Here is a 55,601-nt window from a genome sequence, read left to right on the forward strand (position 1 = left end):
GCGAGTGCGCTCAGTAATGGAAGGCTCGATCGCGAAACCGGTGTGCGATTCGGCACCGGGCATACATGAGAGGGCATTTTCCTATGTCGGTAGGCGAAGAGGTCCGCACGGAGCAGGGCAAGCCGCAGCAGTCTCTCGGCACGGCGGCAGCGCGGAACCTGGCCACCACGACCAAGTCCGTTCCACAGATGCAGGAGATCACCTCCCGCTGGCTGTTGCGGACCCTGCCCTGGGTGGACGTGCAGGGCGGCACGTACCGGGTGAACCGGCGACTGACCTTCGCCGTCGGCGACGGCCGGATCACCTTCGTGAAGACCGGGGACCAGGTGGAGGTCATCCCCGCGGAACTCGGCGAACTGCCCGCGCTGCGGTCGTACGAGGACGACGAGGTACTGACGGAGCTGGCCCGGCGCTGCCGGCAGCGGAACTTCGCGCCGGGCGAGGTCATCGCCTCCTTCGGCAGCCGGACCGACGAGGTGTACCTGCTGGCCCACGGCAGGGTCGAGAAGATCGGCACGGGCCCGTACGGCGACGACGCGGTCCTCGGTGTCCTTGCCGACGGCGGCTACTTCGGCGAGGCCGCGCTGCTGGACCCGGACGCCATCTGGGAGTACACGGCCCGCGCGGCCACGGCGTGCACGGTGCTGATCCTCAGCCGTCAGGACTTCGAGCAGGTCGCCGAGCGCTCCGGCTCGCTGCGCGAGCACGTCCAGGAGTTGCGCGCGATCCCTGAGCAGCGGACCAACAAGTACGGCGAGAAGGAAGTCGAGCTGGCGGCCGGCCACAGCGGCGAGCCGGACATCCCGCACACGTTCGTCGACTACGAGGCCCGGCCGCGCGAGTACGAACTGAGCATCGCGCAGACCGTGCTGCGCATCCATTCGCGCGTGGCCGACCTGTACAACCAGCCGATGAACCAGACCGAGCAGCAGCTGCGGCTCACCGTCGAGGCGCTGAAGGAGCGTCAGGAGCACGAGCTGGTCAACAACCGCGACTTCGGGCTGCTGCACAACTGCGAGTACGACCAGCGGCTCCAGCCGCACGACGGCGTGCCCAGCCCGGACGACATGGACGAGCTGCTCAGCCGCCGGCGCGGTACCAAGCTCTTCCTCGCCCACCCGCGTGCGATCGCCGCGTTCGGGCGCGAGCTGAACAAGCGCGGGCTGGTCCCGGAGACCATCGAGATCGGCGGGAACCGCATCCCGACCTGGCGGGGTGTGCCGATCTACCCGTGCAACAAGATCCCCGTCACCCCGGAGCGCACGACCTCGATCATCGCCATGCGTACCGGCGAGGCCGAGCAGGGCGTCATCGGACTCCGGCAGTCCGGCATCCCGGACGAGATCGAGCCGAGCCTGTCCGTCCGGTTCATGGGCATCAACGAACAGGCCATCATCAAGTACCTGGTGACGGCGTACTACTCGGCAGCCGTCCTGGTGCCCGACGCCCTCGGTGTGCTGGAGAACGTCGAGATCGGCCGGTGGAGGTGACGTTTCCGCACATCGCGGCCGTGTTCCCGCCCTCCGGGGCGGGTAGATCCCCGGGGTATGCGTCCAGCCGGAGCGGAAGCGCCACCGTCCGCGGACTGTGCGAGGGGGACCCGTGGCCGAGTGCATGACGGAGACCAAAGAACGTAGTCCCTGCCGGTGGTGGCGGCCCTGGCCTCCGGCACCCCGGCGGCCGCCGAACTCGCCGCGCTGTACGGGAAGCCGTACGTCGAGGGGGAGCCGGGGGAGGGCGGAGAGCTCGCGCGGACGGCACTGGCCGTCGAGCAGGCCGGCGGCCGGGACTGGGCCCAGGCCGAGGCGGCCGACCGGATGGCCCGGGCGATGCGGGAGCCGGCCCGTGCCGTGCGCGCACCGGAAGCGGCGGGCGGTCTGCTGGCGCCGGCCGAGTTCGTGACCCGGCGCAGCAGTTGAGGCTGCCGTCCGGCGGCCGGGAAAGACCCCGGAGCCCCGGGGGCCGTGCGGCTCCTGACCCCGCACGTCCACCGGCGGCTCCGGCCCAACGGGCCCCGCACATCCCCACAGTGTGCGGGGCCCGCCGTGTGCCCGGGGTGCGCGGGGTCTCCGGGCCGAGAGACGATCGAGTCCCGGGCCTGCCAGGCGTCCGTCGGTCAAGTCGCCCCCGTGGGGTCACTCCTCGGGAATGATCGTCGTCACGATTCTTTCCACCAGGCCCTGTGGGACGGTCACCCCGGGAGGGCTTCGTCCAGGACGCCGGGCAGGGTCAGGTGTTCCAGGATGAGGCCGAGCATCGCCAGGTGGAGCACGGTGACGGTCTCGTCGCCGCCCGGGAGGCCGGTCTGCCGGTGGAACTCCCTGCCCTGCTCCGGATCGCCGCGCACCGACCTGGTGAAGGAGGCCCGCAGTTCGGGGCGCGGGGTGGCCTCCAGGCGCATCTCGAGCAGGGCGAGGTGGCCCGGCCGGTCGCGGATCGCGCGGTCCGTGAGGCCGCGCACGAGGGCCGTGACCAGGGAGCGGTCGTGGGGGCCGGCCAGCGGACCCCCCCAGCACCTCCGGGTCCGGCGCGGGCCTCAGGCGGAGGCGCACGTCGATCTGGCGGAGCAGGTCGTCGTGGCTGGTGAAGCAGTCGGAGGCGGTGCCGGTGGGCACGCCCGCCTCGCCGTCCACCGCGCGGAACGTTCGCCCTGGACCCGGTGCGCACGTTCGGCGACGGCGCGCTCGTGCGGATGTACCACAGGAAGCGCTGAGCCCCGGCCCGGCCTACCCTGAGGGCATGGACAGGGAGGACCACGTCTGTCCCGTCTGCGGACAGCCCGTCGAGACCGTCGTCGGGCGGCACAAGACGCTGGGCGCCTGGGTGCCCGTGTGGGGCCGCGGCCCCTGCCGCAACCCCGACTGCGCGGCCTGGGAGCATGCCGAGCCCGCCGCCCCGGCACCCGGGGGCGGGAAACCGCGCCCCGGTGAATCCGGCGCGGAGAAATCCTGAGCCCGCGACCCGGCCGAGGCCGTAGCGTGGCGGTATGCCGAAGCTTCCGCACATCGTCCACATCACCGAGCGATCCCTGTGGGAGGCGGCCCGTGAGGCCGGCACCTACGAGGTGTCCACCCGTGGCCGCACCCTCCAGGAGGAGGGGTTCGTCCACTTCTCCACCCGCGGGCAACTCCCGCGCATCGCGGCCTTCCTGTACGGCGACTACGAAGGTCCCGACGAACTGGTGGTGCTGGTCGTGGATCCGGCCCGGCTCGCTGTGCCGGTGAAGTACGAGGCCATGCCGCCGAACGGCGAGGAGTTCCCGCACGTGTACGGTCCGGTGCCGGTCGACGCCGTGGTGGACGTGGAGCCCTGGGAGTGACCCTGGTGCCGATCGCCTGTGCGTAGACGCCTACGCGCCGACCGTCGCCGGCAGCCCGCCCGTCTCCGGGTCCCGGCCGGTCAGGCAGTAGGTGCCGCCGGCCGGGTCGCGCAGCACCGTCCAGTGCGGGTGCCGGCCGACGAGGACGGCCCCCAGCCGCTCGTGCCGGGCGCGGGCCGCCTCGATGTCGGCACAGGCGAGGTCCACGTGGGCCGAGGCCGGGCCTTCGGCGTCGAGCCGCTGGAGCAGGATGCGCACGGGCAGTCCCGGTGGCGGCCTGAGCACCCGGAACTCCGGCCGGGAACCCACCAGGAGCTCCCAGCCCCTCAGCGCGGCCCAGAAGTCGGTCTCGGCGTCGTACACGGAGGGCGGGATGTCCAGACACACCTGGTCCAGGCGGCTGGCCTCGACCACGGGGGGTCGTACGGTCTCTCCCTGCCGGGGCCCGGCACAGAACGACTGCCCGCCGGGCGAGCGCAGCACGGCCCACTCACCGTGATCGGCGACCGGTTCGGCGCCAAGGCGGCCGGCCGCCTCCGTGAACGCCCGGACGTCGTCGACGAAGAAGTCGAGAGGTGCCCCGCCATCCCCGTCGAGGACTCCCTGGATCTGCACGCAGGGGTCGGCCCCTTCCGGCAACAGCGCCACGAACTCCTGGCGCTCGCCTCGGGCTTCGGACAGCCGGGTGCCGGTGACGGCCGTCCAGAAGGCGCGGGCCGCGGTGAGGCGGTCGGCGGGGCGGTCGACGAAGGCGTACGTTCAGCGAATGGTGATCACGAGGGGGCTCGTAGGCCGCCGGGCCCGGTGAGCCGGGGGGATGTCAGTCCGTGGGCCGTTCGAGGAAGCGCAGCATGTTCCCGGCGGGGTCACGGAAGGCGCAGTCGCGCACTCCGTACGGCTGGTCCGTCGGCTCCTGGAGCACATCGCCGCCGGCCTCCCGGACCCGCTCGTACAGCGCGTCGCAGTCGGCGGTGGTGAAGATGACACCGCGCAGCAGCCCCTTGGCGAGCAGCTCGGCGATCGCCTGCTTGTCGGCGGGGGAGATGTCCGGGCTCGCGCCGGGCGGCTCCAGCACGATCTCCACGTCCGGCTGGAGCGGCGATCCCACGGTGACCCACCGCATCCCCTCGAAGCCCACGTCGTTGCGGACCTCCATGCCGAGCACGTCACAGTAGAAGTGGAGTGCCTTGTCGTGGTCGTCCACGGCGATGAAGCACTGCTTGAGTTTCAGGTCCATGGCTTCACGCTAGGCCCAGCCGGGTTCGCCGTGCCCCGTCATGGCCGCACCCGGTCAGTACGGCCTGCGGCGGGGGCGGGTGAGCGAGCGGGCCACGCAGGACGGGATCACCGCGCTCTCCTCGTGGGAGCCGGCCCGGTAGGCGCTCGGGGTCTGACCGACCAGCTCGGTGAACCGGGAGCTGAAGGAGCCGAGGGAGGCGCACCCGACGGCGAAGCACACCTCGGTGACCGTGAGGTCGCCGCGGCGCAACAGTGCCTTGGCGCGCTCGACCCGGCGGGTCATCAGATAGCTGTACGGCGTCTCGCCGTACGCCTTGCGGAAGCTGCGCTGGAAGTGGCCCGGCGACATGTGGGCGCCACGGGCCAGCTCGGTCATGTCGAGCGGCTCGGCGTACTCGCGGTCCATGCGGTCGCGTACCCGCCGCAGCCGTACCAGGTCCTCCAGGGTCATTCCCTCAGCTTGGCACAGCCGGGTTCAGGCAGTTCGGGGTCCAGCACTTTCGCACAGGACGCACGCCACGGCCCCCGAGCTCGACGGGGCCGTTGCCCCGTGAGGGTCGCCGTTGTCCCACGGGTCGACGCCCGCGAAGGCCCCAAGGACGGCCAGGGTTCCGCCGTGGTCATGCTGGGATCCACGCCCACCTGGGACCGGGCGAAGAAGACCGCACCCGGCCCGTCATGGACGCCGTGCTCGGCGGGCTGCGGACCGGGTGCGGACCGGAAGACCAAGCGACCAAGGAAATCGCAGGTCAAACGGTTGATCGAAGATCAGGCCTTCTTGGTCTCCCAGAAGATCTTGTCGATCTGGGCGATGTAGTCGAGCGCCTTCTGGCCCGTGGCCGGGTCGGTGGACGCCTTGGCGGCCGAGAGGGCCTTCAGGGCGTCGTTGACCAGCTGGTGCAGCTCCGGGTACTTCTCGAAGTGCGGGGGCTTGAAGTAGTCGCTCCACAGCACGGAGACGTGGTGCTTCGCCAGCTCGGCGCGCTGCTCCTTGATGACGGTGGCACGCGTCTGGAAGTGCGGGTCGTCGTTGGCGGCCATCTTCTCCTGGACGGCCTTCACCGACTCCGCCTCGATGCGGGCCTGGGCCGGGTCGTACACACCGCAGGGCAGGTCGCAGTGCGCGCTGACCTTGACCTTGGGGGCAAACAGGCGGGAAAGCATGGAGCATTCCTTCCTCGTGATCGTCTTCTCAGGTGCGACATTACTCCCTGAGGGACGCGTTTTCCCGAGTGCCCCCTAGGGCTTAGGACAAAAGTCCAGGGTCAGACTGAGACTGGTGGAGGAACGGACCGGGGAGGTGCCGGTGATGCCGGAGCTGTCGCAGGAGACCGAGCGGGGGAGGGCCGGGGCGCCCTTCGGGCTGGCCGAGGTGACGGGCCCGTCCATGGTGCCCACGCTGCATCACGGGGACCGGCTGCTGCTGCAGTACGGCGCCGCGATCAGGCCGGGGGACATCGTCGTCCTGCGCCACCCCTTCCAGCAGGACCTGCTGGTCGTCAAGCGTGCCGTGGAGCGGCGCGAGGGCGGCTGGTGGGTCCTCGGGGACAATCCGTACGCGGGCGGGGACAGCACCGACTACGGGGTCGTCCCCGAGGAACTGATCCTGGGCCGGGCCTGGTTCAGGTACCGGCCGCTCAAGGGTGGTCAGCGCTCGCCGCTGGCGCTCGCGCGCTGGGTGCTGTCGGCGGCCAGGCCGCTGCTGCCCGACCGGTCGGCCTCCAGGCGTTTGCGGGCCCGGTAGGCGGCCACGTTGGCGCGGGTCGCGCAGCGGTCCGAGCAGTAGCGCCGGGAGCGGTTCGTGGACGTGTCGAGGTAGGCGTTGCGGCAGGGGGCCGCCTGGCACAGGCCGAGCCGGTCGACGCCGTACTCGGTCAGGTGGAAGGCCAGGCCCATCGCCGCGATCGCCGCGTAGCCGGCGGTGGCGTTGGACGGGTGGTCGGCCAGGTGCATGTGCCACAAGGGGCGGCCGTCCTCGTCCCGGTGATCGTGCCCGGAGATCTGGGGGCTCACGGGGAACTCCAGCAGCAGGGAGTTCAGCAGGTCCACGGCCAGGGTCTCGTCGCCCTTGTCGGCCGCATCGAAGACCGACCGCAGCCGGCCGCGTACCGAGCGGAAGCGGGTCACGTCGGCGTCGGTGGCGCGGCGGGCCGCGGACGCGTTGGCGCCGAAGAGGTCGCGGACGGCCTCGACCGAGGTCAGGGAGTCCTTGCCCCGGGCCGGCTCCTCGCTGTTGACGAGTCGTACGGCGTAATCCGAGTAATAGGCCAATTCCACTTGTAGTCCTTACCGGGGCGCTCTATGGTCGTGTCGGCGGTCGGGTAACAGACGATCGCGCTTCCAGGGTATTACGTATAGGCGAGGGGACGGGGTTTCCATGACGACGCGTACCGGGACCGACTGGGTCGCCTGGCAGGAGAGCTGGGACCGGCAGCAGGAGTGGTACATGCCGGACCGCGAGGAGCGGTTCCGGATCATGCTCGACATGGTGGAGGCGCTCGTCGGGACGGCGCCGCGCGTGCTCGACCTGGCCTGCGGCACCGGAAGCATCACCGCCCGGCTGCTGGCCCGGTTCCCCGGGGCCACCAGCACCGGCGTCGACCTCGACCCGGCCCTGCTCGCCATCGCGCGCGGCACCTTCGAGGGCGACGACCGCGTCTCCTTCGTCACCGCCGACCTCAAGGACCCCCACTGGCCGGCGAAACTGCCGTACGACTCCTACGACGCGGTGCTGACCGCCACGGCCCTGCACTGGCTGCACAGCGAACCCCTCGCGGCCCTCTACGGTCGGGTCGCGGGGCTGGTCCGCGACGGCGGTGTCTTCATGAACGCGGACCACATGATCGACGAGAGCACGCCGCGGATCAACGCCGCCGAGCGTGCCCAGCGCCACGCCCGTATGGATCAGGCCAGGCGGGACGGGGCTCTGGACTGGGCCGAGTGGTGGCAGCTGGCGGCGCAGGACCCCGTGCTCGCCGAGCCCACCGCCCGCCGCTTCGAGATCTACGGCGAGCATGCCGACGGGGACATGCCGTCCGCGGCGTGGCACGCGCGCGTGCTGCGCGAGAAGGGCTTCGCCGAGGCGCGGGCGGTGTGGTGCTCGCCGTCCGACACTCTGCTCCTCGCACTCAAGTAGGGCACACGCACCGCGGAGGCGGTACGAAATCCCGTACCGCCTCTTCTGCGTCACCGGCGGCTCCCCACCGCACCGAGTACGGGGGAGACGGTCCGTGCTCGCCGGACGGGCGGAGCGGGGGAGGGATGACGCGGGGCGTGGAAGCGGCTCTGCACGTCTTCGTCGGGGGCAGGCGCACGGCGCTGTTCCGCAGCGCCTGCCTGTGGTGCGGCAACCGTGACGAGGCGGAGGACCTCGTCCGGACGACGCTCGTGAAGGTCCTCGGCGCACGCAGGCACGGGCGGCTGGACAACCTCACCCGGCTGTGGCTGCGCGAGCCGGCGCTCAGGCCGCAGCCGCAGCCGGACGCGCGAAGGGGCGGCACGGGCTCCCCCGTACCGCCCCCTCGCGCATGTCTTCAGAGCACCTTGGACAGGAACGACTGCGTCCGCTCGTGCTGCGGGTCCGTCAGCACGTCCCGGGGATGGCCGGATTCGACCACCACCCCGCCGTCCATGAACACCAGGCTGTCGCCCACCTCGCGGGCGAAGCCCATCTCGTGGGTGACGACGACCATCGTCATGCCCGACTCGGCGAGGTCGCGCATGACGTCGAGGACGTCACCGACCAGCTCCGGGTCGAGGGCCGAGGTCGGCTCGTCGAAGAGCATCAGCTTCGGCTCCATCGCGAGGGCCCGGGCGATCGCCACGCGCTGCTGCTGGCCGCCGGAGAGCTGGCTGGGGTAGTTCCCGGCCTTGTCGGCCAGGCCCACCCGCTCCAGGAGCTGCATCGCGCGCTCCTTGGCCTGGGCCCTGCTGACGCCCTTGACCTGGACCGGCGCCTCGATGACGTTCTCGACGGCCGTCATGTGCGGGAACAGGTTGAAGCGCTGGAAGACCATGCCGATGTCCCGGCGCTTGAGCGCGACCTCGCTGTCCTTGAGCTCGTACAGCTTGTCGCCCTTCTGGCGGTAGCCGACCAGCTCGCCGTCGACGTACAGCCGGCCGCCGTTGATCTTCTCGAGGTGGTTGATGCACCTGAGGAAGGTCGACTTGCCGGAGCCGGAGGGGCCGATGAGGCAGAACACCTCGCCCGGCCTCACCTCCAGGTCGATGCCCTTGAGGACCTCGACGGGCCCGAAGGACTTGTGCACGCCCTCGGCCTTGACCATCGGGACGGAGGAGTGCCGCGGCACGGAGTCCGTCTTGCTGAGCTTGTCGGTCATGCCGTGACCTTCCTGCTCGAGAAGGTCGTCAGGTGCGCCCTGACCTTCTGCCACGGGGTCGGCGGGAGGCTGCGGCTGGAGCCGCGGGCGTAGTACCGCTCGATGTAGTACTGGCCCACGCTCAGCACCGAGGTCATGATCAGGTACCAGGCGGCGGCGAGGAAGTACATCTCCACCGGGGCACCGGAGTTCTGACCGATGTCCTGGGCGTAGCGGAACAGCTCGGGATACTGGACGGCCGCCACGAGCGAGGTCGTCTTCAGCATGTTGATCACTTCGTTGCCCGTCGGCGGCACGATCACGCGCATCGCCTGCGGAATGATGATCCGGCGCAGCGTCTTGCCGTAGCTCATGCCCAGTGCGTGAGCTGCCTCGGTCTGGCCCTCGTCCACCGCGAGCAGCCCGGCCCGGCAGATCTCGGCCATGTACGCGGCCTCGTTCAGGCCGAGGCCGAGCAGCGCCGTCAGCAGCGGCGTCATGAAGTCCGACCAGTAGTCCTTGTAGATCGGACCCAGGTTGATGTACTCGAAGACCAGGCCCAGGTTGAACCACAGGAACAGCTGGACCAGGACCGGGGTGCCGCGGAAGAACCAGATGTAGAACCAGGCGATGGACGAGGTCACCGGGTTCTTCGACAGCCGCATCACCGCGAGGACGACGCCGCCGACGATGCCGATCACCATCGACAGGACCGTCAGCAGCAGGGTCTTGCCGACACCGGTCATGATCCGGTCGTCGAAGAAGTAGTCCGGGATCGCGTGCCAGTTGATCTTGCCCTGGGCGAATGCGTAGATGATCGCGCCGAGGAGCGCGATCGCGATGACGGCGGAAACGTATCGCCCGTAGTGCCGGACCGGGATGGCTCTGATGGCCTCCGGGCCGGCCGGGGGAGTGTCCTGCTCCCCGGCCGTCTTCTCGATGTCAGTCACGGGTGTTGCCTCTCAGTGGCCGCTCGGGATCCGCGGGTCACTTGCCGCCGTTGATCACGGACTCCTTGACGGCGCCGTCCTGGGCGCCCCACTTCTCGAGGATCTTCTGGTACTCGCCGCTCTTGATGATCGCGTTCATCGCGGCCTGGAGCGCGTCCCGCAGCTGGGTGTCGCTCTTGGCCACGGCGATGCCGTACGGGGCCGCCTCGACCTGGTCGCCGACGATCTCGAAGTCCTTGCCGCCGCCGGAGGTCTTCACCGCGTACGCGGCGACCGGGAAGTCGGAGGAGGCCGCGTCCACACCGCCCGAGCGCAGGCGGGTCTGGGACTGCTGGTCGTCGTCGAACGCCTCGATGGTGAGCTTCTTGCCGCTCGGACACTTCTTGGCCTCCTGCTTGGCCAGGTCCTCCGAGACGGTGCCGCGTTCGACGGCGATCTTCTTGCCGCACAGGTCCGACCAGGACGTGATGCCCTTGGTGTCGCCCTTGCGGGTGTAGATGGAGACACCGGCGGTCAGGTAGTCGACGAAGTCGACGCCCTCGCCGACCTTCTTGCCGGTGTCCGGGTCGACGCCCTCCTGGCGGTTCTTGTTGTCCGTCATCGCCGACATCGCGATGTCGTAGCGGCCGGAGCGCAGACCCGTGAGCAGGGCGTCGAAGGTGCCGTTCTCGAACGTGAGGTTCACGCCGAGCTGCTTGCCCATGGCGGCGGCGAGCTCGGGGTCGAGGCCGGCGACCTTGCCGGAGGAGTCCTTGAACTCCACCGGGGCGTACGCGATGTCCGAGCCGACCTTGATCTCGCCCTTGTCGCGGATGTCCTTGGGGAGCTTGTCGGCCAGCGGGGCGGTGCTGGTGGACGCGCTGCCGGAGTTCTTGTTCTTGGTCTGGTCACCGCAGCCGGTGAGCAGCAGGGCTCCCGCGACCGCGATCGCACCGACCGCGGTGAGCCGGGAGTGCGCGGCGGTCGTACGACGGGTGGAGCTTGCGGTCATCGTGGTTCCTCCGGCAGATGGGAAGAGGTGCCGATGGCTCGACGGAAACACACACCATCGGGTGTCGCGACCTCGTGGGTTTACGGCATCTTGCCATTCGGACTACGCCATTCAGGGGCGTGGCTATGTCAAAATCGGATAACGGGTGACCCCCGAACCCGTCAGGTCCCGTCACGACGGGACTTCAGGACCGCGCATCTGCGGAAATCCAGCACCGAGGCCGGAAAATCTTCGGGCCATCTCACGATGTGGTCCACCGTTGTGCGCGCTGGGCGACCAGGTCCGAGTTACCGCCGAGTCACGTCGGTGTCGTGCTCGTGTCAGCCGCACGTCATTCGGGTGTGGCGTTCTGGTCCCGTGATGTGACCTTGCACCTAATGGACTCGTCGTGACCGCCGTCCGTCCGGTAAGAAGGTTCTTTACACCCCTCATCCGGGGCTCAGGGCGCGTGTGCGGCGCGCCCGTCGCGTCTGTGCTCGTACGTATCAGCAATCGGGCCTTACGCGGTGCCCGCCCACCCCTCACCAGGAGTGGTCGACCCTCAAACCATGCATACCTAAGGGGTAAAACAAAGTGGCAGCGGAGATCGTCAATCCTCGCAGCGACAGCAGTACGGATCAGGACGGGGCCGAGCCCCTCGATTCCTTCGATCCGGCGTTCGCGCTGCACCGCGGCGGCAAGATGGCCGTGCAGGCCACCGTGCCGGTCCGTGACAAGGACGACCTTTCCCTCGCGTACACGCCCGGTGTGGCGCGCGTGTGCACCGCGATCGCGGAACAGCCGGACCTGGTCAACGACTACACGTGGAAGTCCTCCGTGGTCGCCGTCGTGACCGACGGCACGGCCGTGCTCGGACTCGGGGACATCGGTCCCCAGGCCTCCCTCCCCGTGATGGAGGGCAAGGCCATCCTGTTCAAGCAGTTCGGCGGTGTCGACGCGGTGCCGATCGCGCTCGACTGCACGGACGTCGACGACATCGTCGAGACCGTGGTCCGGCTCGCTCCCTCGTTCGGCGGAGTGAACCTGGAGGACATCTCGGCGCCCCGGTGCTTCGAGATCGAGCGCCGGCTGCAGGAGCGCCTCGACATCCCGGTCTTCCACGACGACCAGCACGGTACGGCCGTCGTGACGCTCGCGGCGCTGCGGAACGCGGCGCGCCTGAGCAGGCGGGAGATCGGGCAGCTGCGGGCCGTCATCTCGGGCGCCGGCGCGGCCGGTGTCGCCATCGCCAAGATGCTGGTCGAGGCCGGCATCGGGGACGTGGCCGTGGCGGACCGCAAGGGCGTCGTGTCGGCGGACCGCGAGGACCTGACGCCGGTCAAGCGGGAGCTGGCCGGCTTCACCAACAAGGCGGGCATCACCGGTTCGCTGGAGGACGCCCTCGCGGGCGCCGACGTCTTCATCGGCGTCTCCGGCGGTACGGTCGCGGAGGCGGCCGTGGCGTCCATGGCGGAGGGTGCCTTCGTGTTCGCGATGGCCAACCCGAACCCGGAGGTGCACCCGGAGGTGGCGCACAAGTACGCGGCGGTCGTCGCGACCGGGCGCTCGGACTTCCCGAACCAGATCAACAACGTGCTGGCCTTCCCCGGGATCTTCGCGGGCGCCCTGCAGGTGCGGGCCACGCGGATCACCGAGGGCATGAAGATCGCTGCCGCCGAGGCGCTGGCCGCGGTGGTGGGTGACGATCTCGCCGCCGACTACGTGATTCCGTCGCCGTTCGACGAGCGAGTCGCTCCCGCGGTGACAGCGGCGGTGGCTGCGGCTGCTCGTGCCGAGGGCGTTGCCCGTCGTTGACGTCGCGCTGAATGGCCCCGTCCGTCCGTCGGGCGGGGCCATTTTTTGCCTACCGGCCGCCCGATCGGGTGGTGACCAGGGCGCCCTTGGGGCTCGTTGACGCCGGGCTGCGCTGTACGGGTGCCGTTGCGCAAGAGGGCATGTGTCACAGGGGCCCCTGGTTCCGCCGCCCGCGCCGCGCACCTATCGTCGAGCCATGTTCGCTGTCTACGCCGCCCGAATCGACCGCGACCAGCCGCTCACCGGCCTGGAGTTGGGGGAGCGTCCGGCTCCCGAGGCCCGGCCCGGCTGGAGTACCGTCACCGTGCGGGCCGCTTCCCTCAACCACCACGACCTCTGGTCCCTGCGGGGCGTCGGGCTCCCGGAGGACCGGCTGCCGATGATCCTCGGCTGCGACGCCGCCGGGATCGACGAGGACGGCAACGAGGTCGTCCTGCACTCCGTCATCGGCCAGACCGGCCACGGTGTCGGCCCGAAGGAGCCGCGCTCCATCCTCACCGAGCGCTACCAGGGCACCTTCGCCGAGCAGGTCGCCGTGCCGACCTGGAACATCCTGCCCAAGCCCAAGGAACTGTCCTTCGCGGAGGCCGCCTGCCTGCCGACGGCCTGGCTGACGGCATACCGGATGCTCTTCACCAACGCCGGGGTACGGCCCGGCGACTCGGTCCTCGTGCAGGGCGCGGGGGGCGGTGTCGCCACGGCCGCGATCGTGCTGGGCAAGGCGGCCGGCCTGCGGGTCTTCGCCACCAGCCGGGACGAGGCGAAGCGCAAACGGGCCCTGGAGCTCGGGGCGGTCGAGGCGGTGGAGCCGGGGGCCCGGCTGCCGCAGCGGGTGGACGCCGTCATCGAGACCGTGGGCGCCGCCACCTGGTCCCACTCGGTGAAGTCGCTGCGGCCCGGCGGCACGGTCGTCATCTCCGGTGCCACCAGCGGGGACCGGCCCTCGCACGCCGAGCTGACCCGGATCTTCTTCCTGGAGCTGAAGGTGGTCGGCTCCACCATGGGCACCAAGGACGAGTTGGAGGACCTGCTCTCCTTCTGCGCCGCAACCGGCGTACGGCCCGTCATCGACGAGGAGTTGCCGCTCGACCGGGCCCGTGAGGGCTTCGAGCGGCTGGCGTCCGGCGAGCAGTTCGGGAAAATCGTCCTGACAAACGGCTGACCGGCTGACCGGCTGACCGGCCACGGTCCGTCCGGCAGCGTGTCCCGGGGAAGTCCGGGGCACGCTGCGCGGGCTCGTCCGTGATCTCCGGGGCTCAGACCCTGGGGCGGCGCAATATCGCCCCGATGTGGGCCGCCGCCGCCGACAGATGGCGGCGGGCGTCGTGGAACTGGTCGGTGGTGACGCCGTGGTCGCGGGCCGCGTCGCGGATGTCGTCGCGGAAGCGGTCGAGGAGGCGGTCGAGGTCGCGGGCCGGGTCGCCGGTGGTGTCCTCGTGGGCCCAGGACGGCTCGTACTCGGCCGGGAAGTCCTGCGGGGTGCAGGAGTAGTCCGGTCCCGCCGCGGGGGCGGACGTGCGGGGGCCGGTGCCCGGCTCCTCGGGGGTGCGGCCGAAGCCCCGGTCCTTGCCGAAGTCCTTGCCGAAATCACCGAACTCCTTGGCGAGTTCGGTCAGGCCCTCCCGTACGCCGGTCGGCCAGTCGCCGCGCGTGAAGTGATCCTGCACGCGCTCCTGGACCCGGCGGGCGATGCGCTGCATCTCCTCCTGGGCCTGGGCCCGCGCCCGCGCCTGGGCCTCCTGGGCCTGGTGACGGGCCCGCTGGGCCTCCTCGCGGGCGCGGCGGCTCTCGTCCTTGGCGCGCCGGGCCTGTTCCTTCCACTCCTGCTTGACCCGGCGCATCTCCTCCTTGGCGGCCCGCCAGGCCTCCTTGTCGCCGAGGTCGCCGTACTCCCCGAAGGGTCCCGCCTCGCCGCCGCCCGTCTTGGCGCCCCGGCGGGCCTCGGAGGCGGCCGCGCGCACCTCGCGCCGCAGATCGCCGGCCGCGCCGCGTACGTCGGCCCTTATCTCGGCGGCGAGTTCGGCGACCGACTCGCGGATCTCCAGCTCCAGGTCGGCCAGTTCGCCGCTGCGGTCGGCCAGTTCCGCGCGGCCGGCGTCCGTGATGGCGTACACCTTGCGGCCGCCCTCGGTGGTGTGGGTGACCAGGCCCTCGGCCTCCAGCTTGGCCAGGCGGGGGTAGACCGTGCCCGCCGAGGGTGCGTACAGGCCCTGGAAGCGCTCCTCGAGGAGCCTGATCACCTCGTAGCCGTGACGCGGGGCTTCGTCGAGCAGCTTGAGCAGGTAGAGGCGGAGGCGGCCGTGGGCGAAGACGGGAGGCATGTCAGAGCACCTTCTTGTCGGTCGTGCCGTCGGCCGGGGCGCTGGTGGCGTCGGCGCCCCGGCCGGAGACGGAATTGTCCCCCGTGGCGGCCTCGGGTCCGGTCGCCGGGGTGGGCGCAGCGTCGGCGGGGGGCTCGGCCTCCCAGGGGGTGGCCTGCTCGTCCTCTCCCGGCGGGCGGCGCAGCAGGGCGATCGAGCCGGAGACCGTGGTGGCCCTGAGTTTGCCGTTACCCGCGCCGAGGCGGCCGGTGATCTTGTGGGCACCCCACTGGCCGTGCACCCGCAGGCCGTCGAAGGCGTTGGAGATCGTGCCGCTCGCGGTGTTGGCCTCCACCTCCGCGTCGGCCGGGTGCGGCAGGCGGATGGCGATCTCGCCGGAGACGCTGGTCAGCCGGACGTCGGTCGGGCCGTCCGGGTCCAGGTCGATGATCATGGAGCCGCTGACGGAGTCGGCGCGGACGGAGGGTCCCGAGCCCTCGACCACGGTGAGGTCGCCCGAGACCGAATTGAACCGCAGGTCGCCCGTGACGGCCTGGGCCTCCAGGTTCCCCGAGACCGTGTCGGCGCGGACCGGGCCGGACAGACCCACCAGCGTCGTGTCGCCGGTGACACCCTTGACCACCGAGGGACCGTCGATGCCGGAGACGACCGCGCCGGCGCCGACCACGCCCACCTCCACGCGCGTGTCGGCGGGGACCGCGAGGGAGACCACGGCGCTGCGCCGCCAGCCCTTGCGGTCGAGCCACTTGAGGAAGCCCTTCCAGGGCAGGTCCTCGTAGGCCACCGTCAGGGTGCCGCCCCGTTGCGTGACCACCAGGGGTGGGCCCTCGATCTCCGTGACCTCCAGGCGGGCGGAACCTTCGTCCGTGCCCACGACGTTCACCGTTCCGTTGACGATGCGTACGTGCAGATCGCTCACGCGGGTGTCGAAGGTGAGCTTCTGGGGCTCGGCGACGGACCACTCGGACATGGGGAGCCTCCTCGGCCGGACAGGGCTGCGACATCGCAACACGCCATATCGCGTCTTCTGGGAAACACGATATATCGTGGTCATGGAAAGTCAAGGCACCCGATCGTGGCGCCCGGGTGGCCGCCGGTGCCGCGTCCCGCGTTGCATAGGCTGTTCCTGAACCATCCACCGCCTGGGCGTACACGCAGGAGAGGCAGCCATGTACTTCACCGACCGCGGGATCGAGGAGTTGGAGAAGCGGCGCGGCGAGGAGGAGGTCACCTTCGAGTGGCTTGCCGAGCAGCTGCGCACCTTCGTGGATCTCAATCCGGACTTCGAGGTGCCCGTCGAACGGCTCGCGACCTGGCTCGCCCGGCTCGACGACGAGGACGACGAGTAGTCCCGTTCGCCCCGGCCGCAGGGGCGATCTTCGGGCGTATCCTCCGCCGACCCTCCCCCTCCGCTTTCTTCCGGAGCCGGCCTTCTCCTCCCGTTCAGCGAACGGGGGCGTCATGGGTGGAGGAGTCGAACGCATACGGCTGGACGACGGAACCGTCGTGTGGGCCCAGGATCGGTGTGGCCGACGAGGAGGCGCTGGACGAGGGCGGATACGGGGACACCGGGCTCGGGGACGGGTCGTCGACATGGCGGGTGGACTCGCCGGCACGGTCGGGGGTGTCGTGCGCTCCCTGCGCGCCGGTCTGGACACAGCAGCCCCGGTCGAGGTCTCCGTCAGCTTCGGAATCGAACTGACGGCGCTGAGCGACCGGGAGCCGGGCGCCCGGGCTCCCGTCGGGCGTACGGCTGGACCGTGCAGACCGGCGAGCTGGGCATCAGGCACGGCACCGGTCAACTCGCCGGCTCCGACGCGCATGCGCTGCTGCTCGGCGGCAGCCTGCCGATCGGCGGACTGAACGGCCGGATCGCCGACGCCGTCGAACTGAGCCGGGACACCCTGCGCAGGGCCCGGCACGCCCTGGGGGACCAGCACCCGCTCACGCTGTCCTGCCAGGTGGCGCCCGCCGCCGACCTGCGGGCGGCGCGCGCGAGCAGGAGGTGGCCGGGAAGCTGGAGGAGGACGGCCTGCTCGGCCTCACCCGCACCCTGGGCGCCCAGCACCCCACACCATCTCCGCCCGCCGACGGAATCGGCCCTACGGGATTTCGAGGCGTACTCGGGCTGATCCCGAAGGCGCCCCGAAGGAAAGCGTCCAGAAGGGGCGGGGGCTGTGTGCGAGATACGGCTCCGCCGCGTGGGCGCGACCGGACACGGACGACCCGCGCCCGCGCACGCTCGCCACCCGCCACGGGAAGGAAAAAGGGCCCGGTGCCGAGTAAGGAACTCGGCACCGGGCCCTGGTGCTCGGCCGAACCGCCGGAGGCCTAGGCCTCGAACACCTCACGCACCAGCTGCTCCTGCTCGGCCTGGTGGCGCTTGGCGGAGCCCACCGCCGGGGAGGAGCCGTGCGGGCGCGAGATGCGCCGCAGCCGCTCGCCGGCCGGGATGTCCGCGCCGACCGCCAGGTCCAGGTGGTCGATCAGGTTGAGCGCGATGAACGGCCAGGCACCCTGGTTCGCCGGCTCCTCCTGTGCCCACAGGTACTTCTCGGCGTTCGGGTACTTGTTGACCTCCGCCTGGAGCTCGGCACCCGGCAGCGGGTACAGGCGCTCGATGCGGATGATCGCCGTGTCCGTGACGCCGCGCTTCTGCCGCTCGGCCTCCAGGTCGTAGTAGACCTTGCCGGCGCAGAAGACGACCTTCCTGACCGCGGCCGGGTCGGTGATCGACTCGTCGCCGATGACCGGACGGAACTGGCCGCTCGTGAACTCCTCCGTCTTCGAGGCCGCGGCCTTCAGGCGCAGCATCGACTTCGGGGTGAAGACGACCAGCGGCTTGTGGTGCGGGTTGTGCACCTGCCACCGCAGGAGGTGGAAGTAGTTCGACGGGAGCGTGGGCATCGCGACCGTCATGTTGTTCTGCGCGCACAGCTGCAGGAAGCGCTCCGGGCGGGCGGACGAGTGGTCCGGGCCCTGGCCCTCGTAGCCGTGCGGGAGGAGCAGGGTGACGCCGGAGGTCTGGTTCCACTTCTGCTCGGCCGACGAGATGAACTCGTCCACGACCGTCTGCGCGCCGTTGACGAAGTCGCCGAACTGGGCCTCCCACATCACCAGCGCGTCGGGCCGGGCGAGCGAGTAGCCGTACTCGAAGCCCATCGCCGCGTACTCGGAGAGCAGGGAGTTGTAGACGTTCAGGCGGGCCTGGTCCTCGGAGAGGTACTGCAGCGGCGTGTACTCCTCGCCGGTGCTGCGGTCGATCAGGACCGCGTGCCGCTGGCCGAAGGTGCCGCGCTGGGAGTCCTGGCCCGCGAGGCGGACCGGGGTGCCCTCGAGCAGCAGCGAGCCGATGGCCAGGGTCTCGCCCATGCCCCAGTCGATCGTGCCGTCCTCGACCATGGCCGCCCGGCGCTGCAGCTGCGGCAGCAGACGCGGGTGGACGGTGATGTGGTCGGGGATGTTGACCTGGGACTCGGCGATCCGCTTGACGACCTCGGAGGAGATCGCGGTCGGGACCGTGACCGGGAAGCCGTCCTGCGGCTCCTGGACGGCTCCGGGGGCCGGCTGGGACGTAGCCTCGCGGACCTCCGTGAAGACCTTCTCCAGCTGGCCCTGGTAGTCCTGGAGCGCCTGCTCGGCCTCTTCCAGGGTGATGTCGCCGCGACCGATCAGGGACTCGGTGTAGAGCTTGCGCACCGAGCGCTTCTTGTCGATCAGGTCGTACATCAGCGGCTGGGTGAAGGCCGGGTTGTCCGACTCGTTGTGACCGCGGCGGCGGTAGCAGATGAGGTCGATCACCACGTCCTTGTTGAACGCCTGGCGGAACTCGAAGGCGAGTCGCGCGACGCGCACGACGGCCTCGGGGTCGTCGCCGTTCACGTGGAAGATCGGGGCCTCGATCATGCGGGCCACGTCCGTCGCGTACATGGAGGAACGCGAGGATTCCGGGGCCGCGGTGAAGCCGACCTGGTTGTTGATGACGATGTGGACCGTGCCGCCGGTGCGGTAGCCGCGCAGCTGCGACATGTTCAGGGTCTCGGCCACCACGCCCTGGCCCGCGAAGGCCGCGTCGCCGTGGATCGCCACCGGCAGGACGGTGAAGTCCGTGCCGCCCTTGTTGATGATGTCCTGCTTGGCGCGGGCGACGCCCTCCAGCACCGGGTCGACCGCCTCCAGGTGCGAGGGGTTCGCGACCAGCGACACCTTGATCTGCTCGCCGTCCAGGCCCGTGAAGGTGCCCTCGGCGCCCAGGTGGTACTTCACGTCGCCGGAGCCGTGCATCGACTTCGGGTCGAGGTTGCCCTCGAACTCGCGGAAGATCTGGGCGTACGACTTGCCGACGATGTTGGCGAGGATGTTCAGGCGGCCGCGGTGGGCCATGCCGATGATGACCTCGTCCAGGCGGGACTCGGCAGCGGAGTCGATGACCGCGTCCAGCAGCGGGATGACGGACTCGCCGCCCTCCAGGGAGAAGCGCTTCTGGCCGACGTACTTCGTCTGCAGGAAGGTCTCGAAGGCCTCAGCGGCGTTCAGACGGCGCAGGATGCGTAGCTGCTCCTCGCGCTCCGGCTTGGAGTGCGCGCGCTCCACACGGTCCTGGATCCACTTGCGCTGCTTGGGGTCCTGGATGTGCATGAACTCGATGCCGGTGGTGCGGCAGTACGAGTCGCGCAGCACGCCGAGGATGTCGCGCAGCTTCATCATCGACTTGCCGGCGAAGCCGCCGACGGCGAACTCGCGCTCCAGGTCCCACAGGGTGAGGCCGTGCTCGACGATGTCCAGGTCGGGGTGCTTGCGCTGGCGGTACTCCAGCGGGTCGGTGTCGGCCATGACGTGGCCGCGGACCCGGTAGGAGTGGATCAGTTCGAAGACGCGGGCGGCCTTGGTGACGTCGTCGTCGTGGCTGGCGTCGATGTCCCTGAGCCAGCGGACCGGCTCGTAGGGGATGCGCAGTGCCTCGAAGATGTCGTCGTAGAAGCCGTTCTCGCCGAGCAGCAGGTTCGCGACCTGGCGCAGGAACTCGCCGGAGGCGGCGCCCTGGATCACCCGGTGGTCGTAGGTCGACGTGAGCGTCATGACCTTCGAGATGCCGAGCTTGTTCAGGGTGTCCTGGCTGGTGCCCTGGAACTCCGCCGGGTAGTCCATGGAGCCGACGCCCATGATCACGGACTGGCCGGGCATCAGGCGCGGCACCGAGTGGACGGTGCCGAGGCCGCCGGGGTTGGTCAGGGAGACCGTGACGCCGGTGAAGTCGTCCATCGTCAGCTTGCCGTCACGGGCACGGCGGACGATGTCCTCGTAGGCCTGCCAGAACTCGAAGAAGTTCAGCGTCTCGGCCTTCTTGATGGCGGCCACGACGAGCTGGCGGTCGCCGTTCGGCTTGACCAGGTCGATGGCCAGGCCGAGGTTGACGTGCGGCGGCTTGACGAGGGTCGGCTTGCCGTCCTTCTCGCCGAACGCGTAGTTCATCGACGGCATGGCCTTGATGGCCTGCACCATCGCGAAGCCGATCAGGTGCGTGAAGGAGATCTTCCCGCCCCGGGCGCGCTTCAGGTGGTTGTTGATGACGATCCGGTTGTCGAACAGCAGCTTCACCGGGACCGCGCGGACCGAGGTGGCGGTCGGCAGCTCCAGCGAGGCGTTCATGTTCTTCGCGACGGCCGCGGACGGACCACGCAGCGTCACGTACTCCGGGCCCTCGGAGGCCCCCGTGGCGGGAGCGGCCTTGGCCTTCGGCTGAGCGGGCGCCTGTGCGGGCTGCGCCGGCTTGGCCGGGGTGGGGGCGGGGGCCGGGGCCTTCGCGGCGGGAGCGGGGGCCGCAGCCGGGGCAGCGGCGGGCTCCGGGGCGGCCGGGGGCGCCGGCGCGGACGCGGGCGTGGCCTGGGCCGGGGGAGCCGTGGCGGTGGTCTCTGCGGCCCCCGCGGCCGCAGCACCCGCCGGAGCCGAGGCGGCTGGCGCGCCCGGCTTGTAGTCGGCGAAGAAGTCCCACCAGGCGCGGTCTACCGAATTCGGGTCCTGGAGGTACTGCTGATAGATCTCGTCGACGAGCCACTCGTTGGGACCGAACGCGGCAGCGGGGTTCTTCCCGGCTTGGTCGTCGGTTGAGATGCTCGAGTTACTGGGGGACTGTGGCGACACGGCGGCAACCGCCCTCTTCCGCTTCACAAGGTGATGGACAGCGGGAATAAAGGCTACGCCTCCAAGACCGCGAAGGTCAGGTCGGGCCCGTTCATCGTCGCGTAAGTCACATCGAAAATCTTGTTTCGGGGCTTGAAATGGCGGGAAACAAGCGTGGTTCCGCATGTGAGCGGTGGCGCGCGGGATCGCCGACAACGGCCCGGCGTCACGGCTTCCCCGGCCCGGTGCTGATCACACGTGTCCGGCTGCGCCGAAGCCGCCGGACGCCCGTGGATCTTGTGGCTCCGGTTCGGACTTTACGTCAACTTGGGACGGAAGTCAGTCCCGGAAGAGTGACGATGATCCGGCATCCACGGTCGGATTCGGCCACACCGATCCGGCCGCCGTGCAGATCCACCGCCCAGCGGGCGATCGCGAGGCCGAGGCCCGTGCCGCCGTCGCTGCCGGGACCGTGCGGCCGGCTCACCGCGCCGCGGTTGAAGCGCTCGAACACATGCCGCCACTCCGACCGGGGGATGCCGGGCCCCTCGTCCAGGACCTCCAGCTCCAGCGAATCCGGCTGCGGCCCGCGCCGTGCCTTCACGGTCACCCGGCCGTGCGGAGGGCTGTGCTTGACCGCGTTGTCGATCAGGTTGGCGACGACCTGGTGGATGCGCTCGGGGTCCGCGTGCGCGGTCAGCTCCGGCGGGGACACGTCGAGGTGCAGGTGCACGTCCGTACGCGTGTGGCTTCCGGAGCCGGAGGCGATGCCCGCGCGCGCGGAGGCGACCATGTTGGCCTCCTTCAGCACGCCCGAGAGGTACGGCCACACCTCGAAGCGGCGCGTCTTCAGCGGTACGACGCCGTTGTCGATCCGGGAGAGGTCCAGCAGGGTCTCCACGAGGCGGCCGAGACGCTCCGTCTGCTTCAGGGCCGTCCGCATGGTCTCCGGGTCGGCCTCGGTGACCCCGTCGACGATGTTCTCCAGCACCGCGCGCAGGCCCGCGATGGGGGTGCGCAGCTCGTGCGAGACGTTCGCCACCAGCTCCTTGCGCTGGCGGTCCTGTGCCTCCAGCTCGTCGGCCATGACGTTGATCGTCTGGGCCAGGTCGCCCAGCTCGTCACGGCGGTTCTCGCGTACCCGCCGGGTGTAGTCGCCGTGCGAGATGGAGCGGGCCACCGCGTTCATCTCGTCCAGCGGCGCGGTGAGCGAATGCGCCACGAACTGCGTGATCAGAAGTGTGGCGATCATCGAGAAGACCGTGATGAAGCGCAGCTCCGTCTTGGTGTGCACCGCGAGCATCGACAGACCGGTGGTGATCAGCACCGAGATGACGACCAGGGCGCCCAGCTTGGTCTTGATCGAGAACGGGCGTACGCCGCCCCAGGGCTCCTCTCCCGCGGACCCGGGGCTCCTCCGTGCGGCCTCCCGCCCGCCGCTCATGACGTCGGTGTCTCCAACGCGTACCCGACGCCGTGCACCGTGCGGATCCGCTCGGCGCCGATCTTCCGGCGCAGCGCCTTGATGTGGCTGTCGACGGTCCGGGTGCCGGAGGCGTCCGCCCAGTCCCACACCTCGGCCAGCAGCTGCTCCCGGGAGAGCACCGCGCGCGGGGTGTTCGCCAGGCACACCAGCAGGTCGAACTCGGTCGGCGTGAGGTGGACGTCCTCCGACTTCACCCGCACCCGGCGCTGCGCGTGGTCGATCTCCAGCTCGCCGAGCCGGAGGATCCCGCTGCGCGGGGTGGTGGCGGCCAGCGCGGCCCGCTCCACCCGCCGCAGCAGGACGTGCACCCGCGCGGCCAGCTCCCGCATCGAGAACGGCTTGGTCATGTAGTCGTCGGCGCCGACCCCGAGCCCGACCAGCATGTCGGTCTCGTCGTCCCGCGCGGTGAGCATCAGCACCGGCACCGGGCGCTGGGCCTGCACGCGCCGGCAGACCTCCAGGCCGTCGAAGCCGGGCAGCATGATGTCGAGGATCAGCAGGTCGGGCTGCCAGGCCTCGGCCGTGTCGACCGCGGCCGGACCGTCGGCCGCGGTCTGTACGAGGAATCCCTCGGCGCGCAGCCGGGCCGCGATGGCGTCGACGATCGTGGGGTCGTCCTCGACGACCAGCACCCGGCGCTGCGCACCCGGAGTGGTCGTGGCCGCGCCGGTCTGGGAGGTGTGTGTCTGCTCCATCGCCCGCCCCTGTTGCTTTCCGGAATCCGTGGGGTGATCCCATGACTGCGATTGACGCTTGAATGATCCGCGTCAGGGCAGCACATTACGGGGACACACCGCGCCGTCGCTATCCAGGGCGGAGGGCGAGGTGTACAGCGTCCGGAACGCCCCGGGCAACGGGCACCTCTTCGGTACGCACCTGACGGAACCCGGCATTCCACAAGGTTCCTTCAAATTCCGGAGAGGGCGCGGCCGACCATACCGCCAGCACACCTCCCGGTCTCAACACCCTTGCGCAGGCGGCCAGTCCGGCGGGTGCGTAGAGGCCGTCGTTGTCCTCGGTGACGGTCCAGCCCGGGCCGTTGTCGATGTCGAGACACAGCGCGTCGAACGTGTCGCATGTCTCATTGACGTACGTCACGAGATCGGCTTCGACGATCTCGGTGCGCGGATCGGCGAGCGCGCCGGAGGAGAGCGCGGACAGCGGTCCCTCGTCCCGGTGCCAGTCGATGACGGCGGGCTCGCGCTCGACCACGCTGATCCGGCCCCAGCCGGGATTCGCCGCCGCATGTGCGAGCGAGAATCCCACGCCCAGTCCGCCGATCAGCACGTGCGGCGCCGGGCGGCCGTCCAGCGCGTCGTACGCGGCGTCGACCAGCAGCCGCTCCGAGCGCCCGTCGGAGGTGTCCATCAGGAAGCAGCCGTTGGCGATGATCTGCAGCAGTTCGCCCTGTCTGCGCAGCACCACCTCGCCGTAGGGGCCTTCGCGACGGTCCAGGACCACGGGAAGGTCGGAATTGGCAGTCATGCGCCCATCCTGCTCGAACGGGGCGTCGCATTCACGGGAATTGACCGGGCGGGCAGGACCATGGGCGCGATGCGCCCGCTCCTGGGACGCGAGGACGTGCCCGGTGAACTCCGTACCTGGCGCGGGCCGCGCCAGGTACGGCGGCCGGCGGCCGGTTACCGCCGTGAGCCGATGCGCGGTGACTCCACGGGGGGAGATGACACCGCCGGAGCCCGGACCAGGCCGGAGCCCGGACGCGTCCGAGGGCTCTGAGGTTGCTGTGAATCCGCTCTCGCGTGGCGTCGGTCATAGACAGCCGCCTCGTGAGGACAAAGGGTGGAGCGCGACGGAAGGAGCGCCTCACCGTGGAACGGACCGTGACGGGCCCCGCGACGGGCGCGTCCCCGCCCCTGGGCACGCCCCTTCCCGCCGGACCTGCCGGCCCGACGTCCGTCCCGGACCTCACCGGCCTCCTCGACGGGGTCCCACGGCAGCGCGAGACAACGGCAAGGGCAACGGCGCCGAGCCCGGCCGCGGCCCGCCGCCCCTTCCGGCCCTGGCACCTGCTGCCCACTCCCACCGGCACGCCGTTCACCTTCGCCTACGCGAGCGTCCTCGCCCTCACCTCACTGGTGGCGGCCTGTGCCGACCCCGCCCTGGTGCACACGCTCCACGAAGGCTCCAGCACCGATGTCGCCCACCTGGTCCGTACGCCGGTCCTGGTGCTGCTGGCGAGCGCGCTGTGGATCGCGGGCGGGGTCGTGTCGCCGTACGCGGCCGCCTTCGTGCTGGTGCTCAGCGCGCTGGAGCGGCGGATAGGCGGAGCCCGGGCGGCCGGTGTGTTCCTGGCCGGACATGTGCTGGCCACCCTTGCCACGGAGGTCCCGGTGGGGCTCGCGGTGCTGTTCGGCCGCCTCCCTGTCACCTCGCTGCACCGCCTCGACTACGGCATCAGCTTCGGCGTCGCCGCCAGCATCGGCGCCCTGTCCGGTCTTCTCACCCCCTGGCTCCGCTGGCCCCTGCTCACTCTGGTCGCGAGCATGCTCGTCGACGACCTGATCGCCTTTCAGGACCCGATGACCAACTGGGGCCATCTGATCGCCCTCACGATCGGCATCGCGGGCTGGCCGCTGGTACGGCGCCGGCAGCGCTCCCAGGACGTGCGTCTCCCGGCGGCCTCCCCGGTTTCCGTGTGAACGCCTGCCCGAGGGCGTAGCCATGCCTGGCCGCGGGACGGGGTCACGGCGGGGCGACGGGATCACGGCGGAGGGGTGGGGTCACGGCCGGGCGACGGGGTCACGGCCGGGGGGCGGGGGAGGTCCTCACGGCGTCGGACTTCGAGTCGTTCCGGATGCCGGGAGTCCTCGGCCCGCAGATCCCGGCACCGGCGAACACGGCCCCGCACCTGCGCCTTCCGGCCTTTCCGGGCCGCCCGGTCAGCACAGGCCGAGCTGCTCCCCTGGCGGGCCCTGCAGCAGCGTCCCGCGCATCCGCGCGATGCCCGCGCGCCACGGCCCGCCCCCGGGTCCCTCCCAGAGCTCCCGCAGTTCGGAAGGCTCGGACATCACCCGGTCCAGCGCCTGCAGTGCGAGCGGGGGCAGGGCCGTGAGGCCGGGCAGAGGCTGCTCGGGCCCGTAGTGCGGGTGGGCGGCTTCACCGCCAGGGCACTGCGCGGCGACCAGGGCGGCCCTCGCGACGGCCTCCTCGGCGTCCGGTGCTTCCAGGTAGGTGTCGTCGCCGTCGGCGGAGTCGATGACGCGCACGAGCGCGTCCCGCACGGTCGCTTCCCGCTCGTCCGCCGCCGCGTCGTCCAGGTCGTCGCACCAGTCGGCGGCCGTGTCGTTGTCGAAGGCGCCCGTGGCCCAGGTGCCATGCCCGTCTCCGTTCGTCCCGGTCGTGCGCACATCCTGACGCCCCCCTCCGACAACGCCTCCGGCCTGCCGGAACAGCGGAGTCACCCGCTGATCGCTCACGGCGAACGCCGCACGGGGAACATTCGCGGAGCGCCGTGCATTGAGTCGGCATAGCTCAAGTTGACTGCCGAAGGGGAGATCATGGCTGCTGAGTCCACGGCGTTCACGCTCGTGCTGCCCGTGCTGCCGCTCGACGACGAGGTCGTGCTGCCCGGGATGGTGGTTCCGCTGGATCTGAGCGACGCCGAGGTGCGGGCCGCTGTGGAGGCCGCGCAGGCCGCCGCCCGGTCGGAACCCGGGAAGCCCAAGGTTCTGCTGGTGCCACGCATTGACGGCACGTACGCCAAGACCGGTGTGCTGGGCACGGTGGAGCAGGTCGGTCGGCTGGCCGACGGCGACCCGGGGGCCCTGATCCGTGGCCGTGGCCGGGTGCGGATCGGCGCCGGTACGACGGGTCCGGGCGCCGCGCTGTGGGTCGAGGGCGCGCGCCTCGACGAGAGCGTGCCCGATCCGCTGCCGGGCCAGGTGGCGGACCTCGTCAAGGAGTACAAGGCCCTCGCCACCAGCTGGCTGAAGAAGCGCGGCGCCTGGCAGGTCGTGGACCGTGTCCAGGCCATCGACGACGTCTCCGCGCTCGCCGACAACTCCGGGTACTCGCCGTTCCTGACCATCGAGCAGAAGGTCGAACTGCTCGACACCGCCGACCCGGTGGCTCGCCTCAAGCTCGCCACCCAGCAACTGCGCGACCACCTCGCCGAGCAGGACGTCGCCGAGACCATCGCCAAGGACGTCCAGGAGGGCGTCGACAAGCAGCAGCGCGAGTTCCTGCTGAGGCGTCAGCTGGAGGCCGTCCGCAAGGAACTGCGCGAGCTGAACGGCGAACAGGACGGCGAGGAGTCCGACGACTACCGCGCCCGCGTCGAGGCCGCCGACCTGCCGGAGAAGGTCCGCGAGGCGGCCCTGAAGGAGGTCGACAAGCTGGAGCGCGCCTCCGACCAGTCGCCGGAAGGCTCCTGGATCCGCACCTGGCTGGACACCGTCCTGGAGATGCCGTGGAACGAGCGCACCGAGGATGCCTACGACATCCAGGGCGCCAAGGCGATCCTGGACGCCGAGCACGCGGGCCTGGAGGACGTGAAGGAGCGCATCACCGAGTACCTGGCGGTGCGCAAGCGGCGCGGTGAGCGCGGCCTCGGCGTCATCGGCGGGCGGCGCGGTGGTGCCGTGCTCGCGCTCGTCGGCCCGCCCGGCGTCGGCAAGACCAGCCTCGGTGAGTCCGTCGCGCACGCCATGGGACGGAAGTTCGTGCGGGTGGCCCTCGGTGGCGTCCGGGACGAGGCGGAGATCCGTGGTCACCGGCGCACGTACGTCGGCGCGCTGCCCGGCCGTGTCGTCCGCGCCATCAAGGAGGCCGGGTCCATGAACCCGGTGGTTCTGCTGGACGAGATCGACAAGGTGGGGTCCGACTTCCGCGGCGACCCGGCGGCGGCTCTGCTGGAGGTGCTGGACCCGGCGCAGAACCACACCTTCCGGGACCACTACCTGGAGGTCGAACTGGACCTGTCCGACGTGGTCTTCCTCGCCACCGCGAACGTGCTGGAGGCCATCCCGGAGGCGCTCGCCGACCGCATGGAGATCGTCCGCCTGGACGGCTACACCGAGGACGAGAAGGTTGTCATCGCCCGTGACCACCTGCTCCCGCGCCAGCTTGAGCGGGCCGGCCTGGGCGAGGACGAGGTCACGATCGACGAGGGCGCGCTGCGCAAGCTGGCCGGCGAGTACACCCGCGAGGCGGGCGTGCGGACCCTGGAGCGGTCCCTCGCGCGGCTGCTGCGCAAGGTCGCGGCCCAGCACGAACTCGGCGAGCGGGAACTGCCGTTCACCGTCCGGGACGAGGACCTGCGGGGCCTGATCGGGCGTCCGCACCACGTGCCCGAGTCCGCCCAGGACCCGGCCGAGCGCCGGACGTCCGTCCCGGGCGTGGCGACCGGCCTCGCGGTCACCGGAGCCGGCGGTGACGTCCTCTTCGTCGAGGCGTCCCTGGCCGACCCGGAGACGGGTGCGGCCGGCCTGACCCTGACCGGTCAGCTGGGCGACGTGATGAAGGAGTCGGCGCAGATCGCGCTGAGCTTCCTGCGCAGCCATGGCGCCGAACTGGAGCTGCCGGTGGCCGATCTGAAGGACCGGGGCGTGCACATCCACTTCCCGGCGGGCGCGGTCCCGAAGGACGGGCCGAGCGCGGGCATCACGATGACCACCGCCCTCGCCTCCCTGCTCTCCGGGCGGCTGGTCCGCACGGACGTGGCGATGACCGGCGAGGTCTCGCTGACCGGCCGGGTGCTGCCCATCGGCGGTGTGAAGCAGAAGCTGCTCGCCGCCCACCGCGCCGGGGTGACCACCGTGATCATCCCCCGGCGCAACGAACCCGACCTGGACGACGTCCCGGCCGAGGTGCTGGACAAGCTCGACGTCCACACCGTGACGGACGTCCGCCAGGTCCTGGAGCTGGCGCTCGCGCCCGCCACGAACGGCGCGGCGCCGGAGGTTCCGGTCGCGGCGTGACGACGTAGTCCCTCAGCGTCCCTCTGCGGGCTCCGCCCGCGAGGGCCGGATGCAAGGCAGCAAGAGGCAAGGCCCGGATCTTGTACGGGAGGCCCGGGCCTTCGCCGTGCCCTGAGCGGGCGCGCCTGAACGCGCGTGCACGTGGATCACATCGATAGAATTCAGGCGTGAGTGGGCAGGTGGTGCAACCCTCCGGCCCGATCGGGACGGAGATCGCCGGCTACCGGGTGGAGCGCGAGCTGGGCCGCGGCGGCATGGCTGTCGTCTACTGCGCCAAGGACCTGCGTCTCGGCCGCACGGTCGCCCTCAAACTGCTCGCCCCCGAGTACACCCGCAACGACGCCTTCCGCCGCCGCTTCACCCAGGAGTCACGGGTGGCCGCCGCCATCGAGCACCCCCACATCGTCCCCGTCTTCGAGGCCGGCGAGACCGACGGGATCCTGTACATCGCGATGTGCTACGTCCATGGGCTGGACCTGCGCGCCGTACTCGACCGCGACGGCCCGCTCCCCGTGCCGGCCGCGCTGCGCATCGCCGCCCAGCTGGCGTCCGCGCTCGACGCGGCCCACGAGCGCGACCTGGTGCACCGGGACGTCAAGCCCGGCAACATCCTCGTGGCCAAGGGCGTCGACAGCGACCACCCCGAGCACGTCTACCTCACCGACTTCGGGCTGGCGAAGAAGTCCCTGTCGCTCACCGGGTTCACCACCGCGGGCGAGTTCGTCGGCACCCTCGACTACGTGGCGCCGGAGAGGGTCGCGGGCCGCCCGGTGGACGGCCGGTCCGACCTCTACAGCCTCGCCTGTGTCGTCTACGAGACCCTCGCGGGCGCCCCGCCCTTCCGGCGGGAGGACGACCTCGAACTGCTGTGGGCGCACCAGTACGACCCGCCGCCCCTGCTGAGCGAGGAACGGTCCGGCATCCCCACGGCCGCCGACGACGTCCTGAGGAAGGCACTGGCCAAGGCCCCGGACGACCGCTACGGCTCCTGCCTGGAGTTCGTCGCGGCCCTGCGCGCCGCCATGGTCGGCGCCGGCTTGCGGGGCCGTACGCCGACGCTGGTGGACTCCCGCGTGGCGCGTGCCCTCCCCGCCGTCGGCCCGGTGCCCGAGCCGCCCGCCTGGGCCGCCCCGGTCCTCGGGGGACCGGCGTAACACCGGCCGCCCCGCGTAATAGCGGCCGCTCTTCTCCTCGTCAAGTCCCGAGTCCTCGGAACGTGACCGCGCTTTCGCGTTCCGGCCTACTTGAAGCACGGGCCGCACCGGAGACACCGGAAAACGAAAAGGCCCCACATCGAGTAGGAGAAAGTCATGAAGCGCATCGCTGACAAGAACACCGACAAGAACACCGACAAGAACGAGGAGATCCGTACCAAGCGCGGTTTCCGTCTCTCGACGCTCGTCGCCTCGGCCCTGGTCGTGGCCGGCGGGGTCGTCCTCCCGGCCACGGCGGCCACGGCGGCCACGATGCCGGACGCGCCGGCCGTGACACTGGTGGCCGCGCACACCAAGCACGACCACCACGACCACCACGACAAGAACCACAAGCACCACAAGGAGGACGACAAGAAGAAGGACCACAAGGGCACGGGCGGCAACGGCGGCGACGGCGGTACCGGCGGGGTTCTCGGCGGTGACGGTGGCAACGGCGGCAAGGGCGGTACCACGGGCGGCGACGGCGGCAACGGGGGCACCGGTGGCCTCCAGGGCGGTGACGGCGGCAACGGCGGCACCGGCGGGACCCAGGGCGGCGACGGCGGTACCGGTGGAGCCGGCGGGGTCGTAGGCGGCAACGGCGGCAACGGCGGCGACGCGGCCTGACCCACAGGAGGCGGGGGTGAGGGCCCGCACGGTCCTCACCCCCGCCGCTCCGCCCCACTCGGAAGGAACCTCATGACCAGGAAACCGCGCGGACGCGCGATCGCGCTCGCAGCGGCCGCCGTGGCCGTCGTGGCGGGCACCGGAGGCGCCGCACGGGCACTGCCGGGCCACCAGCCCCTCGTCACCGGCACCGCTCACACCCCCGCGGGTTCCGCCGGGTGCGGCTCGGGCGGAGCCGGCGGCAGAGGAGGGGACAGCGGTGAGGGCGGCCGCCCCGGCCAGGCCGGCGAGCCCGGCAAGCCCGGTACCCACGAGTGCACCCGCTCCAGCGACCTGCCGGACAAGCCGAAGGAGAAGCTCACCGTGGCGGACAAGGTCCGGGTGGTGCTGGTCCTCACGAACGGCGGCGCGACCGAGGCGCAGATCGCCAAGAAATACATGATGCCGAAGCACGAGGTCGAGGTCTGGAAACGGGCTTATCTCAAGGGCGACTGGTCCGTGCTGCTGGGCACCACCTGAATTCCGGCTCACCGAACCCCGACCGCTTCGAAAAGGAAAGAATTCCCATGAACGACAACGCCCGCACGAACACTCTGGCCGCGGCCGCCGTCTCCGTCCTCCTCACCGTCGGCGGCGTCCTCCTCCCCGCGGGCGCGGTCTTCGCGGCACCGGCGATCCAGGGCCAGGTCCAGGCGCACGACACCGGCAAGGACAAGCATCACGACAAGCACGACAAGCACGACGACCACAAGAAGCACGGAGACCATGACAAGCACGGCGACAAGGGCCGGGACGGCCACGGTGACGACGACTCCTGCCGGCGCGGCGACGGCGGCGACGGCGGCAACGGCGGCGATGGAACGGGCACCACCCCGGTCTGCACGGCGCCGGGCCAGAGCGGCACCGGCGGGGCGGGCGGGCGCGGCGGCCGGGGCAAGTGCGGTGGCCGGGACGGCGGCGCTGGGCGCAACGGGAGCGGCAGCGGCGGCGGCAAGGCCCCCTGCCCCGAGCCGACGCCCTCGAACCCGGACTCCCCCGACGGCCCGGCCGGTACGGGCCACGGCGACTCCTCCGCCCCGGACCGGCCCGCGCCTGCGGACAACGCGGGATCCCACTCGGACGCGCCCGCCCAGGACGGCTCCGGAGATGTGGTCGTCAACTGAACGACGCACAGCCGCACACCGGCCCCTGACCCCACCAGACCCCTGCCCCGCCGGCCCCCGGCGGGGCAGGGGCCGTGTCAGCCTGCGGTCAGCGACTGCTCCGCCCACACGGTCTTGCCGATCCGGTCGTGCCGGGTGCCCCAGCGTTCGGCGAGCTGGGCGACCATCAGCAGGCCCCGGCCCCCTTCGTCGTAGATCCGGGCGCGCCGCATGTGCGGGGTGGTGCCGCTGGAGTCGTAGACCTCGCAGATCAGCTTCGAGTCCTGGTGGATGAGCCGGAGCCGGATGGGCGGCCGGCCGTAGCGGATGGCGTTGGTGACCAGCTCGCTGACCACCAGCTCGGTGGTGAAGACGGCCTCCTCCAGGCCCCATGTGCTCAGCTGGTCGCTCGTGTGCTTGCGGGCCCGGGCCACCACGGTGGGTTCGCTGTCCAGCTGCCAGGCGGCGACCCGGTCGGCGTGCAGTGCCCGGGTACGGGCCACCAGCAGGGCGATGTCGTCCTCGGGGCGGTGGCTCAGCAGCTCGGTGAGCACCCGGTCGCAGAGCGAGTCCAGGGTCGGCGCGGGGCGGCCGAGCGCGGCGAACATCTTGTCCAGCGCCTCGTCGATGTCGTGGTCGCGGGCTTCGAGCAGGCCGTCGGTGTAGAGGGCGAGCAGGCTGCCCTCGGGCAGCTCGGTCTCGAAGGCCTCGAAGGGCAGTCCGCCAAGTCCCAGCGGCGGGCCGGCGGGCACGTCCAGAAAGCGGACGGCGCCGTCCGGGGTGACCACGGCGGGCGGCGGATGCCCGGCCCGGGCGAGCGAGCAGTGGCGCGAGACCGGGTCGTAGACCGTGTACAGGCAGGTGGTGCCGATGCCCCCGGCGGTCTCGGCGGCCGGGTCAAAACTGCCCTCGTCCGCCGCCAGGCGCAGGACGAGGTCGTCGAGGTGGGTGAGCAGCTCGTCGGCGGGCAGGTCGACGTCGGCCAGGGTGCGCACGGCGGTGCGCAGCCTGCCCATGGTGGCGGAGGCGCGGATGCCGTGGCCGACGACGTCGCCGACGACGAGGGCGACCCGTGCCCCGGACAGCGGGATCACGTCGAACCAGTCGCCGCCCACGCCGGCCCGGGTGGCCGCGGGCAGATAGCGGGTGGCGATCTCCAGTGCCGCCTGGTCGGGCAGTGTGTGCGGGAGCAGGCTGCGCTGCAGGGCCATGGTGGTGGTGCGCGCCCGGGAGTACCGGCGGGCGCTGTGCAGGCCGGTGGCCGCCTTGGCCGTGAGGTCCTCGGCGAGCCGCAGGTCCTCCGGACCGAACGGCTCCGGGCGCCGGTGGCGGCCGAAGAGGGCCACCCCGAGCGTGCTGCCCTCGGCGCGCACCGGCACCACCATCAGCGAGTGGGCACCGTACGCGTGCAGCCAGGCGGCCGCCGGGTCCACGGCCGCCCACCCCGCGACCACCGGGTCCGAGGTGTCGTAGAGGACCGATTGGCCGGAGACCAGGCAGTCCGCCGGGGGCGAGCCCGGTTCGTAGGAGGTCGCCTCGCCCACCCGGGCCCCGGGTGCGGGCCCGTCGCCGTCCCGGACGGCCCGTACCGCGGCGCGGCGCAGGACCAGTGGGCCGGCCGACGCGTCGGGCTCGGCCGGGGTCCGTGGGGAGTCGAGCAGGTCCACGGCGACGAAGTCCGCGAGCCGCGGGACCGAGGCGTCGGCGAGCTCCTGTGCGGTGCGCCCGAGCTCGGAGGCCGTACCGGTCGGCGAGCCGGTCTCGTCCGGCATGTCCCGCGGGGCGGCGGAGTCCGGGGCGCGCCGGTGCGTCGCGAGGCAGACGGCGCGCACCCTGCCGGTCCCGTCCTTGAGCGGGGTGAGGACGGTGGGCGGGCCGAGGTCCGGACCGACACCGGTCCGCATCTCCCGCGGCTCGCCGGTCTCCAGCACCTGACGCATCGTGCGGTCGGTCTCGTCGCTCGCGGGACCGGGCGCGATGTGGCTCAGGTTCAGCCCGCGCATCGCCGCCTCGGGCAGGGAGAGGGCGCGTTCCAGGCGGCGGTTGGCGCGCATCAGGCGCAGTTCGGTGTCGAAGATCGCCAGCGGGAACGGTGACTGGATGAAGGTCCACTCCTCCAGCGGTTCGACCCGGGGCGGCTGCGGACGGTCCCCCACGGCGGTCACCACGAGCCAGTCGGTCGTCCCGGTGCCCGACCTGCGGCGGTGGGCGAGCAGCCCCTGCTCCAGGCGACGGCCGTCCCGGTGGCGCAGGAGCACGGTGCCGTTCCACCGGTCGCGCCCGGCCAGGGCCCGCCGGGCCGCCCCGCCCTCGGCGGCGAGCAGTGCGGTGGCGGGCCGTCCGACGACCGCCGAGGACTCGTAGCCGAGCAGCCGCCGGGCGCCCTCGCTCCAGCCGGTCAGGATGCCCTGCTCATCGATGGTGGCCGTGGCCGTGTACGTCGACTGTCGCTCCATCGCCGCTCATCTCGCCCTTGCTCGGCAGGCTCTCCTGACCAGCATGATCCCGGCCGGCGCGGAGCACCAACGCAGCGAAAGCGGCGGCCGCCCACAGAGGACGGCCGCCGCACGGGCCCGGCAGGAGCCAACCTTCGGCCGGCACCCCGGAGCTATCCGTTGGCCAGCGCCTGCACCCGGTCCAGGGCGCCGTTGAACTTGTCGTGGTCGCCGACGGTCGGGCCCGACGAGGTGTACTGCCACATCGTGTAGTACGACCATCCCGCCGGCAGGGGCCCGGGGTCCGAGGCGTAGCGGGCGATCCACAGCGGGTTGTTCGCGGCGAAGCCGCCGTAGTTGCCGGTGCACTGGGTCCACCAGCTGGTCGCGGTGTAGATCACCGCGTCCCGGCCCGTGCGCGCCTTGTAGGTGTTCAGGAAGTCGGCGATCCAGCCGGCCATCGCACTGGCCGACTTGCCGTAGCAGGCGGCGCCGTACGGGTTCCACTCGATGTCGAGCGCCCCCGGCAGCGTCCTGCCGTCCCGGGACCAGCCGCCGCCGTGGTCCACGAAGTAGTTGGCCTGGGTGGCGCCGCTCGTGGTGTCCGGCGTCGCGAAGTGGTACGAGCCGCGGATCATGCCGACGTTGTACGAGCCGTTGTACTGCTGGGCGAAGTACGGGTTCGTGTAGTACGTGCCCTCCGTGGCCTTCGTGTAGGCCCAGCGGACGCCGCTGCCCCACAGGGTGCTCCAGGCGACGTTGCCCTGGTAGCCGGCGACGTCGACGCCCTCGGTCTGGGTGGCGTCACCGGTACTGGGGGTGCCGTGCTGTCCGTCGTGGGCGAGGACTCCCATGCCCATGTAGGCCGAACCCCGGCTGGGCGCGGTCGCGGCCCGGGCGGTGGTGAGGGGCAGGGGGAGGGCGAGCGCCGCCAGCAGGGCCGTGAGCAGGACGGCGAGGGGACGCGGGCGGAGGGAACCGGGTCTGTGCACGGGCATGACGCGCCTCCGGAGAGGTGAGGTGGGGGGGTGGTGAAGTGACCGCTGATGCACTGGCGTGGGCATGCCATTGATTGCCTGATAAAGAAGCTACGCACGTAGATGACGGCGTGGGAAGGGGCCCGGAGGCTGCCGTTGGTCTACGCCTGCGAAATACTTACGGAGCTGCGGCAATGGCGGCGTTTGACAGAAACTTTCAGGACCGTGAAACCGATCAGGGGTGCTGACGTGCACGAGGACGCAAACGGCGACGCAGCACGCCTCGCCGGCCAGGCGACGCCCAGTGGTGCAGACCAGGAGTTCCTGGCGCTGGAGCGCGAGTTGACCGTGTTGCTCAGGCGTGCCCGGGCCAGCCAGGGCGAGATGGCCCGCGAGGTCCACCCCGACCTGGAGTCCGCCGCGTACGGCCTGCTCATCCGCCTCGACGAACTCGGCGCCCAGCGCGCCACCGAACTCGCCGCCTACGTCGGGGTCGGCAAGGCCACCATGTCCCGCCAGCTGCGGGCCCTGGAGGAGCTCGGCCTGATCGTCCGCGAGCCGGATCCCGCGGACGGGCGTGCGTGGCTGGTGACCCTGACCGACGAGGGGCGCGGGCGGGTCGGCACGGTCCGCGAGGCCCGCCGCGCCCGCTACGTCCGTCAGCTCGCCCACTGGGACCGCCGAGAGGTGGCCGAACTGGCCCGGCTGCTGAACCAGTTGAACGGCGTGATGGAGAGATAGCCTCCTGCGTCACAGCTCCACGAACACCACCGTCGCGTCGTCGTGCGTCTTGCTGCGGCCGAGGAACGCCCGCTCCTCCCGGTCCGCCGCCTCCAGCTTCCGCACCCGGTCGACCAGACTGCGGGCGCCCTCCTTGGCGACGAGGTCGAACAGGGCCGTCCAGTCGCCCTCGTGGAACCTCTCCGTCCAGCGGGTCGCGCCGTCCGTCAGCGCGGCCAGGGAACGGATCTCGCGGCGCGGCAGGGTGCCGGTGACCGCGCGAGAGACGACCGAGGGGTCGGCGGCGGCCGTGAAGAAGCCGCCCTCCCTGTTGCGCAGGTGCGCGTCGATCAGCGCGTCGGTGGCCAGGGCCGAGCGGGGGAGCCGGGCGAGCCGGTCGTCCAGGACCGGGGTGACCGTGCCGTCGGGGGACCGCAGCAGCAGCACGGAGTCGGACAGGACCAGGTACTCGACGGTGTCGGCGGACCAGCGGGTCAGCACCACCGTCGCCTGGGGGGTTCGCGGGTGAGAAAGCTCACAGGTGCGCGCATGGGCCTCGGCGGTCCGGCCGATCGCCCGCGAGAGCACCTCCGGGAGCGTCAGATCTCGCCCTGAAACGGTCAGTTCGGTCAGCGCGCCACCGAGCCGCGATGTGAACCAGGGAACGGAATGCACACAGCCCGTACCGTCCCGCGGCGGTGTCACTCCGTCCAGCAAGATCACACAACCCCCCTGTCCGGAGGCGGGTAGTCCGACACCGGCGAAGTCCTCGTTGGGTCGGTTCGGGTCGCCGGGTTCCGAAACGAGATCGGTTCGCATTCGGCCAGTCTGCACGAGCCCTTCACAGGCTTCGCCAAAGGCTGCCTTCCGACGCCGAATTGGCACGGCCCCGCAGGTCAGCCGCCTGGTTTGGGGGTAAATGGCGCACTCCGGGAAGGCGTGGCGGCGAATACTGCCAAAGCCTGCCGCGCGCGTCCAACCGGCCCGCCGCACAGGGGCCCCGCACACGCCAGGGGAACTTGCCCGCCAACTCCCCTCCGATGTTCACTCCTTCGAGTGGCCGGTCAGGTGATGCGCGACCACTGCCCACCGGCGCTGGGAGGGTCGGGGACCGTACGAACCGGGTGTATGCGCCAGACGCCGCGGGGCCCGTCCTCCGGGCGGGCGACGGGAGTTTGACGACAGGACCCACGGGGTGCCACCCGGGCCCTTGGGTAGACGAGCCAGGATTGCGAGCACCGGTGCAGATGAAGCGGCCTCGGCGCACAGGCAGGCAGACGGCCCCCGAGGGGGTCGACCAGCAGACCCCCGTGGGCACCGGCCGCCCCACTCATGTGCGCACCCGGCTGATCGTGGCCGTGGCCGTGGTGGCCGCCGCCATCGCCGGAGCGGGGGCACCGTCGCTGCTCACCGCCTCCCAGGACCTCGGCGACTCCCAGGACCTGGTGACGCTGGCCGGCCGCACGCAGGACGCCCTCGCCCTCGCCCACTCGCTCGCCGACGAACGCGACGAGGTCAGCTCCTACATCGCGGCCGGCCGCCCCAAGGCCAAGGCGCCCTCCGAGGACCGCAGCGCCCGCGTCGACCGCCAGGTCGAGGACCTGCGGGCCGACACCGACACCCCGGCCGGGCTGCGCGCCGACCTCGACGGCATCGCCGCCGTCCGCCGTGCCGCCCTCACCGGCAAGACGAACGCCCTGCAGACCCACCAGGCGTACTCGGCCACCATCACCGAACTGCACCGGCTCGCCGACGACCTGGCCGAACAGCTGCCCCCGCGGGCCGGCTCCGGCGTCCACTCCCTCGCCGAACTGGACTCCGCCGTCCAGCAGTCCACGGCCGCCCGCGGCCTGCTGCTCGCCGCGCTCAACATCCCGTCCACCCGGCAGACGGTGATCAACCCCACCACCGGTCTGGCCACCACGACCACCACCACGCCCGACGCGGATCGCAAACAGCGCGACGCGCTTACCGCCGCCGCCCAGCAGGCCCGCCTGCGCGCCGACGCGGCCCTCGCGGACTTCCGGGACACGGCCCCCAAGGCGGCCGTCGACGCGTACGACTCCACGGTCACCGGGCCGGAGGTCAACTCCGCGGAGAAGTACCTGGCCGCCCTCACCGACCAGCCGACCCTCAGTGACAGTGAGCTGACCACCAGCACCAAGAAGCTGGATGCGGCCCTGTCCGCCCGCGTCGACCTCATGCGGGGCGCGGAGTCGGCCCTCTACGACCACCGCACCAAGGAGCTCGCGCAGCTCCGGGACGACGACGTCACCGCCCTGGAGATCCGCATCGCCGTCCTCGGCACCCTCATGCTGGTCGCCGTCGGCGTCGCCACCGCCATGGCCCGCAGCCTCACCCGCCCGCTGTCGGTGCTGCGCCGCGGCTCGGCCCGGCTGGCCGGGGCCGAGGACCCGGCGGCCCAGGAGCCGATCACCTTCACCGGCCGCAACGACGAGTTCGCCCAGGTCGTCCGCTCGGTCAACGCCCTGCACGCGCACGCGGTCGCCCTGCACGACCGCGTGGGCACCCTGGAGACCGACCGCAAGCACCTGGTCGGCCAGCGGCAGAGCATGGCCGACGCCCGCGAGGACCTGCGTGCCGAACTCGCCGAGTCCGCGGCCCAGCTGGAGCGGCTGCGCACCAGCATCGGCGGCACGTTCGTCAACCTCGCCCTGCGCACCCTCGGCCTGGTCGAACGGCAGCTGGCGGTCATCGAGGGCCTGGAGGAGCGCGAGCAGGACCCCGACCGGCTCGCCACGCTCTTCAAACTCGACCACTTCGCCACGGTCATGCGCCGGCACAGCGAGAACCTCCTCGTCCTCGCCGGTACCGAGCACGTCCAGCAGCACCACGGCCCGGTCCCGCTCGTCGACGTGGTCCGCGCGGCGGTCAGCGAGATCGAACGCTACGAGCGCGTCCGCATCGCCGCCCTGCCCCCGCACGCCCATGTGGCGGGCTTCGCCGCCGACGACCTCTCCCACCTGCTCGCCGAACTCATGGAGAACGCCACCACGTTCTCCCCGCCGGACCTCCCCGTCGAGGTCTCCGGCTGGCTGCTGGAGTCCGGCGAGGTCATGCTGTCCGTCCAGGACGAGGGCATCGGCGTGGCGGGCGACCGCCTCGACCGCCTCAACTCCCGCCTCGCCGACTTCGACGCCGAATCGCCGTACGACCAGGAGGGCGAGGACGGCCTCGGCCTCGGCCTGTACGTCGTGGCCCGCCTCGCCCAACGCCACGGCGTCCGCGTCCAGCTGCGCGAGCAGAAGCAGGGCGGGGTGGCGGCGGTCGTCGTCCTGCCCCAGCCCCTCCTCGCCGGGGCCCCCGCGGTGGCGGCGCCGCCCCCGGCCACGCGTTCGGACACCACCCAGACCTTCTCCCTGCCCGGCGCCGACGCCGAGGTCAACTCCAACGTCCTGCACGCCCGCACGAAGGACGCGGATCCGCTGGTGGCCCTGGCGGAGAAGGCGGTACGGGACACCTCCGCTGCTCCGGCGCGGGAGGAGCCGGCGGGTGCGGAGTCTGCGGCTGTGGAGCCGCCTGTGGAGACCACGATGGAGCTGCTGCTCCCGGAACTCGCGGCCGCCGACGGCGAGGACACCCCACAGGGACCACCCGCAGCCGACGACGAGAGCGGTACGGAGGGCGCCGGGGGGAGCCGGCCCGGCGAGGGCGAGGCCGAGGCGACCCACGACCGAGCGGCGGACGAGACGGAGGACCAGCTCACCAGCAAAGGCCTCCCCAAGCGCACACCCAAGATCACCGCACCGGCGGCACCGCCCCGCCAGCGCAGCGCGAGCGTGGACGCCGAAGCCCTCCGCCGCAGGCTCGGCGGCTTCCGCCAGGGAGCGCAGGCCGGCTATCGCGAGGTGGCGGCAGAGATCGCGGAAAATACCGAAGAAGCCACGGGGGGCACAGTCGAGGAGGCAAGCAGTTGACCGCGCCCAGTACCTTCGGACTGAGCAGTGAGGCCCGCAACCTGCACTGGCTGCTGACCAACCTGGTCGAGGAGGTCCCCGGCATCCAGTCCGTCGCCGTGGTCTCCTCGGACGGCCTGCTGCTCCTGTCGTCCGACCCCGGCCACACCGAGCAGTCCCGCCGTGCCCGCCCGGCGAAAGGCCCCCGTGGCTCCTCCGCCGACCTCGCCACCATCGTCTCCGGTATCGGCAGCCTCACCCTCGGCGCCGCCAAGCTGATGGAGTTCGGCGGGGTCAGGCACACGATGGTCGCGATGGACGAGGGCAGTCTGTTCGTGATGTCGATCAGCGACGGCTCGCTGCTGGGCGTGCACGGCTCCGCGGAGTGCGACATGAGCGTGGTGGCGTACCACATGGCGCTCTTCGTCGGCCGCGCCGGCCACGTCCTGACCCCCGAACTCCGCAGCGAGTTGCGCAAGTCCCTGGAAAGCGAGTCGACGGGGAGCGCCCGATGAGCGGCACAGCGAAGAAACTTCCCGTGCGCGGCGGCGAGCGCAAACCCGCCCGCGTCCGCCCCTACTCGCTCACCGGCGGCCGTACCCGCTTCGGCCACGTCCTCCTCGTGGAGACGTTCGTGGGGAGCACGGCCGGCACGGCGGCCCTGGAAGCCGCCGAGGGGCGCAAGGAACTGACGAACGGTTCGCTCACCAGCCGGGTGATGCCGGAGATGCGGGCCATCGTCGAACTGTGCCGCCGTATGCGCACGGTGGCCGAGATCGCCGCGCTGCTGAAGATGCCGCTCGGCGTGGTCCGCGTCCTGCTCAGCGACCTCGCGGACCAGGGAAAGATCCGTGTGTACGGCACCGGAACCGGTCACGGCACCGGCCGCCCGGACCGCGCTCTGCTGGAAAGGGTGCTGAGTGGACTCCGCCGTCTCTGACGCCACCGGCGTCGCCCCCCTCGTCGCCGGCTTCAGCGAGCCCGACGAGGACCTGAAAGCCTGGCAGAAGGACCGTACCCAAGCCCCCATCGCCACGAAGATCGTGGTAGCCGGCGGTTTCGGCGTCGGCAAGACCACGCTGGTCACGGCCGTCTCGGAGATCACGCCCCTGCAGACCGAGGCGCTGATGACCGAGGCGAGCGAGGGCACCGACGACCTCTCCGCCACGCCCGGCAAGCTGACCACCACCGTGGCCATGGACTTCGGCCGCCTCACGCTCGACGACGACCTGGTGCTCTACCTGTTCGGCACGCCGGGCCAGCAGCGGTTCTGGTTCATGTGGGACGACCTGGTGCGCGGCGCGATCGGTGCCGTCGTGATGGCCGACACGCGCCGGCTGAAGGACTGTTTCCCCGCCCTGGACTACTTCGAGAGCTGCGGACTGCCGTACGTCGTCGCGGTCAACCACTTCGACGGCAGCGAGCTTTTCGAGCCGGAGGACGTGCGGGAGGCGCTGACGATCCCTGCCCACATCCCTGTCATGATCATGGACGCGCGGCGCCGGATCTCGGTCATCGAGACCCTCCTGGCCCTCGTCGGCCACGCGCTCGACGAAACCCCCGAGTAAGTCCCTGTTAGGAGCCCTCACCCGCATGCGGAAGATACTCGTCGTCGGAGCCGGCCAGTCCGGACTCCAGCTCGCCCTCGGCCTGCAGTCGCACGGTTACGAGGTCACCCTGATGTCGAACCGGACCGCGGACGAGATCCGCTCCGGCCGGGTCATGTCGACGCAGTGCATGTTCGACACGGCCCTGCAGCACGAGCGTGATCTCCAGCTGAACTTCTGGGAGTCCCAGGCCCCGAAGATCGAAGGACTCGGCGTCTCGGTCGCGGCGCCCGGTTCGCACGACCCGGGGCCCACGCAGCGCGCGATCGACTGGGTCGGCAGGCTCGACGGGTACGCGCAGTCGGTCGACCAGCGGGTGAAGATGGCCGGCTGGATGGAGACCTTCGCCCAGCGCGGCGGCCAGCTGGTCATCCACGGCGCGGCGGTCGGCGACCTCGACTACTTCTCCCGCACCTACGACCTCGTCCTGGTCGCGGCGGGCAAGGGCGAGCTGGTGTCGATGTTCGCCCGCGACCCGGAGCGCTCCCCGTACAGCGAGCCGCAGCGCGCCCTCGCGGTGGCCTACGTCCACGGACTCGGACCGCGCCCCGAGCACCCGGAGTTCGACGCGGTCCGCTGCAACCTGGTCCCTGGGGTCGGTGAGCTGTTCATCATGCCGACGCTCACCACCTCCGGCCGTGCCGACATCCTGTTCTGGGAGGGCATACCCGGCGGCCCGCTCGACGTCTTCAACGGCGTCAAGGATCCCGCGGAGCACCTCTCCCTGACCCTGGAACTCATGGAGAAGTTCACGCCCTGGGAGTACGCGCGGGCCACGAAGGCCGAGCTGACGGACGCCGGGGGCACGCTGGCCGGCCGGTACGCCCCGACCGTCCGCAACCCGATCGGCCGGCTGCCCGGCGGCGGTCTCGTGCTCGGCGTGGCCGACGTGGTCGTCGCCAACGACCCGATCACCGGTCAGGGCTCGAACTCCGCGTCCAAGTGCGCGGCCGCGTACCTCGCCTCGATCCTCGAGCAGGAGGACGAGCCGTTCGACGAGGAGTGGATGCGGGCCACGTTCGACCGTTACTGGGCGACGGCCCAGCATGTCACCAAGTGGACGAACGCGATGCTGGCCCCGCCGCCGGAGCACATTCTCAACCTCATCGGCGCGGCCGGTCAGCTGCAGCCCGTGGCGGATCGATTCGCCAACGCCTTCAACGACCCGGCCGACTTCGAGAACTTCTTCTACGAGCCGGAGAAGACGGGCGCTTATCTGGCCTCGGTCGCCGGCGCCTGAGCGGGTGAGGCGTCCGGGCGTACTGCGCCCAGTACGGGATAGGAGGCCAGCGGGGACACCTCGACCTTCTCGCCCGGTCGAGGTGCCTGTACGACCTTGCCGTTCCCCACGTACATCGCCACGTGGGTCGCCTCCGGGTAGTAGACGACCAGGTCACCCGGGCGCAGGTCGCGCAGGGGGATCCTCTTCAGGCGGGCCCACTGTTCCTGGCTGGTGCGGGGGATGGGGGTGCCCGCGTGGTCCCAGGCCTGCGAGGTCAGGCCCGAGCAGTCGTACGACTTCGGTCCCTCGGCGCCCCACTGGTACGGCTTGCCGAGCTGGTCCATGGCGTAAGCCACCGCCCGGTCACCCTCGTCGGAGGCGGGGCGGGCGTCGTCGCCGAGGGCGCCCGAGGTCGTGAGTTTGCGCTGGGCGTCGGCGACCCCGGTCTGCTCCAGCCTGGCCACTGCACCGAGTTGTTCGGGCGTGAGGGAGGTGAGGAGCCGTTCGACGTCGGTCAGTTTGGCGGTCACGTCGTCGCGCTGCTTCTTCTGCTTGTCGGCGAGGGTGAGCCGGGTGTCCAGCGCCTTGCGGGCCGCCCTGGCCAGTGCGTCCCGCTTCTTCTCGGTGCCGGTCAGCGAGGCCACCGTCTTGGCGCGCTCGCGGGCCAGCCGGCCGATGACATGGCCCTCGTCCAGGGCGTGCTGCGGATCGCGGCCGAGGAGCAGGCGGACGTAGGGGGAGAGGTCGCTGCTGTTCTGGTACTGCTGCCGGGCCAGGCGTCCGGCGTCCATCCGGCTGTCCTGCAGGGCGAGCCGGGCCCGGGCCAGTTCGCCGTCGAGGCGGGCCACCTCGGCCTGTTGTCGCTTGAGCTGGCCCGCGGTGGCGTTGTAGGTCTCGGTCGCCTGCTCGACCTGCCGGTAGAGCCGCTGAAGGTCCGTCAGCAGCTGGGAGACCGGCCGCTGCGGGTCGGGTGCGGCCGCCGCGGGAACGGGCGCGAGGACGGCCTGGGCCGCCACCGCGGCCGTCCAGGCCAGACGCAGAAGCACTCCTGACACGTCATCACCTCCGGGGCGGAACGGGCGGACCTTCCGCCTGCTTCCGCACGGTGATAATCAGACGTGTTCGCGCGATGTGTGCAGCATGCGTGCGCCGGGCGGCGCAACCTTCTCACCCGGTCGGGTCGTCCGGCTTGCCGGACGGCGTGTTGTCCCTCTTGGTCCACGGCTTGGTCCACGGCTTGGTCCACGGCCACCTGACCCCGCCGCCGCCCCGGCCGCCTTCGGGGTCGTACCGGTACTTCCAGCCCTGCACCATGCCGAGCTTCTTGCCGTGTCCCCTCGGCACGCGGCGGTAGACGAGCACGGTGGGCGGGCCGCCGGCCGCGTCCGGGACGGGGATGCGGTACGTCTTCGGGGGGTGGCCGGTCATGCCCAGCAGGACGGGCAGCACCCGCCCGTCCATGGGGCCGCCCTCGAAGGGGGTGTCCTGACTCTTCACGGCCCCAGTCTCAGCCATCCTCGGTGAGCGCGCCGACGAGGGCCGCTGTCTGCGGGTCGCGGGTGGCGGTCACCGTGAGGACCGCCACGAACTGCTCGACCAGCCAGTCGCGCAGTTCGCCGACCTCAGGCTGTTTGTCCTCGTCCAGCCAGATCAGGGAGGCCGCCTCCACCGCCGTGATCCACATCCGGACGGTCATGCGCAGGCGCGGGCCGGGGTCGCAGACGCCGAGGTGGCTGAGAATGTGCTCGGCGGCGGCCCGGCGTACCCCGTCCACGATGGCGGTCGTCCGGGACGTCTCCACCACGCTGCCGCCCTGGAGCAGCGCGCTGAAGCCGGTGTCGTGCTCGTCCACGAAGGTCAGATAGCGGTCGAGGGCCCGGGACAGGCGGGGCAGCAGGGGGCCGTGCCGGGGCTCGTCGAAGCACTGCCGCAGCTCCTCGGCGGCCGACCTGAGCGCGGCCTCGTACAGCTGCTGCTTGCCCCCGGGGAAGTACCGGTACACGAGCGGTCGCGAGACCCCGGCCGCCTCGGCCACGTCGTCCAGCGAGACCTCCTCCGGGGCGCGGTGCGCGAAGAGGGAGAGCGCGGCGTCGAGGAGCTGACTGCGACGCTCCTCGACGCTGAGGCGACGGTAGGCGGGGGTGGCGGCCGACGGGGTCATGCCTCGCAGCGTAGTCGCTGGCCGCCTGCTCAGCCGTGGGTCCGCCGGTCGGCCGCCGGTTGGTCGTGGCCGGTCCCGCCCGCGCGGCGGAGCCGCACACCGGTACAGCCCTGCGCCCCGGTTGGGCATGCCTGCCTAGGCCAGCAAGCCCGACGACCTCCACAGCCGCCGGCCCACGCCTCGCAGCACCCCGATGTCGTCCAGGAAGTCCGTCAACCGCTTCGCGCCCGTCTGCATGACCTCCCGCCGGTGCCCACTGGCCTTCACCTGGGCCAGCGCCTCCCGCTTGTCCAGGCCGACGTTGGTGTACACCTCGGGGTTCACGAAGGCGACCGAGAACACCCGGGCGAACTCGCCCGAGGTGACCCGGGTGAACTCCTGCGACCACTTCGGCGCCGTGAGCATCTGGCGCCGCAGCTCCTCACGGGCGTAGCGGACGTGCCGGGCCTCCTCGACCACATGGATGCGCGTCACCCCGCGGATCAGGGGCTGTACCCGCTCGTCCGGGAAGGTCAGCCGCTGCATCCAGTCCAGCACCTCCTCGCCGAGCAGCGTGGCCGTGAAGGAACCGGGGGTCGTGGAGATGGTCTTGAACAGGCGCCCGAGGTTCTGGTGCGCCCGGCTCACCGGGTACCAGGGTGCGTCGCCCCGCGCGATCAGCCGCGCGAACATCTTCGAGTGCCGGCACTCGTCCTCGATCTCGGTGAGGGCGTACCGCACGTGCGCGCTCGTCGCCGCCTTGTCGTAGATGTGCCGGACCAACAGCTGCATCAGGATGATCTCGAACCAGATGCCGAGCGAGGCCAGCGCGGCGGCCTCGTGCTGGGAGAGCAGGATCCGCTGCTCCTCGCTCATCCGCCGCCACAGCGGGGTGTCGTACAGCGAGACCAGCTCCGGCGGCCAGAACCACTTGCCCTCCTCGAAGGGGGCGTCCCAGTCCAGCTCCTCGTCCGGGTCGAAGGAGTGCTTGGCGGAAGAGACGAGCAGCCGTTCGGCCACCTGTTCCCGGTCCTTGAGCAGGCCGAGCGCGTCGCGCAGCCCGTCGAGCGCGTCCTCTTCCGTCAGGGTCGTCATGGCTCCCTCACCTCGTTACCCGGGGGTACGTCGTCCACCCCTTATGAGACTGCCTGTCAGCAAGCGCGTCAATCCCCTGCGCATGACTTGTTGACTCGTCGTCTACGTGTGACTCTGCGAGGTATGCCGAGCCATGACCTGTACACCAACTCCCCGGGAGACTCCCCCTGGCAGGTGCCCGCGAGCGGGGCGGCCCGCTTCAGCTGGGAGTACGACGAGGGCCGGGACCGCCTGCTCGCCCTCTACCAGAAGGGCAAGGACAAGCAGTGGGACGGACAGAAACGCATCGACTGGGAGCTGGAGGTCGACCCGTACGACCCGCTCGGCACCCCCGACGAGTCGATGTCGCTGTACGGCACCCCGTACTGGGCCAAGCTCACCGACAAGGACAAGGGTGACCTGCGCCGGCACTACGCCTCCTGGCAGTTCAGCCAGTTCCTGCACGGCGAGCAGGGCGCGATGATCTGCGCGGCGCGGATCGTGGAGTCGGTGCCCGACATGGACGCCAAGTTCTACTCGGCGACCCAGACGATGGACGAGGCCCGGCACGCCGAGATCTACGGCCGCTTCCTGCACGAGAAGATCGGGATGCTCTACCCGATCAACGACAACCTCCAGTCCCTCCTCGCGGACACCCTCCGCGACAGCCGCTGGGACATGCCGTACCTGGGCATGCAGGTCCTGATCGAGGGGCTCGCCCTCGCCGCCTTCGGCATGATCCGGGACACCACCGACAAGCCCCTGCCGAAGCAGATCCTGGCCTACGTCATGCAGGACGAGGCCCGTCACGTGGCCTTCGGGCGCATGGCCCTGCGCGACTACTACAAGCAGCTCACCGATGCCGAGCTGCGCGAGCGCGAGGAGTTCGTCGTCGAGGGCTGCTACCTGATGCGCGACCGGCTGCGCGGTGTCGAGGTGCTGGAGAACTTCGGCATCCCGCGGGCGGAGGCCGAACAATTCAGCGAGAACTCCGAGTTCCTCCAGCTCTTCCGCAAGCTCCTGTTCAGCCGCATCGTGCCCTGCGTCAAGGACATCGGCCTGTGGGGCAAGCGGCTCCAGCAGGCCTACGTCGACATGGGCGTGTTCGAGATGGGCGACTCCAGCCTGGACCTGCTGATGGCCCAGGACGAGGAGATCGCCGAGCAACTGGACGCGGAACGCTTCGCGGCGCAGGAGCGGGAGCGGGTGGCCGAGGTGCGGGAGGCGATCGAGTCCGGGGCGGCCGAGTCCTGAGGATCACCCCTGTGCAGTAACGTGCTGGCGTGTCCATGCCTCCGCCGCCACAGCAGCCGCAGTACCCGAACCAGCCCCAGCAGCCGCAGTATCCCTACGGTCAGCAGCCCCCGCAGCCCCCGCCGCCCCCGGGGCCGTACGGTTCCCCGAACCCCCAGCAGCCGTACCCCCCGCAGCCGTACCCGCCGCAGCCCTACGGGCAGCAGCCCTACCCCGCCTGGGGCATGCCGCCGATGGGGCCGCCTCCGAAGAAGAGCCGGGTCGGTCTGGTGGTGGGCATCGTGGGCGGGGTCGTCGGTCTGGTCGTGCTCGGCGTCGTCGGGCTCGCGCTGATCGGGCTGAAGGTCGAGCACGACTTCCCGGCGGCCGAGAACAAGCTCACCCTGCCCAGGACCCTGCTCGACCAGAAGTACGAACTCACCGAGAACCTCTCCGACACCGAGGGGCAGAAGATCGAGGACGAGGTCGACGGCGCCTGGGACGCCAAGGTCACCGACACCGTGGTGGGCCGTTACGGTGTGGGCGGCAGCGCGAGCCGCGGCACCCTCGTGGTCTCGGGCCTCTACGGCCGGTTCCAGAACACGGCCCAGGGCCGCACCAACATGCTCAAGGGGGCCGGCAAGGCCGACGGTGTGACCGTGGTGGAGCCCGCACGGGACGTCACTCCGTCCGGCGCGGACACCACCATCGCTTGCGAGGTCGTGACCGAGAAGCAGCCCGGGGTGAGGGCCACCTACCCCGTTTGCGCCTGGGCGGACGGCAACACCGCCGCCATAGTCGGCGAGATCGGCCCGAGCGCCCTGACGGCGGACGCCGCCGACGTGGACCTCGACGCCGCGGCACGGCACACCGCCCAGGTCCGCTCCGAGATGGTCAAGCCGATCGGCTGACCTCCACCGTCTCCTGTGCGACCTCCACCGTCTCCTGTGCGGGGAACAACGTCCGCAGGGTGAAGGCGTACGGCGTCGGGCCGTGCGCCCTCAGGTGCAGCAGCCGTTCCTCCGCCTCGGCGACGGTCGGGCGGTGGCCGGCCGGGACCCACCACAGCGTGGTGACGGCCTCCGCGAGCCGCTCGAACCAGTCCCGGCGCCGGGACAGCAACTCCCGGTGCAGCCCCTGGTACATGAAGGCCGTGAGCGCGTCGACGTCCCGCCACACGGACATGTTGACGATCAGCCACTCGTCGCCGAAGACGGCGATGTCGGTCGCGTTGCCGGAGTCGTTCTGCAGCCGCCAGACGAAGCCGTCCGAGGCGTCCGCCACGGCGTTCACCGGGTCGAGCGCGTCGACGAAGTCCTTCAACTGAGGTGAGTCCAAAGGGAACTTGAGGCGAGCGATGTTGACCTGGGCGAGTTCGTGCGAGCTCGGCGCATGCGTCATGACCGAACGTTAGGTCGGTCGCGGCACGCTCGGGTACCCCCGTCTCACCACCCGAGAACCGCCCGCATGACCTCCTTGGCGATCGGTGCCGCGTCCCCGCCGCCACTGATCTCGCCCCGGTCCGCCGCGGCGTCCTCGACCACCACCGCCACCGCGACCTTCGGTGCCGGGTCGCCGTCGGCCTGCGCCCAGGAGATGAACCAGGCGTACGGCACACCGGCGTTGCCGATGCCGTGCTGGGCCGTGCCGGTCTTCCCGCCGACCGTGGCACCGGGGATGGCCGCGTTGGTGCCGGTGCCGTCGCGGACCACGTCGGTCATCAGCTCCCTCAGCCGCACGGCGGTCGACGGGCGCATCACCTGCCGCTCGGGCCGTACCCCGCCGCCCGTGATCGTCTCGCCGCCCCGGCGGGTGGTGCGCTCCACCAGGTACGGCGTCCGCAGCCGGCCGTCGTCGGCGACGGCCGCCGCGACCATCGCCATCTGCAGCGGAGTCGCCCGCGTGTTGTACTGCCCGATCGAGGAGAGCGCCAGCTGCGCCTTGTCCACATGGGTGTCGAAGGTGCTGGGTGAGACGGCGAAGGGGACGCGCAGCCGGGTGTCGTTGAAGCCGAACGCCTGGGCCGTGGCCCCCATGCCCGCCACCCCCACATCCACGCCCAGCTTGGCGAACACCGTGTTGCAGGACCACGCGAAGGCCTCCCGCAGCGAGGCGTCGCGGCAGCCGTCGCCCTCGTTGGTCAGCCGGGTGGTGGTGCCGGGCAGCCGGTAGGGGTCGGGGGAGTCGGTGTGCTCGTCCAGGTCCGTGACCACGCCCGCGTCCAGCGCCGCCGCCGCGGTGACCACCTTGAACGTGGAACCCGGCGGATAGGTCTGCCGTACCGCACGGTTGAGCATCGGCTTCTCCGGGTCGTGGTTGAGCCGCGCCCACGCCGAGGCCGTGGCCTCGCTGTTGCCGGACAAGGCGACGGGGTCGTACGACGGTGTCGACACCAGCGCCAGGATGCGGCCCGTTGCCGGCTCGATCGCGGCCACCGCGCCCTTGCGTCCGTGCAGCCCCTGGTACGCCGCCCGCTGCGCCCGCCGGTTCAGGGTCGTGACGACGTCGCCGCCGGGACTCGGCCTGCGTGTGACGTCGTTCCACAGCGGGATGGGCGAGAGCATCGGGTCGGTGCCGGAGAGCACCCCGTCCTCGGCGTGCTCCAGGAACGTGGTGCCGTACATCTGCGAGGCGAAACCGGTCACCGGCGCGTACAACGGACCGTCCCGGTAGGTGCGTTCGTAGCGCAGCTGCTCGCCGGTGTCCGAGGAGCCGGTGACCGGCTCGCCGCCGACCAGGATGTCGCCGCGCGGCTGCTGGTAACGGGCGATCGTGGGGCGGCGGTTGGCCGGATTGGCGTCGTAGGAGGCCGACTGGACGATCTGCACCCGGGCGGCGTTGACCAGCAGGGCCGCCAGCAACACGGCGCAGAACCCCCAGGCGTGCCGGATGTACTTCGCCATCGGCCGGCCGTTGCCGTACTCGGTCACGGGGCCTCCTGTCCGTCGTACTGGCTGCGGGCCGAGTCGCTCACCCGGATCAGCAGGGCCACGATCGCCCAGTTGGTGACGACCGAGGAGCCGCCCTGGGCGAGGAACGGCATCGCCATGCCGGTCAGCGGGATCAGGCCGGTGACCCCGCCCGCGATCACGAACACCTGCAGCGCCAGGATCGAGGCGAGCCCGACCGCGAGCAGCCGGCCGAACGGCTCGCGCAGGGCGAGGCCCGTCCGGTAGCCGCGCTCCACGAGCAGGGCGTAGAGCAGGAAGATCGCCGCGAGGCCCGCCAGGCCCAGCTCCTCCCCGGCCGTCGCCAGAATGAAGTCGGACTTGGTGGCGAAGCCGATGAGGATGGAGTGGCCGAGGCCGAGCCCGGTGCCGAGGAACCCGCCCGCCGCGAAGGCGAACAGGGACTGCGAGAGCTGGTTGGGGCCCTGCCCGGCCTCGATGGTGGCGAAGGGGTGCAGCCAGTCCTCGATCCGGCCGTTCACGTGCGGCTCCAGACGGCCGACGGCAACGGCACCGAGCACCCCGAGCAGCAGGCCGACCGCGATCCAGCCGGTCCGGCCGGTGGCGACGTACAGCAGGACGACGAACAGGCCGAAGAAGAGCAGCGAGGTGCCGAGGTCACGCTCCAGGACCAGTACGCCGACGCTCAGCAGCCAGATCGTCACGATCGGGCCGAGCACCCGCCCGGTCGGGAACTGCATCCGCCACAGCCTGCGGCCCGAGTACGAGAGCGCGTTGCGGTTGGCGGCCAGATAGGCGGCGAAGAACACGGCCAGCAGCACCTTCGCGAACTCGCCCGGCTGGATGGAGAATCCGGCGATCCGGATCCAGATGCGGGCGCCGTTGACGGCCGGGAAGAGGATCGGCAGCAGGAGCAGGGCCAGGGCCGCGACCACGCACACGTAGGAGTAGCGCTGCAGCACCCGGTGGTCGCGCAGCATCAGGACCACGGCGATGAACAGGGCCACCCCCAGGGTGGACCACACCAGTTGGATGGGGGCCGCCCGGTCGCCCGGCGTCTCCAGGTCCAGCCGGTAGATGAGCACCAGGCCGAGGCCGTTGAGCAGCACGCCGATGGGCAGCGGGAGGGGGTCGGCGTACGGCGCCCGGATGCGGACCGCGACATGCGCGCACAGGGCGAGCACACCGAGCCCGGCGCCGTAGCCGACGGCGCCGGGCGGGACGGTACCGGATCTCGCCAGGCCCACGGCGCAGTAGCCGTACACGGACAGCAGCACGGCCAGCACGATCAGGGCGAGTTCGATGCCACGGCGCCGGGGGAGGCGTACGGCGCGGGCAGGTGCCTGCGGCGCCGCCACGGCGGTTCCGGCCTTGGTCATGTCCGGAACCTACCCAAACAGGGCAGTCCCGCTCAGAAGGCGCCCCGGGGAGCGGAGCGCCCCGAGGGGCGGAGGGCAACTGCGCGACCGCCACACACCACCCGCGGCCCGCGGCTTGTCCGTGGCCTGTAGCTCGTCCGCGGTCTGTAGCTCGTCCGTGGCCCGTAGCTCGTCAGGGGCCCCGAGCCGTCCGCGGCCCCCGCCTACCGCAGGGTGAGTACGGCGACGGCCCCACCGTCGACCGCGTTGCCGAACGTCAGCCGAGCGCCCAGCACCTCCGCCTGGCCGACCGCGATGGTCAGCCCCAGCCCGTGCCCCTTCGCGCCGCCCTCGGTGCGGAAGCGCTGCGGGCCGTGCGCCACCAGGTACTCCGGATAGCCGTCCCCGTGGTCCCGCACGGTCACCACCGTCCCGTCCACCGTCAGCACCACCGGCGCCCGCCCGTGCTTGTGCGCGTTGGCCACCAGATTGCCCAGCACCCGCTCCAGCCGCCGTCGGTCGGTCTCCACCCGGGCGTCCCGCACGATCCGCACCTCGGTGTCCGTCCCCGAGGCCCGCACCACCCGTCCGGCCAGCGCGCCCAGCTCCTCGGTGTCCACCTCCAGCTTCTCCCGGCCGGTGTCCAGGCGGGAGATCTCCAGCAGGTCCTCGGTGAGCGTCCGCAGTGCCGCCACCCGGTCCCGGACCAGCTCGGTCGGCCGGCCGGGAGGCAGCAGCTCGGCCGCCGCGTGCAACCCGGTCAGCGGAGTGCGCAGCTCATGCGCCACGTCCGCGGTGAACCGCTGCTCGCTCAGCAGCTTGCTCTGCAGCGACGAGGCCATCGAGTCCAGCGCGGCCGCCACCGCGGCCACCTCGTCCGGGGGACGCGTCGGGTCCTTCGTGCGGGGGTCGTTCACGCGGGCGTCCAGGTCGCCCGCGCTGATCCGCCGGGCCACCCGCGCGGTGCCGTGCAGCCGCCGCGTCACCCGGGTCACCGCGAACACGCCGACCAGCACCGTCGCCCCGATCGCCAGGGCCGACGACCACAGGATGGACCGGTCGAGCCCGGCGATCGTACGGGACTGCTGCGCGTAGTCGACCTCCACGGTGAGCGCCCGGTGCCCGTCGGCCGGGCCCGCCGCCCACATGATCGGCTGCCCCTGATCCGCGGTCACCATCGTGCCGCGTTCGCCGGCCACCGCGAGCGCCCGCAGCCGCGCGGGCAGCCCCCGGGGCTCCACCCCGGCACCCGGCGGCAGCGCGTCCCCGGCCTCGTACGCCCGCGTGGCGTCCTGCAACCGGGACAGCGCCAGGTCACGAGCCTGGCCGACGGTCTGGTCGGTCACCGACACATGCACCATCACGCCGAGCAGCGCGGCCAGCGCGCAGCACATCACCGTGATGAACACGGCCGCCTTCACCGCGAGCGTCCCGGCCCACTGGGGCAGCGCGAGCCTCATCGCGCGCTCGCCGAGGGGGAGGCGCCGACCGGCGAGGGGGCACTTGCCCCGGCCGACGGCAAGGCACTGCCACTGGCCGACGGGGAGGGCTCGTGGCTGTGCCGGCCCTTGCCGGTGCGCAGGAACTCGTCCCGCGAGAACACCATCGCCCGCTGGTCCCGGTCCCAGGCCCAGGTGGTGCGGTACTCGTACCCGGAGATCCCGGCCGGGGAGCGGACGATCACCGCCCGGCCGGCCAGCTCGACGCCGATGATCGCGTCGTTGTCGGCCAGCACCTGCACCAGCTTGTGCTTCTCTACCGTGTAGACCCGCACCGCCGTCTGGTTCGTCGGGTACAGGCGGAAGCCGAGCGTCATGTCGTCCCGGCCGTCCCCGGTCAGATCCCGGTAGTACGCCTTCAGCAGCGGGCACCGCGCCCGGTCCCCGTCCGCGCCGCACTCCTTGATCCGGTCCACGGTCGCGTGGTACGCCCCCTTCGACCCGTAGTCGGACGGATGCGCGACGATCTCGGCCCGTACGACCTCCACCGGATCGACCTTTCGGATGTCGTCGCCCGGCACCTCGACGCCCTTGACGGTCTCCGTGCTCCCCTCGTCGTAGGGGTAGGCCGGGCTGGACGCCGGCCTCAGGTCCGGCCAGAGCCGCGCCGGCCTCACCGCCGTCGGGGTCGCACCGGCGCCCTCCAGACCGCCCCGGTCCCCACAGGCAGCCGCCGTCACCGACAGCAGGGCGACGGCGGCCGCGGTGAGGGCGGTACGCGCGTGGCGAGGGGCTGACACGGTGCTCCTGGGGCTTCGGGGACGATCATGGCCCCGGACACCCTATTCATAGGGAAGTCCTTTTTGCGCACTCGGGGCCGTGCTGGGAGAGGCTACTCGGCCGGCTCCTCCAGCAGCCGGGCGGTGGCCGGCCCCGTCCTCAGGTACTCCACAAACAGCTCGTTGTGCAGCGCCCACGGAGAGCGCCGGGCACGGATCAGCTCGATCGCCTCCTCGGCGGTGCGGCCCCGCCGGACCAGGGTGTGCGCGACGACCAGGCCCGAGCGGTTGTACCCGTGGTAGCAGCGCACCAGCACCGAGCGCCCGGCGTCCAGCGCCTCCTGCGCCGACCGGGCCAGCCGCATCACCCCCGCGAGCTGCGTCCCGTCCAGCGGGCCGTCCGGAATGGGCCACACATGATGCTCCGCCCCGGGTCCGGGCCCGTACCCCGGCAGCCGCAGCAGTGTCTGCACCACGTCGAACTGATCCCGTACGACGGCGAGCTCCAGCCCTCCCGAACGGCCCCGGAACTCGTGCCCGCCCATCCACAGGCCGGGCTCGATCTCGCTCCACGGGCTGTCCGGAGCCGGAACGCCGGGCTGCTCTCCGCGGGTCCGCAACGGCGCCTCCCCAACTCCCCTCCGAGGGCTGCTCTCCAAGGTAGCCGGGTTCTTGCCGTGGGAGCACCCCGCCTGTTCCCATGGTCGAGGGGTGATGGCGCATGAGCGGACTGCGCGTGGTGCCGACCTGGCGACACGGCCGCGAACGGCTGTACGTCTGCGGCCCGGACGGAGAGAACGTCGCCTGGTACGACCGGGAGACCGGCCGCGTGAACCTGATCGGCGAGGACCGCCGGGAGGACGTACTCAAGGCTCTGAAACCCTTCCTCGCCGGCTCGGTGACGGTGGGGCCGCCCCCGGTGCCCACCCCCGCGGAACTGGCCCGGCTGTCCCTGCACCCGGACGACGACCTCGCGCCCAACCGTCCCGGCGAGGCCCTGCTCGTCGCCCTCGAGCGCGACCCCGGCCCCGCCCACCGGCTCCGCCCGGACCCGCGTCGGCACGCCCTGACCGCCGAGCAGACGGTCGGCGAGGCGCTGGACCGGCTGGAGGGGGCCGGCTGGCACGCCCTGCACTCCGTCCCGCTGCCCGGCGGCGACCGCATCCACCACCTGCTCATCGGCCCCGGCGGCCTCTTCGCCGTACACGCCCTGTACGCCCGTAAGCAGCGGGTCCTGGTGGCCGACCCGATGGTCACCGTGGGCCGCCGCGAGGCCGAGCCGCTGCTGCGCCGCCTGCGCGCCGAGGCCGACCGCGCCACCCACGCCCTGACCGCGGAGGTCCATCCCGTCCTGGCCCTCGTGGGTCCGACGGGCAACCTGACGGTCACCGCCCAGCCCCGCGGCGTCCGCGTCCTCCAGGACACCGAGCTCGCGGCTCTCGCCCGTGTGGGCGGCGTACTGAAGCCGGCGGACGTGGAGGCACTGCACGCGATGGCCCGGGACCGGGGGACCTGGGGGAGGGTGTAAGGGGCCCGGGGTTCCCTTGGGTGCCGGCGTCCTCTTGTATGCCGGGGCCTTCTCGTGTGCCGTGCCGGACTCCCCTGGATGCCGGAGTGTCCTTGGGCGCCGGACTCCCCTGGATGCCGTAGTCCCCTCGGGTTGGGCGTGACGCGACGGGACGGGTGGTGGCGGCCGGGACGGGAACCCTTCTCAGGGCAGCGACCCCGCCCGCCGGGCATCCAGCAGTGGCGCCAGCAGATCCCCCTGGTCCCGCACCCGAGGCGCGATGTCCCCGGCCAGAAACTCCAGCTGTCCCGGGTCCCCGCAGTTCGCGACCTCCTCCCAGCTCACCGGCGCGGACACCAGCGGAGCTCGCCGCGCCCGCAGCGTGTAGGGCGCGGCCGTCGTCTTGCGCGCCGCGTTCTGGCTCCAGTCGACGAACACCTTCCCCGGCCGCAGGCTCTTCGTCATCCGGTGCACCACCAGCCGGGGCATCGCCCGCTCGGCCTCCACCGCGAGCGCCTTCGCGTACTCGCTCGTCCGCTCGGAGGAAACCCCGCGTACCGCCGCCAGCAGATGCAGCCCCTTCGACCCGGCCGTCTTGGCGTAGGCCTCGATCCCGTCCTCCGCGAGCCGCTCCCGCAGCCACAGGGCGACCTCGCAGCAGTGGACGATCGTCGCGGGCGCCCCGGGGTCGAGGTCGAAGACCAGCCGGTCGGCCTCCTCCGGCGACTGGACCAGCCACTGGTGCGTGTGGAACTCGGTCACCAGGTTCGCCGCCCAGACCAGGGTCGCCAGATCCTGTACGACCACCATCCGGGCCGGGCCCTCCGACCGGGGAACCTCGGCG

The 55,601-nt window shown here is 71.5% G+C and carries 52 protein-coding genes and 4 pseudogenes (1 of these 56 cut by a window edge); 26 read left to right on the forward strand and 30 right to left on the reverse strand.

Annotation, left to right across the window (positions count from 1 at the left end):
• Window positions 1-83: 83 nt before the first annotated feature.
• Together ACFZDC_RS13105 and ACFZDC_RS13110 are read left to right on the forward strand one after the other, a co-directional pair.
• Window positions 84-1,490, forward strand: coding sequence for a family 2B encapsulin nanocompartment shell protein (locus ACFZDC_RS13105; RefSeq protein ID WP_391323140.1), 1,407 nt, complete (start codon window positions 84-86; stop codon window positions 1,488-1,490).
• Window positions 1,491-1,637: 147 nt separating this feature from the next.
• Window positions 1,638-1,919, forward strand: a pseudogene (locus tag ACFZDC_RS13110) (polyprenyl synthetase family protein); the annotation flags it as partial.
• Window positions 1,920-2,135: 216 nt separating this feature from the next.
• Here the strand turns inward: ACFZDC_RS13110 and ACFZDC_RS13115 are convergent.
• Window positions 2,136-2,651, reverse strand: a pseudogene (locus ACFZDC_RS13115) (TetR/AcrR family transcriptional regulator); the annotation flags it as partial.
• Between the two features lie 88 nt (window positions 2,652-2,739).
• On the opposite strand from ACFZDC_RS13115, the gene ACFZDC_RS13120 reads away from it, so the two are divergent.
• Together ACFZDC_RS13120 and ACFZDC_RS13125 are read left to right on the forward strand one after the other, a co-directional pair.
• Window positions 2,740-2,952, forward strand: coding sequence for a hypothetical protein (locus ACFZDC_RS13120; RefSeq protein WP_391323142.1), 213 nt, complete (start codon window positions 2,740-2,742; stop codon window positions 2,950-2,952).
• A 34-nt stretch (window positions 2,953-2,986) separates the two neighbouring features.
• On the forward strand, window positions 2,987-3,319 hold the full coding sequence (locus tag ACFZDC_RS13125; protein WP_391323144.1) for a DUF952 domain-containing protein: 333 nt from the start codon (window positions 2,987-2,989) through the stop codon (window positions 3,317-3,319).
• A 30-nt stretch (window positions 3,320-3,349) separates the two neighbouring features.
• On the opposite strand, the pseudogene ACFZDC_RS13130 reads toward ACFZDC_RS13125, so the two are convergent.
• The 4 genes and pseudogenes from ACFZDC_RS13130 to sodN all read right to left on the reverse strand — a co-directional run.
• Window positions 3,350-4,078: pseudogene (locus ACFZDC_RS13130) on the reverse strand (VOC family protein); the annotation flags it as partial.
• Between the two features lie 61 nt (window positions 4,079-4,139).
• A complete protein-coding gene (locus ACFZDC_RS13135) occupies window positions 4,140-4,556 on the reverse strand; it encodes a VOC family protein (RefSeq protein WP_391323147.1) in 417 nt (138 codons plus the stop codon).
• A 54-nt stretch (window positions 4,557-4,610) separates the two neighbouring features.
• Window positions 4,611-5,009: a helix-turn-helix domain-containing protein gene (locus ACFZDC_RS13140; protein WP_391323149.1), complete on the reverse strand. Its 399-nt coding sequence runs from the start codon at window positions 5,007-5,009 to the stop codon at window positions 4,611-4,613.
• A gap of 317 nt (window positions 5,010-5,326) precedes the next feature.
• The gene (gene sodN / locus ACFZDC_RS13145) at window positions 5,327-5,722 is read right to left on the reverse strand and encodes a superoxide dismutase, Ni (RefSeq protein ID WP_356380966.1); all 396 of its coding nucleotides are present in this window, start codon (window positions 5,720-5,722) and stop codon (window positions 5,327-5,329) included.
• A gap of 145 nt (window positions 5,723-5,867) precedes the next feature.
• On the opposite strand from sodN, the gene sodX reads away from it, so the two are divergent.
• Window positions 5,868-6,302: a nickel-type superoxide dismutase maturation protease gene (gene sodX, locus ACFZDC_RS13150; RefSeq protein ID WP_391323454.1), complete on the forward strand. Its 435-nt coding sequence runs from the start codon at window positions 5,868-5,870 to the stop codon at window positions 6,300-6,302.
• On the opposite strand, the gene ACFZDC_RS13155 is transcribed toward sodX, so the two are convergent.
• Window positions 6,206-6,835 carry an ABATE domain-containing protein gene (locus tag ACFZDC_RS13155; RefSeq protein WP_391323152.1) on the reverse strand — a complete coding sequence of 210 codons (630 nt, stop codon included), beginning with the start codon at window positions 6,833-6,835 and terminating at the stop codon, window positions 6,206-6,208. The genes sodX and ACFZDC_RS13155 overlap by 97 nt on opposite strands.
• A 100-nt stretch (window positions 6,836-6,935) precedes the next feature.
• Between ACFZDC_RS13155 and ACFZDC_RS13160 the strand changes: the two genes are divergently transcribed.
• Together ACFZDC_RS13160 and ACFZDC_RS13165 are read left to right on the forward strand one after the other, a co-directional pair.
• Window positions 6,936-7,694 carry a methyltransferase domain-containing protein gene (locus tag ACFZDC_RS13160; protein ID WP_391323154.1) on the forward strand — a complete coding sequence of 253 codons (759 nt, stop codon included), beginning with the start codon at window positions 6,936-6,938 and terminating at the stop codon, window positions 7,692-7,694.
• Between the two features lie 125 nt (window positions 7,695-7,819).
• Window positions 7,820-8,032: pseudogene (locus ACFZDC_RS13165) on the forward strand (SigE family RNA polymerase sigma factor); the annotation flags it as partial.
• 59 nt (window positions 8,033-8,091) lie between these two features.
• Here the strand turns inward: ACFZDC_RS13165 and ACFZDC_RS13170 are convergent.
• Genes ACFZDC_RS13170 through ACFZDC_RS13180 form a run of 3 tightly spaced genes read right to left on the reverse strand, consistent with a single transcriptional unit; the run spans window position 8,092 to window position 10,818 of the window.
• Complete coding sequence (locus tag ACFZDC_RS13170; RefSeq protein ID WP_391323456.1) at window positions 8,092-8,844, reverse strand: ATP-binding cassette domain-containing protein; 753 nt, start codon at window positions 8,842-8,844, stop codon at window positions 8,092-8,094.
• 50 nt (window positions 8,845-8,894) lie between these two features.
• A complete protein-coding gene (locus tag ACFZDC_RS13175) occupies window positions 8,895-9,827 on the reverse strand; it encodes an ABC transporter permease subunit (RefSeq protein WP_391323155.1) in 933 nt (310 codons plus the stop codon).
• 37 nt (window positions 9,828-9,864) lie between these two features.
• On the reverse strand, window positions 9,865-10,818 hold the full coding sequence (locus ACFZDC_RS13180) for a transporter substrate-binding domain-containing protein (RefSeq protein ID WP_391323157.1): 954 nt from the start codon (window positions 10,816-10,818) through the stop codon (window positions 9,865-9,867).
• Between the two features lie 573 nt (window positions 10,819-11,391).
• Between ACFZDC_RS13180 and ACFZDC_RS13185 the strand changes: the two genes are divergently transcribed.
• Window positions 11,392-12,612, forward strand: a complete 1,221-nt coding sequence (locus tag ACFZDC_RS13185) for a malic enzyme-like NAD(P)-binding protein (protein WP_391323159.1) — start codon at window positions 11,392-11,394, stop codon at window positions 12,610-12,612.
• Between the two features lie 196 nt (window positions 12,613-12,808).
• On the forward strand, window positions 12,809-13,774 hold the full coding sequence (locus ACFZDC_RS13190; RefSeq protein WP_391323161.1) for a zinc-binding dehydrogenase: 966 nt from the start codon (window positions 12,809-12,811) through the stop codon (window positions 13,772-13,774).
• A gap of 94 nt (window positions 13,775-13,868) precedes the next feature.
• On the opposite strand, the gene ACFZDC_RS13195 is transcribed toward ACFZDC_RS13190, so the two are convergent.
• Complete coding sequence (locus ACFZDC_RS13195) at window positions 13,869-14,933, reverse strand: helix-turn-helix transcriptional regulator (protein WP_391323162.1); 1,065 nt, start codon at window positions 14,931-14,933, stop codon at window positions 13,869-13,871.
• Window position 14,934: 1 nt separating this feature from the next.
• On the reverse strand, window positions 14,935-15,903 hold the full coding sequence (locus ACFZDC_RS13200; protein WP_391323164.1) for a DUF4097 family beta strand repeat-containing protein: 969 nt from the start codon (window positions 15,901-15,903) through the stop codon (window positions 14,935-14,937).
• 199 nt (window positions 15,904-16,102) lie between these two features.
• On the opposite strand from ACFZDC_RS13200, the gene ACFZDC_RS13205 reads away from it, so the two are divergent.
• Both ACFZDC_RS13205 and ACFZDC_RS13210 read left to right on the forward strand, forming a co-directional pair.
• Window positions 16,103-16,282: a DUF6104 family protein gene (locus ACFZDC_RS13205; RefSeq protein WP_003992906.1), complete on the forward strand. Its 180-nt coding sequence runs from the start codon at window positions 16,103-16,105 to the stop codon at window positions 16,280-16,282.
• Window positions 16,283-16,693: 411 nt separating this feature from the next.
• A complete protein-coding gene (locus ACFZDC_RS13210) occupies window positions 16,694-17,065 on the forward strand; it encodes a hypothetical protein (RefSeq protein ID WP_391323166.1) in 372 nt (123 codons plus the stop codon).
• Window positions 17,066-17,264: 199 nt separating this feature from the next.
• On the opposite strand, the gene ACFZDC_RS13215 is transcribed toward ACFZDC_RS13210, so the two are convergent.
• From ACFZDC_RS13215 to ACFZDC_RS13230, 4 genes are all read right to left on the reverse strand, one after another.
• Entirely contained in the window at window positions 17,265-21,074 is a 3,810-nt protein-coding gene (locus ACFZDC_RS13215) for a multifunctional oxoglutarate decarboxylase/oxoglutarate dehydrogenase thiamine pyrophosphate-binding subunit/dihydrolipoyllysine-residue succinyltransferase subunit (protein WP_391323169.1), read from the reverse strand.
• A gap of 301 nt (window positions 21,075-21,375) precedes the next feature.
• Complete coding sequence (locus ACFZDC_RS13220) at window positions 21,376-22,497, reverse strand: ATP-binding protein (protein ID WP_391323171.1); 1,122 nt, start codon at window positions 22,495-22,497, stop codon at window positions 21,376-21,378.
• Window positions 22,494-23,234: a response regulator gene (locus tag ACFZDC_RS13225; RefSeq protein WP_391323173.1), complete on the reverse strand. Its 741-nt coding sequence runs from the start codon at window positions 23,232-23,234 to the stop codon at window positions 22,494-22,496. Before ACFZDC_RS13225 ends, ACFZDC_RS13220 begins: the two co-directional genes overlap by 4 nt.
• 109 nt (window positions 23,235-23,343) lie before the next feature.
• Entirely contained in the window at window positions 23,344-24,024 is a 681-nt protein-coding gene (locus ACFZDC_RS13230; RefSeq protein WP_391323174.1) for a spermidine synthase, read from the reverse strand.
• A 344-nt stretch (window positions 24,025-24,368) separates the two neighbouring features.
• On the opposite strand from ACFZDC_RS13230, the gene ACFZDC_RS13235 reads away from it, so the two are divergent.
• On the forward strand, window positions 24,369-25,199 hold the full coding sequence (locus tag ACFZDC_RS13235; protein ID WP_391323176.1) for a rhomboid-like protein: 831 nt from the start codon (window positions 24,369-24,371) through the stop codon (window positions 25,197-25,199).
• Between the two features lie 240 nt (window positions 25,200-25,439).
• Here the strand turns inward: ACFZDC_RS13235 and ACFZDC_RS13240 are convergent, their stop codons facing one another.
• Complete coding sequence (locus tag ACFZDC_RS13240) at window positions 25,440-25,907, reverse strand: DUF4259 domain-containing protein (RefSeq protein WP_391323178.1); 468 nt, start codon at window positions 25,905-25,907, stop codon at window positions 25,440-25,442.
• Between the two features lie 150 nt (window positions 25,908-26,057).
• Between ACFZDC_RS13240 and lon the strand changes: the two genes are divergently transcribed.
• From lon to ACFZDC_RS13265, 5 genes are all read left to right on the forward strand, one after another.
• Window positions 26,058-28,478, forward strand: a complete 2,421-nt coding sequence (lon, locus tag ACFZDC_RS13245) for an endopeptidase La (protein WP_391323179.1) — start codon at window positions 26,058-26,060, stop codon at window positions 28,476-28,478.
• Between the two features lie 167 nt (window positions 28,479-28,645).
• Window positions 28,646-29,632, forward strand: coding sequence for a protein kinase (locus ACFZDC_RS13250; RefSeq protein WP_391323180.1), 987 nt, complete (start codon window positions 28,646-28,648; stop codon window positions 29,630-29,632).
• A gap of 156 nt (window positions 29,633-29,788) precedes the next feature.
• Complete coding sequence (locus ACFZDC_RS13255) at window positions 29,789-30,298, forward strand: hypothetical protein (RefSeq protein ID WP_391323182.1); 510 nt, start codon at window positions 29,789-29,791, stop codon at window positions 30,296-30,298.
• Between the two features lie 72 nt (window positions 30,299-30,370).
• On the forward strand, window positions 30,371-30,817 hold the full coding sequence (locus tag ACFZDC_RS13260; RefSeq protein WP_391323184.1) for a hypothetical protein: 447 nt from the start codon (window positions 30,371-30,373) through the stop codon (window positions 30,815-30,817).
• A gap of 47 nt (window positions 30,818-30,864) precedes the next feature.
• Entirely contained in the window at window positions 30,865-31,461 is a 597-nt protein-coding gene (locus tag ACFZDC_RS13265) for a hypothetical protein (RefSeq protein ID WP_391323185.1), read from the forward strand.
• Between the two features lie 77 nt (window positions 31,462-31,538).
• On the opposite strand, the gene ACFZDC_RS13270 is transcribed toward ACFZDC_RS13265, so the two are convergent.
• Both ACFZDC_RS13270 and ACFZDC_RS13275 read right to left on the reverse strand, forming a co-directional pair.
• Window positions 31,539-33,896, reverse strand: a complete 2,358-nt coding sequence (locus ACFZDC_RS13270; protein ID WP_391323187.1) for a SpoIIE family protein phosphatase — start codon at window positions 33,894-33,896, stop codon at window positions 31,539-31,541.
• Between the two features lie 152 nt (window positions 33,897-34,048).
• Window positions 34,049-34,873 carry a GH25 family lysozyme gene (locus ACFZDC_RS13275; RefSeq protein WP_391323188.1) on the reverse strand — a complete coding sequence of 275 codons (825 nt, stop codon included), beginning with the start codon at window positions 34,871-34,873 and terminating at the stop codon, window positions 34,049-34,051.
• Between the two features lie 228 nt (window positions 34,874-35,101).
• On the opposite strand from ACFZDC_RS13275, the gene ACFZDC_RS13280 reads away from it, so the two are divergent.
• A complete protein-coding gene (locus tag ACFZDC_RS13280; RefSeq protein ID WP_391323190.1) occupies window positions 35,102-35,593 on the forward strand; it encodes a MarR family transcriptional regulator in 492 nt (163 codons plus the stop codon).
• Between the two features lie 9 nt (window positions 35,594-35,602).
• Here ACFZDC_RS13280 and ACFZDC_RS13285 read toward each other — a convergent pair whose 3' ends face one another.
• Entirely contained in the window at window positions 35,603-36,391 is a 789-nt protein-coding gene (locus ACFZDC_RS13285; protein ID WP_391323192.1) for a protein phosphatase 2C domain-containing protein, read from the reverse strand.
• 422 nt (window positions 36,392-36,813) lie between these two features.
• On the opposite strand from ACFZDC_RS13285, the gene ACFZDC_RS13290 reads away from it, so the two are divergent.
• From ACFZDC_RS13290 to ACFZDC_RS13310, 5 genes are read left to right on the forward strand one after another with little or no spacing between them, the layout of a single operon-like run.
• Window positions 36,814-39,510 (forward strand): nitrate- and nitrite sensing domain-containing protein, encoded by a 2,697-nt coding sequence (locus ACFZDC_RS13290; protein ID WP_391323194.1) that lies wholly within the window; start codon window positions 36,814-36,816, stop codon window positions 39,508-39,510.
• Window positions 39,507-40,004, forward strand: coding sequence for a roadblock/LC7 domain-containing protein (locus tag ACFZDC_RS13295; protein ID WP_391323196.1), 498 nt, complete (start codon window positions 39,507-39,509; stop codon window positions 40,002-40,004). The genes ACFZDC_RS13290 and ACFZDC_RS13295 overlap by 4 nt, the downstream gene beginning before the upstream one ends.
• Window positions 40,001-40,429 carry a DUF742 domain-containing protein gene (locus tag ACFZDC_RS13300; RefSeq protein WP_391323198.1) on the forward strand — a complete coding sequence of 143 codons (429 nt, stop codon included), beginning with the start codon at window positions 40,001-40,003 and terminating at the stop codon, window positions 40,427-40,429. The genes ACFZDC_RS13295 and ACFZDC_RS13300 overlap by 4 nt, the downstream gene beginning before the upstream one ends.
• Window positions 40,410-41,057, forward strand: a complete 648-nt coding sequence (locus ACFZDC_RS13305; RefSeq protein ID WP_391323200.1) for an ATP/GTP-binding protein — start codon at window positions 40,410-40,412, stop codon at window positions 41,055-41,057. Before ACFZDC_RS13300 ends, ACFZDC_RS13305 begins: the two co-directional genes overlap by 20 nt.
• 25 nt (window positions 41,058-41,082) lie before the next feature.
• Window positions 41,083-42,336, forward strand: a complete 1,254-nt coding sequence (locus ACFZDC_RS13310) for a styrene monooxygenase/indole monooxygenase family protein (protein WP_391323202.1) — start codon at window positions 41,083-41,085, stop codon at window positions 42,334-42,336.
• Here ACFZDC_RS13310 and ACFZDC_RS13315 read toward each other — a convergent pair.
• The 4 genes from ACFZDC_RS13315 to ACFZDC_RS13330 form a co-directional block, all read right to left on the reverse strand.
• Entirely contained in the window at window positions 42,309-43,373 is a 1,065-nt protein-coding gene (locus ACFZDC_RS13315) for an NlpC/P60 family protein (protein WP_391323204.1), read from the reverse strand. The genes ACFZDC_RS13310 and ACFZDC_RS13315 overlap by 28 nt on opposite strands.
• Before the next feature lie 112 nt (window positions 43,374-43,485).
• Window positions 43,486-43,815 (reverse strand): hypothetical protein, encoded by a 330-nt coding sequence (locus ACFZDC_RS13320; RefSeq protein WP_391323206.1) that lies wholly within the window; start codon window positions 43,813-43,815, stop codon window positions 43,486-43,488.
• Window positions 43,816-43,825: 10 nt separating this feature from the next.
• Window positions 43,826-44,479 (reverse strand): TetR family transcriptional regulator, encoded by a 654-nt coding sequence (locus tag ACFZDC_RS13325; RefSeq protein WP_391323208.1) that lies wholly within the window; start codon window positions 44,477-44,479, stop codon window positions 43,826-43,828.
• Window positions 44,480-44,614: 135 nt separating this feature from the next.
• Window positions 44,615-45,553 (reverse strand): diiron oxygenase, encoded by a 939-nt coding sequence (locus ACFZDC_RS13330; RefSeq protein WP_391323210.1) that lies wholly within the window; start codon window positions 45,551-45,553, stop codon window positions 44,615-44,617.
• A 123-nt stretch (window positions 45,554-45,676) separates the two neighbouring features.
• Between ACFZDC_RS13330 and ACFZDC_RS13335 the strand changes: the two genes are divergently transcribed.
• On the forward strand, window positions 45,677-46,786 hold the full coding sequence (locus tag ACFZDC_RS13335; RefSeq protein ID WP_391323212.1) for a diiron oxygenase: 1,110 nt from the start codon (window positions 45,677-45,679) through the stop codon (window positions 46,784-46,786).
• A 35-nt stretch (window positions 46,787-46,821) separates the two neighbouring features.
• Window positions 46,822-47,676 (forward strand): hypothetical protein, encoded by an 855-nt coding sequence (locus tag ACFZDC_RS13340; RefSeq protein ID WP_391323458.1) that lies wholly within the window; start codon window positions 46,822-46,824, stop codon window positions 47,674-47,676.
• On the opposite strand, the gene ACFZDC_RS13345 is transcribed toward ACFZDC_RS13340, so the two are convergent.
• The 6 genes from ACFZDC_RS13345 to ACFZDC_RS13370 all read right to left on the reverse strand — a co-directional run bounded on the left by ACFZDC_RS13345 (window position 47,660) and on the right by ACFZDC_RS13370 (window position 53,870).
• Window positions 47,660-48,166: a DUF3291 domain-containing protein gene (locus ACFZDC_RS13345; RefSeq protein ID WP_391323214.1), complete on the reverse strand. Its 507-nt coding sequence runs from the start codon at window positions 48,164-48,166 to the stop codon at window positions 47,660-47,662. The genes ACFZDC_RS13340 and ACFZDC_RS13345 overlap by 17 nt on opposite strands.
• A gap of 44 nt (window positions 48,167-48,210) precedes the next feature.
• A complete protein-coding gene (locus ACFZDC_RS13350; RefSeq protein WP_391323460.1) occupies window positions 48,211-49,668 on the reverse strand; it encodes a penicillin-binding transpeptidase domain-containing protein in 1,458 nt (485 codons plus the stop codon).
• A gap of 23 nt (window positions 49,669-49,691) precedes the next feature.
• On the reverse strand, window positions 49,692-51,053 hold the full coding sequence (locus tag ACFZDC_RS13355) for an FtsW/RodA/SpoVE family cell cycle protein (protein ID WP_391323216.1): 1,362 nt from the start codon (window positions 51,051-51,053) through the stop codon (window positions 49,692-49,694).
• 203 nt (window positions 51,054-51,256) lie between these two features.
• On the reverse strand, window positions 51,257-52,492 hold the full coding sequence (locus ACFZDC_RS13360; RefSeq protein WP_391323218.1) for an ATP-binding protein: 1,236 nt from the start codon (window positions 52,490-52,492) through the stop codon (window positions 51,257-51,259).
• Entirely contained in the window at window positions 52,489-53,271 is a 783-nt protein-coding gene (locus ACFZDC_RS13365) for a hypothetical protein (RefSeq protein WP_391323220.1), read from the reverse strand. The genes ACFZDC_RS13360 and ACFZDC_RS13365 overlap by 4 nt, the downstream gene beginning before the upstream one ends.
• Window positions 53,272-53,363: 92 nt before the next feature.
• Window positions 53,364-53,870 (reverse strand): dual specificity protein phosphatase family protein, encoded by a 507-nt coding sequence (locus ACFZDC_RS13370; RefSeq protein WP_391323221.1) that lies wholly within the window; start codon window positions 53,868-53,870, stop codon window positions 53,364-53,366.
• 101 nt (window positions 53,871-53,971) lie between these two features.
• On the opposite strand from ACFZDC_RS13370, the gene ACFZDC_RS13375 reads away from it, so the two are divergent.
• A complete protein-coding gene (locus ACFZDC_RS13375; protein WP_391323223.1) occupies window positions 53,972-54,778 on the forward strand; it encodes an NERD domain-containing protein in 807 nt (268 codons plus the stop codon).
• Window positions 54,779-54,961: 183 nt separating this feature from the next.
• Here the strand turns inward: ACFZDC_RS13375 and ligD are convergent, their stop codons facing one another.
• A protein-coding gene (gene ligD, locus ACFZDC_RS13380) for a non-homologous end-joining DNA ligase (RefSeq protein ID WP_391323225.1) crosses the window boundary here: on the reverse strand, window positions 54,962-55,601 show its 3' portion. 242 nt of this gene lie beyond the right edge of the window; only the last 640 of its 882 coding nucleotides appear in the window; its start codon lies off the right edge, out of view — the gene reads right to left on this strand; it ends in the stop codon at window positions 54,962-54,964.

Origin of the sequence: Streptomyces sp. NPDC007905, assembly GCF_042959345.1 — a bacterium.
Classification (GTDB): domain Bacteria; phylum Actinomycetota; class Actinomycetes; order Streptomycetales; family Streptomycetaceae; genus Streptomyces.

Bases quoted from the DNA above. Each gene is read 5' to 3' on its own strand.
- ACFZDC_RS13220 (WP_391323171.1), bottom strand. From the start codon at position 22,497: ATGAGCGGCGGGCGGGAGGCCGCACGGAGGAGCCCCGGGTCCGCGGGA.
- ACFZDC_RS13190 (WP_391323161.1), top strand. From the start codon at position 12,809: ATGTTCGCTGTCTACGCCGCCCGAATCGACCGCGACCAGCCGCTCACC.
- ACFZDC_RS13140 (WP_391323149.1), bottom strand. From the start codon at position 5,009: ATGACCCTGGAGGACCTGGTACGGCTGCGGCGGGTACGCGACCGCATG.
- ACFZDC_RS13375 (WP_391323223.1), top strand. From the start codon at position 53,972: ATGAGCGGACTGCGCGTGGTGCCGACCTGGCGACACGGCCGCGAACGG.
- ACFZDC_RS13260 (WP_391323184.1), top strand. From the start codon at position 30,371: ATGACCAGGAAACCGCGCGGACGCGCGATCGCGCTCGCAGCGGCCGCC.
- ACFZDC_RS13135 (WP_391323147.1), bottom strand. From the start codon at position 4,556: ATGGACCTGAAACTCAAGCAGTGCTTCATCGCCGTGGACGACCACGAC.
- ACFZDC_RS13105 (WP_391323140.1), top strand. From the start codon at position 84: ATGTCGGTAGGCGAAGAGGTCCGCACGGAGCAGGGCAAGCCGCAGCAG.
- ACFZDC_RS13340 (WP_391323458.1), top strand. From the start codon at position 46,822: ATGCCTCCGCCGCCACAGCAGCCGCAGTACCCGAACCAGCCCCAGCAG.
- ACFZDC_RS13330 (WP_391323210.1), bottom strand. From the start codon at position 45,553: ATGACGACCCTGACGGAAGAGGACGCGCTCGACGGGCTGCGCGACGCG.
- ACFZDC_RS13170 (WP_391323456.1), bottom strand. From the start codon at position 8,844: ATGGTCAAGGCCGAGGGCGTGCACAAGTCCTTCGGGCCCGTCGAGGTC.
- ACFZDC_RS13160 (WP_391323154.1), top strand. From the start codon at position 6,936: ATGACGACGCGTACCGGGACCGACTGGGTCGCCTGGCAGGAGAGCTGG.
- ACFZDC_RS13345 (WP_391323214.1), bottom strand. From the start codon at position 48,166: ATGACGCATGCGCCGAGCTCGCACGAACTCGCCCAGGTCAACATCGCT.
- ACFZDC_RS13275 (WP_391323188.1), bottom strand. From the start codon at position 34,873: ATGCCCGTGCACAGACCCGGTTCCCTCCGCCCGCGTCCCCTCGCCGTC.
- ACFZDC_RS13355 (WP_391323216.1), bottom strand. From the start codon at position 51,053: ATGACCAAGGCCGGAACCGCCGTGGCGGCGCCGCAGGCACCTGCCCGC.
- ACFZDC_RS13335 (WP_391323212.1), top strand. From the start codon at position 45,677: ATGCCGAGCCATGACCTGTACACCAACTCCCCGGGAGACTCCCCCTGG.
- ACFZDC_RS13125 (WP_391323144.1), top strand. From the start codon at position 2,987: ATGCCGAAGCTTCCGCACATCGTCCACATCACCGAGCGATCCCTGTGG.
- lon (WP_391323179.1), top strand. From the start codon at position 26,058: ATGGCTGCTGAGTCCACGGCGTTCACGCTCGTGCTGCCCGTGCTGCCG.
- ACFZDC_RS13360 (WP_391323218.1), bottom strand. From the start codon at position 52,492: ATGAGGCTCGCGCTGCCCCAGTGGGCCGGGACGCTCGCGGTGAAGGCG.
- ACFZDC_RS13225 (WP_391323173.1), bottom strand. From the start codon at position 23,234: ATGGAGCAGACACACACCTCCCAGACCGGCGCGGCCACGACCACTCCG.
- ACFZDC_RS13200 (WP_391323164.1), bottom strand. From the start codon at position 15,903: ATGTCCGAGTGGTCCGTCGCCGAGCCCCAGAAGCTCACCTTCGACACC.
- sodN (WP_356380966.1), bottom strand. From the start codon at position 5,722: ATGCTTTCCCGCCTGTTTGCCCCCAAGGTCAAGGTCAGCGCGCACTGC.
- ACFZDC_RS13350 (WP_391323460.1), bottom strand. From the start codon at position 49,668: ATGGCGAAGTACATCCGGCACGCCTGGGGGTTCTGCGCCGTGTTGCTG.
- ACFZDC_RS13230 (WP_391323174.1), bottom strand. From the start codon at position 24,024: ATGACTGCCAATTCCGACCTTCCCGTGGTCCTGGACCGTCGCGAAGGC.
- ACFZDC_RS13180 (WP_391323157.1), bottom strand. From the start codon at position 10,818: ATGACCGCAAGCTCCACCCGTCGTACGACCGCCGCGCACTCCCGGCTC.
- ACFZDC_RS13285 (WP_391323192.1), bottom strand. From the start codon at position 36,391: ATGCGAACCGATCTCGTTTCGGAACCCGGCGACCCGAACCGACCCAAC.
- ACFZDC_RS13205 (WP_003992906.1), top strand. From the start codon at position 16,103: ATGTACTTCACCGACCGCGGGATCGAGGAGTTGGAGAAGCGGCGCGGC.
- ACFZDC_RS13195 (WP_391323162.1), bottom strand. From the start codon at position 14,933: ATGCCTCCCGTCTTCGCCCACGGCCGCCTCCGCCTCTACCTGCTCAAG.
- sodX (WP_391323454.1), top strand. From the start codon at position 5,868: ATGCCGGAGCTGTCGCAGGAGACCGAGCGGGGGAGGGCCGGGGCGCCC.
- ACFZDC_RS13310 (WP_391323202.1), top strand. From the start codon at position 41,083: ATGCGGAAGATACTCGTCGTCGGAGCCGGCCAGTCCGGACTCCAGCTC.
- ACFZDC_RS13325 (WP_391323208.1), bottom strand. From the start codon at position 44,479: ATGACCCCGTCGGCCGCCACCCCCGCCTACCGTCGCCTCAGCGTCGAG.
- ACFZDC_RS13300 (WP_391323198.1), top strand. From the start codon at position 40,001: ATGAGCGGCACAGCGAAGAAACTTCCCGTGCGCGGCGGCGAGCGCAAA.
- ACFZDC_RS13120 (WP_391323142.1), top strand. From the start codon at position 2,740: ATGGACAGGGAGGACCACGTCTGTCCCGTCTGCGGACAGCCCGTCGAG.
- ACFZDC_RS13255 (WP_391323182.1), top strand. From the start codon at position 29,789: ATGAAGCGCATCGCTGACAAGAACACCGACAAGAACACCGACAAGAAC.
- ACFZDC_RS13265 (WP_391323185.1), top strand. From the start codon at position 30,865: ATGAACGACAACGCCCGCACGAACACTCTGGCCGCGGCCGCCGTCTCC.
- ACFZDC_RS13270 (WP_391323187.1), bottom strand. From the start codon at position 33,896: ATGGAGCGACAGTCGACGTACACGGCCACGGCCACCATCGATGAGCAG.